Raw genomic sequence first — 57,671 nt, forward strand, 5'->3', positions numbered from 1 at the left:
TCAATTAGGAGTTTAATTCTTGTGTTCATAACATAGCTGCTACAGCAAGTATTTAAAAAAATATAAAAAAAGATAAAAAGCTGAAGAAGCCGCTATTTTAGCGGCTTCTTCAGCTTTTTAAAATAGTAAATTACTTAACCTAGAGAGCATCTCATTGGACAAATAATTAATTATGTGAAACAATAATAACAGATAAGGAGACGTTAATTTTCCTTAAGTGCTTCGAATTAATTTTATTCAATAAGAGAAGGTGTGCTTAAAGAAGTTAAATTAAATAAGGAGCTGTTTTATTATATGCAACAAAATAATGATTTAAATTTTGAACCTCAAGACGTTAATATTGTCAATCCTAAACAAGCCAGGAAAGCAGTAGTTGCTACTGGTATTGGGAATGCAATGGAGTGGTTTGACTTTGGATTATACGCGTATTTAGCGGTAATTTTAAGTCAATTATTCTTCTCAGGTGTTGATAATAGTGGATTGCAACTTGTACTTACATTCGGTACATTTGCAGCAGCCTTTCTCGTTCGACCAATCGGAGGTGTATTCTTTGGTAGAATAGGAGATAAGTACGGCCGAAAAATCGTGTTAAGTACTACTATTATTTTAATGGCACTTTCTACATTATTCATCGCATTACTACCAACCTATGAACAAATTGGTGTATGGGCACCAATACTACTTTTAGTTGCCCGGATGATTCAAGGCTTCTCTACAGGCGGCGAATATTCAGGAGCAATGGTTTATATCGCAGAATCTTCTCCAGATAAAAAGCGTGGTATACTCGGTAGTGGTCTTGAAATTGGAACACTCTCAGGTTACATTGCTGCTTCGGTAATTGTTACCATTTTGACGTTATTGTTAACAGATGAGCAAATGCTCAGCTGGGGCTGGCGTATTCCATTCTTAATAGCTGCACCAATTGGTTTGGTCGGTTTATACTTACGCCGTCATTTAGATGAATCTCCCATCTTTGAAGAGATGGAAAAAGCACAAGAGGAATCTGAAGACAATGAACAATTTTCATTTATGGATATTATTAAATATCACAAAAAAGACTTCTTATTAAGCACAGTAATTGTCGCCTTCTTTAATATTACAAATTATATGATTCTTTCGTATATTCCTTCTTATCTAACTCAAGTACTTAAAGTCAAAGAAACAACTGGCTTATTAATTATTTCGATTACGATGGCACTTATGATTCCACTAGCACTATATTTCGGTAAATTAAGTGATAAAATTGGTAATAAACGCGTCGTGCAAATTGGTTTGCTTGGTTTAACTGTATTTGCAATTCCAGCATTTTTACTAATAGGTAACGGACATATTGCCGCTATATTTGCAGGTATTTTCGTATTAGGTTTCTTCCTAAGTGTGTATGAAGGAACATTACCTTCATTATTACCATCACTCTTTTTCACCGATGTACGTTATCGAGCACTTTCGATCTCATTTAATATTTCTGTATCAATATTCGGTGGAACAACACCGCTCGTATGTTCATACTTAGTTCATGCGACTGGTAACCCGCTCGCACCGGCATTTTATTTAACAGGTGTAAGTATTATTGGATTAGTCGTATTTAGTGTACTATTCGTTACAACATCAGGGCGCGCGCTAAAAGGTTCATATCCTACAGTAGAAACGAAAAAAGAAGCACACCAAATCGCTAAAGAAGACCCCGAAGAAACACTTTGGTGGCATGAAGAGTCATTAGAGATTGAAGCAGGGAAAAACGCCTCAATTTAAAAAGTAACGTAAAAGTATAAAAAGACTCCTATAAAAATAGGAGTCTTTTTGTTGTGTTATTTCTTTCTTTTCTTTAAACTCTTCTGATATGCATAGAGTTTATGGATTTCTTCCTTAAATTCATACAAAAGTACGGTGTTTTCCTCATTTGAATAACGCACTGCATTATAAGCATTTATAATAATATGACTCTCAATATTTACATCCTCTTCACAATTTATTCTTTTTAACCAAGCTTCAACAGTTTCTCCACGTTTTCTATTTAAAGGAGTAGTTAGCTTACTTTCAAGCTTAAAAATTTCTTTTCGAATTTCGTTATGTGGTGGCTTGTTTCGTTTAAATCGGTTTTGGGTTATACCTTCTTTATCGGTAATAATAGTAGATACGAAGGCAGGCATATTTGGTAAACTTAAATGTTTTCGTTTTTTTACTATTTTCCAAACGACATAAATAGCAATGAGTGTACAAACTAATATGGTAATGCTATTTATAAGAGTTGGATCAAAATCAGGAGGTGTTTTCCCGTTTTTTTCAATTTGAGGTTTTAAAAGATGCCCTTTACTTGCCCATATCCCTTCAGTATCTTTTAATTCAGCAGCTATGAGAAATGGATTTATAACATAACCAACCCCTAATGCGACTACTTCTATGATAAAACTAAAAATAACTCGAATAAAAGGAAACACTTGAACAATTATTATACTCATTACACCAATCGAAATGATAGAAGTGAAACGTAATAACTGTTGATTCCGATTCGCCCCGGTTAACCAAAACGTAATCATAATGTGTATAACTAATAGTAATAGTTTCCACAAAGGTGGAAAAGGTGCATAAAATATGGCTGAAATACCAAACCAAACAATACCACCTAACGATTTTTGAACAGGATATCCTGGTCCAATTACATGTACGATAAAGAAGAAAAGCGGTAACATAATTGTGCCAAATAGAGAGAAAGGGAGAAGGAAAGAACAGCCGATTATTTGAGTCATTAACAGTATGACAAAACCTGTCGTTTTTTTCTTTATGAATTTATGGATTAGAAACACACCAATATAGCCTGTTGTTAAAAATATAGTAATAGCTATAAGTTCGTCCCTTTCAGTTAATAACGAAAGGAGGAGCAGCAGAATAAAGTCATTAACGTGATAAAGCCAGGTTTTCAAGCTTTTCCACCATCCCTTCGTTATTTATGAGAAACGTAGGTTGCGATAGAAGAGAGAGGTCATTCTTTTGCAAGCCAATGTAAATCATTGTAGACGATCGTTCTCCTTTTCTATTTGTATAATGGAGAAATCCTTGTTTCGGAATTAATGTGCTATCGTCTGAAATACGTGCCAACTCCTCTAAAGCTTTCGCGTAATTTGTTTGCCCTTCATTTAATGGTAAGTGCAGAGGACCACCTTCAGCTAATACACTAACAAATAATTCAAACGGTATTTGATGCTTCGTTGCGTATTGACAAATGTATGTTGAAAATGAAATAAGATCTTCTATATTATCTTTCCAACCAAACCCGCGATCAGCAGCTAATGAAAGACAAATTGTCCAACTATAATTTTTAACAGGTTCATATTGCTTTGCCTGTAATTCCTGCATTTTAGCAGATGCTTTCCAATGAATTGAGCGGAAAGATTCACGTTCGTACCGTTTAACACCGATAATAGATGTTTCATCATTGTAAAAAGAAAAGTTGGTTCGATAAGATCCATTTAAAAGTTGCTGAAGTTCTTGCAAACCTGCTACTTCTTTAGGTGATGGATACACAATAATTTCAGTTCTTAACTTATCAAATACAGGTAAATGTACAGATAATAAATGAAAAGGATCTTTCAAAACACATTCGAATTGTTCAATTTGAAATACGCCACGCTTCGTTGCGGTTAATGTTAAATCCCATTTTTGCATTGAATGAGCAGGTTGTGAAAACGGAAAAGAGAATAACGTTTTCGATATTTGATCAATTCCTTGATCATTATGCGGTAGTAGGGACGGGTCTAAATGAAAATAACAAACACCATTAACGAGTGGTATATTTGCTCCGTTTTTTAAATGAATAAAAAACTGTCCAGATTCATCAGGAAAAAGCCGAGTTGTTTGTTTCTCATTTATCACTTGAAACTTTTTCTCTATGTAAGCGACATATTTATAAATGAAAATCGCAAATAAATAGTAGAAGAAAAAGAAAAACATAATGATTCGTTGTGGCATAAAAAACGTAAATAGTATAGCGCCTGGCACAGATAGTTGAATAATATGAAGTTGAAAAAATAAAGGTACAGTTACTACGCGTTGTCCATTCATGCTTGCTCAATCTCCACAGGTACGTCAACTTTTTTTAAAATTCTTTGCATAATTTCATTTTTTGTCGTACGTAATGCGCCTTCCATTGATAAGACGATACGATGATTCCAAACAGAAGGAACTAAAAATTGTATATCTTCTGGTGTGCAATATTCTCTCCCGCGTAAAAAGGCAAAAGCTTGAACTGAACGCACTAAAGCAAGTGTGGCACGCGGACTTACACCGTTAGCGATATAATCATGATTTCTTGTAGCATGGGCAAGTTTAATGATGTAATGTTCTAACGGTTCTGATACGTAAATTTCTTTCACTCGTTTCTGTGCCTCTAAAATATCATCTAAAGTAATAACAGATGTGACACTTTCTAGAGGTGTATCCTTACGAAAACGTCGCATCATTTGTAGTTCATCTTCAGGATTCGGATAACCAATAGAAATTGTCATTAAAAAACGATCAAGCTGTGCATCTGGAAGAGGGAAAGTTCCTTGTGATTCAATTGGATTTTGCGTCGCAATAACAAAGAACGGTTTTGGAAGAGGAGTTGACTGCTTTTCAAGCGTCACTTGTCGTTCTTCCATCGCTTCTAATAAACTAGACTGTGTTCTCGGCATTGCACGGTTAATTTCATCTGCTAGTAAAATGTTTGCCACGACTGGTCCGAGTCTTAACTCGAATTCGCTTGTTTTCGGATTGAAATATTCAATACCTGTCACATCACTCGGAAGTACATCCGGTGTAAATTGGACGCGAGAAAAATTACCACCAATACTTTTTGAAAGTGTTTTCGCGAGGAGTGTTTTCCCAGTACCAGGTACATCCTCAAGAAGCACATGACCGTCAGCAAGCAAGGAAACGAGTAATAAATCTATAACATTTTCTTTACCTACAAAAACCGATGCTATGTTTTCTTTCAATTTATTTATCATATGTATCATTCCTTTCAAAATAAAAACGGATATTTCTATATTTTAACAAATTATTCAGAAAATTGATATGATTTTTCAATTCAAAGAAATAAATATTCGATTATTAAATTATACTCTTGCATATTTTGGAATGTGAATATATAATATCGTTATATGATATATCGCTAGTCGATATATCATTAAGCGATGTATCGGAGGTGGTTATAATGAATACGAAAGCGAGAAAATACATTCCGTTAACTGAGGCGACATATTACATATTGTTATCACTGGTGAAACCAATGCACGGTTATGGAATTATGCAAATGGTAGAAGAGATGACAAATGGAGAAGTAAAGCTCGGTCCTGGAACTTTATACGGGAATACGACGAAGTTATTAAAAGAGAAATTAATTGTTGAAGTTGCCTCAACAGATAGAAAGAAGTGCTATGAGTTAACGCCACTTGGTAAAGAAGTATTAGAGCTAGAGTATAACAGGTTGCAGAGATCTGTAAGGAATGGGAATAGTATATTAGGGGAGTGAATGGAAGATGGAGACAAAAAGGGTATTTAAGTTTTTTACGGCATGGAATTTAGAAAAAGAAGAAGCTTTTTTACGAAAGATGCATCAGCAAGGTTGGGCATTACAAAAATATAATTTAATGTATACGTTTCAGAAAACTGAGCCAAAAGATGTAATATACAAAGCTGATTTTCGATTGGTTTATAGAGATTCGAAAGAACAACAACAAGAGTATTTCGAAATATACGAAATGTCAGGTTGGAAACGCGTAACAAGTTTCACAAGATGGAATTATTTTTGTAAAGAAGTAGAAGAGGTAAATGAATTGCCTGATATTTACTCAGAAAAGGAGACGAGGATACAAAAACTAAATGAGTTATTAGTATTCTTTGTTATTATGCTAGCAGCTATATTACCATCAATGTATAATCTATTTATAAGCCCAATGGAATCAAGAGTGCCAATTTGGGCGAAAGTTATAACAGGTCTTTCAGGTTGTATGTGGATGTACTTCTTTATAAGACTCACTTGGAAAATTAAGAAATTAAAAGGTGAAATATTATAATAAATAGTGAAGTTAAAAAGAAGTTGATTTTGTAAAGAGGGATATTAGAATCAACTTCTTTGTTTCTATATAATCGCATTTTTGTTCGCTCTTTTTTACATAATAAAAATCTATATGAAGGAACAGAATTAACAGTTGCAAAGAAAACCCACAATACCCTGAAAATAATAAATGAAGAAAAAAGATTCATATTGAGGATCAAAAAATAAAAGATAACTAAAAAGATGTGGGGTGTAACTTATAATAAGGAAGAAACACGTTTTTTATAAACGTACAAAAAGGAAAAACCCCTTATAGAAAAATCTATTTCTACAAGGGATAGTAATGACATTGTTAGAAAGACTGATTTTGCGCAGGTTTAATAAATTGTTCAGGATTTTCAACGAGTCCACATACAGCACATTGGACTCTGTATGTAGGTCCTTGATAGGCCATATGAAAAGCATTCATCGTTTCATTTGTGTATTCTTCTTCTACTTGACCAGTTTGTGGATTTAACTTGACTGGTTTTACTTGTTGCTCAAGAATATTAAAGCGTGTACGGTTCGTTTTACAACTTGGACATAGCATTGGTTCCATATGTATACACCTCCATTTGTAGCATTTCTTAAACGCTTTAATTTTATGCAAGTAAAAAAACTTTCTCAATATAAATAGGTGTTTAATGTATTTAAAATTCAGAAAAAATAAAATATAATAAGGGTACGAACTGGTTATGTCCAAACCAAATCTCCTGTTTTATGCCAATAAGCTGGGGGGCCGAGAAATCGGCCTCATTTTTTTGTGCTCGCTACTATAGGAAACAAGGTTTTTATGAGGCTTTTGTCGAAATTTTAGGGATGGATATAAAGGGGGAAGTAAAATGAATTTAAAAATGAAGTACATCATTTTATATGTAGAAAAGTTTGAGGAATGTTTAAAATTCTATAAAGATATTTTACAGTTACCTATAAAATCAGAGCACGGTACATATATTGAATTTAATACGGGATCTACAATATTAGCAATGAATACGCGGCAAGACGTGAAAGAATTAACAGGATTACCACTTACAGAAGGCGAGTTACAATCTTCTCATTTTGAATTAGGATTCGTTGTTGAAAATGTAGAAAAAACGATTGAGCAATTTAGAGAACAAGGTATTACGATTTTAGTTGAACCAATTGTAAAGCCGTGGGGACAAACAATTGCATACATTGCTGATCCAGATGGGAATTATATCGAAATTTGCAGTTCATTAGAATAGAAGGAGAAAAAGAGATGGGCTTTCCGAAACTAGAAACAGAACGTTTACAATTAAGAGAACTAACACTGTTAGATGCAGAAACGATGTTCCGTTATTTTTCAAAAGAATCTGTTATACGTTATTTTGGAATGGATTCTTTCGAAAATATTGAGCAAGCGAAAACAACGATTCAAGCGTTTAAAAATCGTTATGAAGAGGGAAGTGTATTTCGCTGGGGAATAGAGAAAAAGGGGACGGGCCAATTAATCGGAACGTGCGGTTTTCATTTAATTAACCATCATCATAAGCGAGCTGAAATTGGTTATGAGCTAGACGATACATATTGGGGACAAGGGTATGCAACGGAAGCGTTACAGGCGATTTTAACTTACGGATTTGAAACGTTGCAACTTATAAGAATTGCTGCTGTTGTATATGTAGAAAATAAAGCTTCTCAAAAATTGTTAATAAAAGCAGGATTTCAAGAAGAAGGATTACTTCGAAAACATATGATTCAAAATGGAGTTGCTCATGATACTATTTTATATTCTTTATTAAAAGAAGAGTGGAAGAAGTAATGAGTACGAGTGAAATAATAAATGTTATGAAGAAGCATAAAGAAAACCGCTTCATTTTAGGCATAGATGGTTTAAGCCGTTCAGGAAAAACAACATTTGTAACAAACTTAAAAGAAAATATGAAACAAGAAAGTATTCCGTTTCATATTTTTCATATTGATGATCACATAGTAGAGCGTAATAAACGCTATGATACAGGATTTGAAGAATGGCATGAGTATTATTATTTGCAATGGGATATTGAGTGGCTCCGTCAGAAGTTTTTTCAAAAGTTGCAACATGAAACAAAACTGAAATTACCGTTCTATTATGATGACACAGATACATGTGAAATGAAAAAAGTACAAATTCCCATAATAGGCGTAATTGTAATTGAAGGCGTTTTTCTACAGCGAAAAGAATGGAGAGATTTCTTTCATTATATGGTGTACTTGGATTGTCCAAGAGAGACAAGATTTCTACGCGAGAGTAAGAAAACACAGAAAAACCTTTCAAAGTTTGAGAATAGGTATTGGAAAGCAGAGGATTATTACTTAGAAACGGAATTGCCGAAGGATAGGGCGGATTTAATCATCAAATGATTTGAAAATAGAAGGTGAATAGAATGAATATTTTATGGGATTTTGATGGTACGTTATTTGATACGTATCCAGTTTATACAAAGATTCTTTCTGAAATATTAGGTGATACAGTAGATAAACAAGAAATATACAAAAACTTAAAAATATCATACTCTCATGCAATTCAGTATTATAATATTTCATGCGAACAGGAAGAACAGATTAAAATTTTGAAGGGGAAAATCACTGCAAAAGATATGAAACCTTTTGCAGGTGTGGAGGGAATTCTGAAATTTGCGGATAAAAATGTGATTATGACTCATAAACATAAGGCAGGGGTTATGGACATTTTAAGATATTACGGCTGGGAAAAATACTTTGTAGATATGGTTACAATTGACGATGGCTTTCCTCGAAAGCCGAACTCTTTAGCTTACAATCATCTACATAAAAAATACAATATTGATTTAGCTATTGGAGATAGAGAATTAGATTTATTGCCTGCAAAGGAATTAGGTATTTCAACATGCATGTTTCAAGGGAATTGTGATGTAGCGGATTATTCTTTAGCGCATTACTCGGAATTTTTTAAGGTAGTGAATGATAGAAAATTCCTTTACAAGTAGTTTGAAGAAAACCTCAACTTTTTGCTTGAAAAGTTGAGGTTTTCCTATGTAATAGCAAATTAATTATTTCAATTCTTTAGAAGGAGATTAGTATAACAATTTGAATTATATAGTTATAGATAAATCTATAGATGAAAAGATTTCAATAAAGCGAGTGATAACATGAGTATTTTTATTTTAGAAGATGATGTCATACAAGCGCAGCAAATGAAGCGATTAGTTGAAGAGATTTGTGAGAAATATAGGTTGCCTTTTGATTTTATTGAGGTAACTAGTAAAAGTGAAAACATTATTACTAACATTCCTAAGGCGAAGTATGTCCCAATCTATTTTTTAGATATAGAGATTAAAAGGAAAGAACGAAAAGGTTTACAAGTGGCGCAAGAAATACGAAAGTATGATACGCAAGGAATTATTGTGTTTGTAACAACGCATTCTGAATTTGCACCTATTTCATACCAATACATGGTATCTGCTTTAACTTTCATTGATAAAGGGTTGCCACATGAGGAGAGATATAAAGTTTTTGAACAATGTTTACTTCAATATGAAGCAAGAAATAAGCATAGTATTCCGTCCGATGACTTTATCGTTGAAAATAGTAATGCGACTGTGCGGGTTCCTTTCCACGAAGTTGAATATGTTATGACCGATGAACCGCACCGGTTAGCATTAGTGACGTTAGATCGAATCGTTTATTTTTATGGAACTTTAAAGGAAATTGAAATAATAGATGAACGTTTATTTCGTTGTCATCAATCATATATCGTGAATACGAAGCAAATGTCTTCTTATGATGCGAAGCAAAAAATGATAGTTTTAAAAAGCGGGAAACGTATTCCAGTATCACGTCGTTTAGTGAGTAAAGTACGAAACATGTTAAAGGGTGAGATGTAATGTATATTTATGATTTATTTGCAATACTGCTTACTAGTATGTGTCATACGTTTTTATACATACAATTAATCCGGTACAATAGATTGTCATATAAAATGTTAATAGCTTTAAGTACGGTATTTATTATTTTACTTGCTATTGTCGTAACAGTAACGAGATATCCAGAGTTGAATAGTACGATTGTGTTATTTTTAATAAGTTTAGGATTAATGCAAAATGAATTGAAATTTAAACATAATGTATATTTTGCACTAGTGAGTATGGTTATTATAACGTTAGTGAAAATGTTGCTTTTCGATTTAGGAATGAAAATCTTTATGTTAACGCCATTCAATTTATATTTATGGACAGGTAGCATGATTCATCTTATCGTATCGACACTTACTTTTATCGGTATTCTATTAGCGCGTAAAAGAATTCAAAAAATTGCTCAATATATAGTAGGTAGTCCGTTATATTATATAACTTATATATTATTAATGATCGGGTTTATTATTGAACTAATTTTAACTCAGCCGTCAACTGAGTTTTTAGCAAAAATAAATCAACAATACAGTGAAGTAAGTTATAATTCAGCGATTATTATTTTTTTATTATTACTAATCATTGTACTAATAAGCTCACACTTATCGAAAGAAAAGTTACGAGAAGAGCACGAAAAACGTTTAGATAAAGAGTTATTAGATTATGTGGAGAAATTAGAGGATATGCATGATGAGCTTGCTAGTTTCCGTCATGATTATATGAATGTATTATTATCGTTAGAAGAGGGAATACGTACAAAAAATGTGAAAGAAATTGAGCAAGTGTATTATGATGTTATAGCTCCTACATTAAAAACAATAAATGATCATGAACTTGATATTGCAAAATTATCTCGCATTCATATTCCTGAAGTGAGAAGTGTATTAAGAGCAAAAGTCGGCACTGCCCAGCAGCAACAAATAAAAGTAATGCTTGATATACCAGAAAACATTGAAAGTGTTTCAATGACGATTATTTCATTTATTCGCATCATTTCAGTTTTAGTAGACAATGCAATTGAAGAAGCAGTACATAGTGAGGAAAAGATATTGCAAATTGCATTCTTTGAAATGGATTTACGACAATATTTTATTGTGCGTAATAGTTCAAAGGGTGAGGCGATTGATTTGCAAAAAATTTATGAGAAAAACCATTCAAGTAAAGAAGGGACTAGAGGATACGGGCTATTCTCATTAAAACATATCATGAATAAAACAAATAATGCGACGTTAGAAACAACTTATGTAAGTCCTTATTTCACGCAAACATTTATATTAAAAGAGATGAAATGACCATCTATGATGAAAATGAAACCGAATAGGAAATAACTACATACTTTCTTCACTCGTTTTTATACACTTCAAGTAAGAGGTGAAGCGAGATGAATGGTCTTATTTTTACAACAATGATTAGCTTTGGTTTACCGCTTATTGCACTTTTATATGCTTTTTGGAAGAAACGCTATATTCCATATATGTTAGGTATATTGGCTTTTGTTGTATCACAAATATTGATTCGCATACCAATACTAAATTATTTAAATGGAACTAGCACAGATTTTCAAATGTTTTCTGTTATGCAGCCTATACTATTTGCAGTTTTACTTAGTATATCAGCTGGAATTTTTGAAGAGATAGCTCGTTTTATCGCAATGCGTTATTTTATGAAGCAACGAGATTGGCAGTCTGGTTTTTTATTTGGAGCAGGGCATGGTGGTATTGAGGCGGTGTTGATAGTCGGTATCCCAGTAATATCCCTATTATTATCACAAACAGTCATTCAAAATGGCGACAGTTATTATCTCGGTGGTATTGAGCGCATCTTTGCGATGGTATTACATGTTGGGCTTTCTTTCATTGTATTGCAAGCTATCGTCCAAAAGAAATTTCGTTATGTTGTATATGCAATTCTCATCCATGGGACTGTAAATGCATTAGCTGGTATTATATCGCTATATGTACCAGGGAAAAACGGGATCATTATGTCAGAAGTTTCAATAGCAATTTGTGCTTTACTCGTTTTTAGTTATAGTTTCATTTTAAAAAGAAAGGGTGTATTAAAATGAGAAAAATGTTACTTATTATTATAAGTGCTATCGCGGCGTTTGCGCTTGCAGCGTGTACCGGTAATAAAGTAAATGAAAGTACATCAAAAAAATTTATTCCGAAGGCGGAAGAAATTGTATCATTATTAAATGAAGCAAAGTATAAAGAAGTGTATGAGAAATTTGATAGTAAAATGAAAGCTGCATTGCCAGAAGAAAAGATGAAAGATCTTACACCTATAATCGAGAAAGCTGGTACGTTCGAAATAATTGAAAAACAATCGATTGAAGAAAACGATGGTTTATATACGGTTATTCTTGTAGCGAAATATAGTAAAGAACAACGGACATTTATTATAACTTATAATGATAAAGAAGAAATAGCAGGTTTAGTTATTAAATAAAAAACAGATACAGTGGAAGTTCCCGCTGTATCTGTTTTTTTGATTTAACCAAATTATGGTTATTTGTGCTACTATGAACATATAGCAATATAGAAGGGTGGGTTAATATGAAAACTGAAATAGTTCCTAAAAAGAAGTACAGTAAAACAAGCTATATATCATTACTTATTGGAATTTTATGTTTTCTGTTCGTTTTTATTACACCGACAAGGATAGCGAATGCAGGTAATATAGTGGGAGATTATGTTACAGTTGCCCTGACAGTTGCAGGTATCATACTTTCTGTCATTACAATGGCGAAAAAAACAGAGAAGAAGGGCATTGCTATTCTTTCGTTCATACTGTCCTCATCATTTTTTATTTTTTGGATCATCGCGATTATCTTATTGTTTACTGGTCAAATTAGTTTTGCACCGTAATGTACAATAAAAAGAGTCCTTCTCGTATGAAGGACTCTTTTTATTCGGTATCTTCCGGTTGATATTCTAAAATATCCCCTGGTTGGCATTCTAACGCTTTACAAATAGCTTCTAAAGTTGAAAAACGGACTGCTTTTGCTTTTCCATTTTTCAAGATAGAAAGGTTAGCCATTGTAATTCCAACCCTCTCCGAAAGCTCTGTTACACTCATTTTTCTTTTCGCTAACATTACATCAATATTAATAATAATTGCCATATTATTCACCTCAGACCGTTAAATCATTTTCTGATTTTATATCTATCGCATCTTTTAATAGTCTTTGGAGAACGGCAGCAAAGACCGCGATTACCATTGAAGCAAAGATTAGGATCATGCCAATTATAATGATACCAGGTGCGTCATCTTTCTCAGCCACGAGATAGAAGAGTGGCATGCCTACTACATATAATATACTAATTGTAATAGCGCATTGCTTTATCTTTTTTAAACTTCTAACAGATAATTTCGAGAAGGCATTACCTTTGTCAATGTAGCTTACAAGTTTAAAGGCTTCGTATAGAGCGAAATAAAAAGGTATCACCGTTGCATATAGATTGATTAAAACAAGATATTTTATATATGCAATATCGGGATACAGTTTCGCTGCATAATTCCCGATGTTAGGAATTGAAAATATACACAAAGCGAAAACAGGAATACCGATAAGTATAATAGCTATCTTTAAAAAGAGTGTTGATCCTTGTTTCATAAAAAGCACCTCATTTTTAAATTATCCTTTTAATTTAACATAAAATTTATTGTTTAACAATAAATTTTTATTTGTTTCAGTCGGATTTTTATTGATAAATATATGTTATTGAAGAAAATGATAAGACATTTTTATAAAAGAGGTTTGGCTTCTAATTATTTGAAAATAAAAAGCTATGATATGTACGGTTGCTTTTTAAATAAAAGAAAGTGAAGGTAGCGATTGTTAGCTTCATGAAAATTGGGGACTAATAAAGCATATATAAGTTGTGGAATAGAATGTAAAAAAAATTTATATTTTTGTATATTTACGGAGGAAGAACAATGTCGAATTTAAGTTTACTCATGAAGAGGTTACTGTTAGTAGGAACAATCACACTAAGTATGTTATGTACTGAAAATATGATGAATGATCATGCGGTGGAAGCTAAAGTGAAAAAAGTAGAACGTCAACCGAAAAATGTAATCATAATGGTTATGGACGGAACGAGTTCTACAGCAACTACATTAGCTCGCTTATATAAAGGAAAACCACTTGCATTAGATGAAATTGTAACAGGAGGAGTTCGTACATATTCAGCGGAATCAGCTATAACAGACTCAGCTCCAGCAGCTACAGCTTTAGCAACGGGAAATAAATCGAATTCAGGATATGTAGGTGTATTACCTACTATTGTAAGCTCACCTGGTTTACAACCAATAAAAGAAGAGGACAAGATACGGCCAGTTGCCAATGTTTTAGAAGGTGCCAAACGTACTGGTCGCGTAACTGGAATTGTTGCTACAGCTGAAATTCAGCATGCTACTCCGGCCGGATTCTCTGCTCATCATGTCAACCGAAAGCATTTTGACGTAATTGCAGAGCAACAAGTATATCAAAATATAGATGTCGTATTAGGCGGTGGAAAAGCGGCACTGCTGCCTGTAACAAACAGTGGAATTCGAAAAGATGGTGAAGATTTAATAAAGGTGATTCAAGACAAAGGATACGAATTTGTTGAAACGAAAGATGCATTATTGAATTCAAAGTCTAATAAAATTTGGGGCTCTTTCTCACATAATGCTTTAGCTTTCGATATGGATCGTGAAGTAACAAATCCAGAGCAACCAACACTTTCTCAAATGACGGAAAAAGCAATTCAAGTGTTATCAAAAGATAAAGATGGTTTCTTTTTGTTTGTAGAGGGAAGTAAGCCAGACTGGGCAGCTCATGTGAATGATCCAATTGGGATGATTAGTGATGTTTTAGCATTTGATAATGCAGTTGCAGAAGCATTGAAATTTGCAAAAAAAGATGGTAATACGATTCTAATCGCCGTAGCTGACCATGGTAACAGCGGTATTTCTATAGGGAATATGAATACGACAAAAGGATATAATACTATGCCGGTGTCTGCATACATTGATCCATTGAAAAAAGCGAAAATGACAATTGAAGGGACTATAAAGAATTTGAAATCTGATTTATCAAATGTAGAAGATGTAGCTAAGTTATATGGATTGGACAATTTAACTTTTGATGAAAAAGAAAGGTTAAAAGCGGCTAAAAAGAAAATAGATGTAGGTCCAATTTTTACTACATTATTGGCTAACCGTGCGAACATAGGCTTCACAACAGGAGGGCATACAGGTGAGGATGTATTTTTATATTCATATGGTCCTCAAAATCCATCTGGATTAATTCAAAACACGGACGTTGCGAAGACGATGGCGAAAGCGATGGGCTTTAACTTAGAAGAAGTAACAAAAAAATTATTTGTAGAGAGTGAATCAGCCTTTAAGCAGAATGGTGCAACTGTAACAATAGATAAAACTGATGTAGCGAACCCTGTACTTGTAGTAAAACATAATAATGTAACAGCTCAATTATTTGTTAACAAAAATATAATTCGTATTAAGAATAAAGACTATGAATTAGGAAGTGTCGTTGTAGAAAGCAATGGAAAATTCTATGTACCAGAAGAAGCAATCCGTTTATTCATAAAGCATTCTCGTTAAAAAATGCCAATTCCTTAGCTACTACTTAGGAATTGGCATTTTTTGTGTAGGTAACATTTCATTCGAAAAAAAGAGGAAAGAGGATCAAAAATTTTAGAATAGATGTCCTGTAAATGTATCTATTTTATATTTTTCACCCTAAAAAATATTTCTCAACATTTTACCCCTTTAAAAAGATTGAATATTCGTATTATAACGAATATTATATTGCTATCGGCAAAAAACGATAATTTGCAGACACTGGGGAGGAAATACATTGAAAAAGAAAAAGAAATTAAAACCTTTAGCGGTATTAACAACAGCAGCCGTGCTAAGTAGTACGTTTGCTTTTGGAAGTCATGCAGCGTATGCTGATACGCCACCATCTCTACCAATTGATGAGCATTTAATACCAGAGGAGCGATTGGCAGAAGCGCTGAAACAACGGGGAGTAATTGATCAATCTGCATCACAAGCTGAGACATCAAAGGCTGTCGAAAATTATGTTGAGAAAAAGAAAGGGGAAAACCCTGGGAAAGAAATCTTGACAGGAGATAACCTTACGCAAGAAGCTTCCGATTTTATGAAAAAAGTAAAAGATGCAAAAATGAAGGAAAATGAACAGGCGCAACAGCCCGAAGTAGGACCAGTAGCTGGACAAGGTGCAGGATTGAACCCTGGAAAATTAAATGGAAAAGTACCGACTACACCAGCAAAGCAAGCTGATTACAATGGGGCTGTTCGAAAAGATAAAGTGCTTGTATTACTCGTAGAATTTAGCGATTTTAAGCATAATAATATTGATCAAGAACCAGGTTATATGTATTCTAAGGACTTTAATCGTGAACATTATCAAAAAATGTTATTTGGTGATGAACCATTTACATTATTTGATGGATCAAAGATTAATACATTTAAACAGTATTATGAAGAACAATCTGGTGGAAGCTACACAGTGGACGGTACTGTAACGGAATGGCTTACTGTTCCAGGAAAAGCGTCAGATTATGGGGCGGATGCGGGAACTGGTCATGACAACAAAGGTCCTTTAGGTCCAAAGGATTTTGTGAAAGAAGCATTGAAAGCGGCAGTAGCAAAAGGCATTAATTTAGCTGATTATGATCAATTTGATCAATACGATCAAGATGGTGATGGAAATAAAAATGAGCCAGATGGAATCATTGATCATTTAATGGTAGTACATGCAGGCGTGGGTCAAGAAGCTGGCGGTGGTAAATTGAAAGATGATGCGATTTGGTCTCATCGTTCAAAATTAGGATCGAAGCCATATGCGATTGATGGTACAAAATCTTCTGTTTCGAACTGGGGCGGAAAGATGGCTGCATACGATTATACAATCGAGCCTGAAGACGGAGCGGTTGGTGTATTTGCACATGAATATGGTCATGATTTAGGCTTGCCAGATGAATATGATACAAAGTATTCAGGACAAGGTGAACCAGTTGAATCATGGTCCTTAATGAGCGGCGGTAGCTGGGCTGGAAAAATTGCAGGAACAGAGCCAACAAGTTTCTCACCGCAAAATAAAGAGTTTTTCCAAAAGAATATGAAGGGGAACTGGGCGAATATCGTTGAGGTAGATTATGATAAACTTCGTACTGGAGTCGGTACTGCAACGTATTTAGATCAAAGTGTTACAAAATCTAAACGACCAGGAATCGTTCGTGTTAACTTGCCGGACAAAGATATAAAAAATATTGAGTCAGCATTTGGTAAGAAGTTTTATTACAGCACGAAAGGAAATGACATTCATACAACACTTGAGACACCAGTATTTGACTTAACGACTGCAACGGATGCTAAGTTTGATTATAAGGCATTTTATGAACTGGAAGCGAAGTATGACTTCCTTGACGTATATGCGATTGCAGAAGATGGAACGAAGACACGCATTGATAGAATGGGCGAAAAAGATGTAAAAGGCGGCGCGGATACAACTGATGGTAAGTGGGTTGATAAATCATACGATTTAAGCCAATTCAAAGGAAAAAAAGTAAAATTGCAATTTGAGTACTTAACAGATATTGCAGTAGCTTATAAAGGATTTGCGTTAGACAATGCAGCATTAACTGTAGATGGAAAAGTTGTTTTCTCTGATGACGCAGAAGGTCAGCCAGCAATGACACTAAAAGGATTTACTGTGTCTAACGGATTTGAACAGAAAAAACATAATTACTATGTAGAGTGGAGAAATTACGCTGGTTCTGACACTGCGTTACAATATGCGCGTGGCCCAGTATTTAATACAGGAATGGTTGTATGGTATGCGGATCAAAGCTTTACAGATAACTGGGTAGGCGTTCATCCAGGTGAAGGATTCCTTGGAGTAGTAGACTCTCACCCAGAGGCAATTGTAGGAACATTAAACGGACAACCTACTGTGAAGAGCAGTACGCGTTATCAAATTGCCGATGCGGCATTCTCATTTGATCAAACGCCAGCATGGAAAGTAAATTCACCAACTCGCGGTATCTTTGACTATAAAGGATTACCAGGAGTTGCAAAATTTGATGATTCTAAGCAATACATCAACAGCGTTATTCCAGATGCCGGACGTAAGTTGCCGAAATTAGGATTGAAGTTTGAAGTAGTAGGTCAAGCTGAAGACAAGTCTGCAGGTGCAGTTTGGATCCATCGATAGAATAGAGTGAAATGAAGAGGAGCTGCCATAAGTTGGTGAAACTGACTTATGGCAGCTCTTTTTTCTTGTGAATAAGAGGTCGCTAAATAAATAAAAAATAAATATTTATCATTTAAAGGAAGAAATAAGATATTATAGAAGTGAAAAAATTATCTGTTTTTATAAGTGTGTATTGGAAAACTAGAAGTTTCTTTGACAAATGAAATGCTCTATCTGTCTAATTATAGCGCTATTTTGAACGTAAGCAATTTGTAAGTAATGAGTAAGAAAAAAGAGATTTTCATATTATATAATATTTATTACATCTACTTTTAACACCTGATACTAATAGTATGCTATAATATGAATTAGCAACATAAAGGAAGGGAATTAGAAAAAATGACATTAGAAAAAACTAAAAATTTAAAAAAACAAGTTGCTCCTTATGAAAAATCAACAATTAAAAAAAGCGTGTGGCAACTTATTAACACAGTCGTGCCGTTTATTATTTTATGGTACCTCGCTTATAAAAGTTTGTCTGTTTCTTATCTGTTAGCATTAGTTCCATCTCTGTTAGCTGCTGGTTTTATGACACGAATTTTCATTATTTTTCATGATTGTACCCATTATTCATTCTTTAAAAGTCGACGTGCAAATAGAATAGTAGGTACATGTATGGGTGTGTTAACGTTATTCCCATTTGATCAATGGGGGCATGAGCATGCGATTCATCACGCTACAAGTGGTAATTTAGATAAGAGAGGTACAGGAGATATTTGGACGCTTACAGTGGATGAATATGTAGCTGCACCATTTAGACTTCGTTTAGCATATCGCTTATATCGCAATCCATTCGTTATGTTTGGATTAGGACCGATTTATGTTTTCTTGCTTAAAAATAGATTTAACCGAAAAGGTGCTAGACAGAAAGAACGTATGAATACGTATTTGACGAATATTATAATTGTTGCTGTAGTAGCGATACTTTGCTGGGCAATTGGGTGGCAATCGTTTCTGTTAGTACACGGTACTATATTCTTAATCGCAGGTTCAGTAGGGATTTGGCTGTTTTACGTACAGCACACATTCGAGGATTCTTATTTTGAAGAAGATAAAGATTGGGAATATGTGAAAGCGGCAGTGGAAGGAAGTTCGTTTTATAAGCTTCCAAAAATTTTGCAATTCCTAACTGGTAATATTGGATTCCATCATGTTCACCATTTAAGTCCAAGAGTACCTAACTATAAATTAGAAGAAGCACATAATAATACGCTTCCTTTAAAAAATGTACCAACGATTACTCTTGCGACTAGCTTACGTTCACTTCGTTTCCGTCTTTGGGATGAGAAAAGTAACAATTTTGTTAGCTTTAAAGAATTTAAAAATATAATTAAAAACAATGTTTCTGTTCGGGTGAAATCTGAACTATAATTTCATCGTATATAAGACTCCCCTTAATCATTTTGATTTAAGGGGAGTTTTTGTTTTAAAAATAGATGACCGATATTAAGGGTAAATTGAAATAATCATGTGTCGGTAAAAATGATAAGAGACGATAAATATGTTATGTAAACAAATTAGACCGTTATAATTTTTTATTATTGTAACGCTATAATACATATATAATGTAAAGTAACAGATGGATGATAGTAATCATAAGAACACATATAACATAATAAAATAATTCTTTCAAAGGGAAGGGGCAAATGAAAGATGTTGAATTTACAAGGGAAATACAATGAAGCGAAAGTATTTACTAATAACGTTGATGAAACTGCGACTGGGCAGATTATTGATCTTTGTAACCAAGAATTCGTAAAGGGTAGTCAAATTCGTATTATGCCAGATACACATGCTGGAGCAGGTTGTACGATTGGGACAACGATGACAATACAAGATAAAATCGTTCCTAATCTTGTAGGGGTAGACATTGGTTGTGGTATGGAAGTTGTTGTGATTGATAAGAAAAAAGAAGAAATTAATTTTGATTACTTAGACGAAACAATTCGTAAATTTGTTCCAAGCGGTTTTCGTATACGAGATAAAGAACATCGATTCTCAAAAATGATTGATTTGGATGGGGTGAGAGCTCCATTTACATTACAACGCGCTCAAAAAAGTATAGGTACTCTTGGGGGAGGCAATCATTTTATCGAACTAAATGAAGATGAAAAAGGGAATGTATATATTGTCATTCATAGTGGTTCTCGTAATTTAGGTAAGCAAATAGCAGAGTATTATCAGAACTTCGCATATGAACAACTTATTCATGTTACATCAATGAAAGATGAGATTATTAAGAGATTAATGAAAGAGGGGAGAGAAAAAGAAATACAAGAAACTTTACGTGGAATAAAGAAGCCTAATATTCGAAAAGAATTAGCTTATTTAGAAGGACAGGGATTCAAAGATTATATGAATGACATGAGTATTGCCCAAAAGTATGCTGAGTTAAATCGTAAAGCAATGATTGATGAAATTGTTACTAAAATGGAATGGAAAGTAACGGATCAATTTACTACAATACATAACTATATAGACATAGAAAATATGATTCTACGAAAAGGTGCTATTTCAGCTCAGAAAGATGAACGAGTCATTATTCCAATTAATATGAGAGATGGTTCAATTATTGCGTTTGGTAAAGGGAATCCAGATTGGAACTATTCTGGCCCGCATGGGGCAGGACGTATCATGAGTCGTAAGAAGGCTAAAGAATCATTGAGTCTAGAGGATTTTCAAAATACGATGACAGAAGTTTGGACTACATCGGTAGTAGAAAACACAATTGATGAGGCACCAATGGTATACAAGCCAATGGATGAAATTATAGCAAATACAAAAGAAACAATAGATATAAAGCACATTATTAAGCCATTATATAATTTTAAAGCGAATTAGAAGGGATAAATAAGCAGCCAGAAAAAACTATTTTTCGTATCTTTTGTTTGAAAACAATCTAATCAAGGGCAGTAGTTCCATATTATTGCGATGGGATAGAAAAAGTCGATTTCCTGTGGAGTTAAGGAATCGACTTTTTTATTTATTTTGTTGAATGAAAGCAACCGTTAGCTCAATAGCAAAGGATTATAACCGTCTATTTCTCCCAAAGCTCAATTAGACGACCTTCAGGATCTTTAATCCAAATAAACTTTCCGAACTCACTAATTTCTTCTTTCTTTTCAAGAGGTACACCAATATGTTCAAGATGCTGAATAGTCTCATTTAAATTATGTACTTCAAAATTTAACATCACTTGCTGTTCTATTGGAAAATAATTATCATTTTCGGTAAAGAAAGAAAAAATAGTCTCATTTCCTAATTGGGGTTTAATCACAGTCCCATTCCAATTTTCTATTTCAATTTTCAACACTTCACTGTACCATTTTTTTATAACATCAAGATTGTTAGTCCTCCAAAATATTCCCCCGAAACCTTTTATCATTGTAGATAACTCCTGTCTTTTTTAAAATTTTTAAGCAATATATATTCAATATATCAAAACAGTAACAGTAAGGAAAATCAATAACGTATAAAAAGTGGGAAATTTCAATTACTAGTATTGTAGTATTTACCGCATTATGGAAATCGGTATCACTTTTCAAAGAACTTGCAATCCAAGTAAAGGTATATAGTAATACTGACTCGTATGAGGTAATGAATGAAAAGGGAATAGAACAAATGACAATGATAAAAGACCGCATATGAAATGAAAGCCATGTGCGGTCTTTTATATAAGTATAGTATTACATAGTCTCGCTAATTTTAGTTTCACTACGAGTGTTAGTAGCAATTCTTTTCTTAACTTTAAAGTGATAGTAAGTGTAGCAAAAGATGATAAATGGTACAGTGCAATAGATTCCAAGTCGTTGTTCAGGGATAAAGATAAGACTAATTAATATAATGCCATACAATCCAAAACCAAGAATTGGTACAAGTGGATAAAGTGGAGTTTTAAATTTTAAGTCTTCTAATTTTCCACCGTCTGCTACATAATGTTTGCGGAAAAAGAATTGAGAAACACAAATTGACATCCAAACAATGATTGTTATAACTCCAGAAATGGAAATTAGCCATAAGTAAACCGTTTCAGCAGCTACAACGCTTGTTAAAAGAGAAAAAGCAGAAATAGCAATGGTCATAATTAAAGCATTCAAAGGTATTCCTCGTGATGATAATTTCTTTAAAAAGGCTGGAGCCATTTCATTTTTGGATAATGACCAAAGCATGCGAGTTGCCGCGTATAGTCCTGAGTTTGCGACAGAAAGAACAGCAGTAAGAATAACAAAGTTCATAATATCAGCGGCATATGGAATACCGATATTATCAAAAACGGCAACGAACGGGCTTTTTGTTAATCCTGCTTCTTCCCAAGGAATTAAAGCAACAAGAACAAAGATTGCTAAGACGAAGAAAAACATCGTACGCCATATAATATTTCTAATAGAACGAGGTAAAGTTTTTGCTGGATCTTCACTTTCACCTGCTGCGATTCCGACCAGTTCTGTACCTTGGAAGGAATAATTGACTGTAACCATTGTTAATAGAATAGCTGCAAGTCCATTTGGGAATAAACCACCATGATTCACGAAATTTGATAATAGCGGAGCTGGTTCGTCGCCTTTTAAATCAATAAAACCAAACATAGCGGCGCCGCCAAGAATAATAAAAGCGATAATGGCAGATACTTTTATACTTGAAAACCAAAATTCTGTTTCTGCATAACTACGAGCAGATAATGCGTTAATAGTGAAGATTGTAACGCCAAATATTAAACACCAAACCCAAACAGGAATATCAGGAAACCAGCGTTGCATTGTAATGCCGGCAGTTGTAAATTCAAGGCCGGTCGTATTCGCCCAGCTTAACCAATATAACCATCCGATTGTAAAGCCAGTTGCAGGATTGATAAACTTAGTGGCATATTCCTGGAAAGACCCTGAAACGGGCATGGCTACAGCGAGTTCACCAAGACATAGCATAACGAGATACATTAATAATCCACCGGCCATAAAGGCAAGTACGGATCCACCAGGCCCAGCTTTACTTATAATAAAGCCAGATCCGTTAAATAACCCCGTTCCAATCACACCACCGAGTGCAATCATGAATAAGTGTCTACTTTTCATCGTACGTTTTAATTCATTGTTTGTATTGTTTACTTGCGCCATTGTTTTCCTCACTTTCGTAGTTGATAGATTAAAGTTTGATGTTTTTCCGTATTGTGGAATGTATTCCGTGATGTGAAATCTTGTTATAATTTTCAGATAATTAAAAAGAAAAGTCAATATTTTTTTGATTACGCTTTCAAATTATTGTTCGCAGCATATTTTTATTTTTAGAAAATTGAATAAATGGATTGATTTCATTTTGAATTTTTGTTAAATTGATAGATAATTGAGCGTACTAACATATTACAAGTTAAGTTGAGGTGAGTTATGGTACAGTCCATTGATCGAGCGATAAGTATTATAAAGTTATTAAATTCTACTAATGAAAAAGAGTATTGGGCCATTTCTGATATAGCGGACAGAACACATCTCCCAGTTAGTACAGTACATAGATTACTTAACTCTCTAATCGAGCATGGGCTAGTTACGCAAATTTCAGAGACGAAACAGTACAAAATTGGACCAATGTGGATGGAAATAGGATTACGACAATTGGAGAAGGTAGACTACAGATCAGTTGCAAGAGAAGTAATGAAGCGATTGGCCTATGAAGTGGAAGAAAGTGTTTATTTGAACATTCCAAATGGAACACATTCTATTATCATTGAAAGAATGGATAGCCCCTTAAAAATTCGAGTTATTGATAACTTAGGGGAACAAATTCCTCTTTCAATTGGTGCCGCAAATAAAACGATGCTTGCCAATATGAAACAGAATGAAATGGAATATATTGTTGAGCAGCTACTTTCTGCTTTACCAGAACAAAAGCAAATTCTTCTTGATCAAATAAAGCAAATAAGAAATGAAGGATATGCTGTCAGTTATGGAGAAAAAACAGAAGGGACAGCTTCAGTAGCTGCACCTATTATCGGATTTAATCATAAAGTAGTAGGAGCATTAAGTGTTGGGTTAATTAGTCATCGCATTAATGATGATCGACTTTCTTTTCTTATTAGTAAGGTGAAACAAGCAGCTCATGAAATATCAATAAAAATCGGCAGTACATCAGAACTATAATTTTGATAACTGTCGTCATTTTTTATTCATATACTGGAATTCATTTTCATAATGCGGAAAAATAGGGGGATTTATATGTCAAAGTGGCAATCAAAAGAACAATTGATTCAATTATTAAGCGGTCTTGTTGAAATTCCTAGTATTACAGGCACAGAAGCTGAAGTACTATTGCCAGACTTCGTTGTGGAACAATTATCTGATTTACAGTACTTCAATGAAAATCCGCACCATTTGCAAAAAAATCCGACAGGGGACGGACGATATTTTGTTACAGCACTAGTAAAGAAAAGCGATAGTACAAAAAATACCGTGATTTTAGTAAGTCACTTTGATGTTGTAGATGTACAAGATTACGGAGTGTGGAAAGAAGATGCATTCAATCCTAAAAAGTTAACGTCTATGTTTTATGCTCATAAAGATGAACTTCCAGACTATGTACGTGAAGATATAGAACATGGAGAATGGTTGTTTGGTAGAGGAACAATGGATATGAAATGCGGCCTCACGTTACAAATGGCAATGATTGAGCAAGCTTGTGAAGGAAGGTTTGATGGGAATGTTCTATTATTGGCTGTACCAGATGAAGAAGTAAACTCTGTAGGGATGAGAGCTGCTGTACCAAGATTACTAGAGTTAGCAAGAGAACATGATTTAGAGTATAAAACGGTACTAAATTCAGAGCCTATGTTTTCGAGGCATCCTGGTGATCAAAAGAAATATATTTATACTGGTTCTATTGGTAAGGTGTTACCTGGCTTTCTTTGCTACGGAAAAGAGACACATGTAGGTGAACCTTTTGCAGGCTTAAATGGGAGTTATATGGCTTCATTAATAACAGCAGAATTAGAGTTAAATACAGACCTTTGTGATATTGTAGAAGGGGAAGCGAGTCCACCGCCAACTAATTTACTTCAAAGGGACTTAAAGGAGGATTATTCTGTACAAATTCCGCATCGTGCAGTCACATTATTTAATTTGTTTTTATTAGAAAAATCAATGACAGATGTCGTTTCATTGTTACGTCAAAAAGTAACGAAAGTAGCAGAGAAAATAGAAGAGTCGTATGAAAAACATGCATATCGTTTTTCTAAATATAATCCATTCATACCGCCTAACCTCAAAGTAAATGTATTAACGTATGAAGAGCTTATCGCATATGCAATTGAACAACATGGGCAAGAGAAAATAGATGAAATTCAATCTAGCATTATAAAAAATAGAGAAGATAAAGATGATCGTGCGGTAACGATTGATTTAGTCGATAAATTAGCCATCTTATGTAAAGAAAAGGCACCGATGATTGTACTTTTCTTTGCTCCGCCATATTATCCAGCTGTAAGTTCACGCAACAACCAGTTAATTAAAGAGGTAGTTGGTGAGATGGAAAAGTATGCACACTACAATCATAATATTACATTTGAAAACCAAAATTATTTTGGAGGAATTTCAGATTTAAGCTATGTAGGCTTACAAAATCCATTACATTCAATGAGTTCACTTGTAGACAATATGCCATTATGGGATAAAGGTTACTCAATTCCACTTCAGGAACTAGAAGAATTTGACGTTCCAGTTTTAAATATGGGACCAGTAGGAAAAGATGCACATCAGTGGACAGAACGTCTAGATGTAAATTACGCATTTGAAACGCTATTAGACATGTTACCGATTTGCATTGAAAAATTACTTGTTTCTAATAAAATTACACAAGTATAGTAGGGAAGGGAAAAGTAAAATTATTTTAATATAATTAACAACTAAAACGGCCAAACTCAAGTATATTCGAGTTTGGCCGTTTATCATGTAGTGCATTTCTAATTAAATTCATAACTAACGTGATCTCTTTTATAGTTTTACTTTTTCGTTTGACCAGATAATTCAACAGACTTTTGTGTACAACGTTGCATAGCTGAAATGATGGCTGTTCGTAAGCCTTTTTCCTCTAAAGTTGCTACAGCTTCTATCGTTGTTCCGCCAGGAGAACAAACCATATCTTTCAATTCACCTGGATGTATTCCTGTTTCTAGTACCATTTTTGCAGAGCCTAACACAGCTTGAGCAGCGAATTTATATGCTTGATTTCTTGGCATGCCATCTAGTACAGCAGCATCTGCCATCGCTTCTATAATCATATATACGTATGCTGGTGAAGAACCACTTACAGATGTTACAACATCCATTAACTTTTCACTTACAATCTCTGATTGACCAAAACTATTGAAAATGTTTAGCACATCTTCTAAATCTTTTTTTGTCACCATTTCATTCGGGCATAATGCAGACATTCCTTCTCCAACAAGAGCAGGGGTATTAGGCATTACTCTTACAACTTTTAATTTTTTATTAAAGGCATTTTCAGTACTTTCAATACTTTTACCAGCAGCGATTGTAACGATGATAGCATCGTTTTTTATCACTTCTTTAATTTCGTTAATTACTAATGGGTATAAGTCTGGTTTAATTGATAAAATTAAAATATCAGCATTTTTAGCGACTTCATTGTTGTCAGTAGTTGTAGTTATTCCGTACTTTTCACTAGCATTTTCTAAATTTGTCGTGTTTAAATCTGAACAAATGATATGATTTGAAGATACTATATGTTTATTTAGCATCCCGCCAATTATAGCCATCCCCATATTTCCGCATCCGATGAATCCAATTTGTTTATCCATAATAACTCAATCTTGCTCCTTTTTTAATAAATTATATCATTTCGAAATTGTTATCTTAATATAACAATAACATCTCTGTGCAATATAAAGAAACATTCTAAGAGAATATATTCCTTTTTGCAACATGAAAAGATAAAAAATAATTATATTCGACATTATGTAAATATATACACTATAATATAAGGTTTATGTTTATAAATATGAGTTGAAATTTTATCAATTTGTATTTTCATTCAGTAGGGCAATAACTTCATACAAGTAACTCGCAGCTCTATTTATTTTTAAAAATACCTCTTGACACCAAATCGAACTATATCGCATAATATAAAAAATTAAACCGAAAATCGTTGAAGGGAAATAGTACATATGTCTTCTTGCGAAAGAGAGTGGAATTCACCGGCTGAAAGATTCCTCGTATAGAATATATCGAACCTATCCCTGAGTCTTAAATGAAAGTTTAGGCGTTCGCCTGCGTTATAGGCACCAAGTGGATATCTATGTATATCAATTAAGGTGGTACCGCGGAACAATGACCGTTTCGTCCTTTTTATTTTATTAAGGGCGAAGCGGTCATTTTTATTTTGCTCTTTAATAGGCTAGGTGCAGCACTGATAGGAATAGTCATCGCTGCAAGCTGTATGAATAGAAGTGTAATGTATAAAAAACTTTAATTTTAGACTTGGGGGATAAAAAAGTGAAAAAACAGCGAATAGTTGTAAAGATTGGGAGCAGTTCTTTGGCGGATAGTCATGGAGGCATTTCTAAAGAACAACTTTCAGATCATGTTGCCGCATTAGCTCGATTGAAAGAGGAAGGGCATGAAGTTTTGTTAATTACATCTGGGGCCGTTGCTGCAGGTTTTTCTGATCTAGGATACCCTAGCAGACCTGTAACAATTAAAGGAAAACAGGCTGCTGCGGCTGTCGGACAAAGTTTGTTAATGCAGGCATACACGGAGGAATTCCGTAAATATGGCATCGTTACTGCGCAACTATTGCTGACGAGAAGTGATTTTTCTAGAAAAGAACAATATAGTAATGCTTACGCTACTTTAGGAGAGTTACTAAACCGTTCTGCTCTACCAATCATTAATGAAAATGATTCCATCTCATTAGAGGAGCTGACGTTCGGTGATAACGATATGCTGTCAGCTTTAGTAAGCGGGCTTGTTTCGGCGGATATGCTAATGATTTTTACGGATGTGAACGGTTTATATGACAAAAATCCTCAAAAAAATGAGGATGCGAAAAAATATTATTTCCTTCCGGAAGTTACAGAAGAAATCGCTTCTCTTGCTGGAGATGCTGGTTCAAAACTTGGGACTGGCGGTATGAAATCAAAAATTGATGCTGCAAAGACGGCGCTCTCTCTTGGAGTAAGTGTATTTATCGGAACCGGACGTGGACAAGAGAAATTTGTAGATGTTTTGAAGGGGAAAGGTGATGGAACGTATATCGGAAATGCCCCTCAAAAAGAAATGAAGATGAATAAGCAATGGATTGCCTTGCATTCGTTTGTAAGCGGACAAATTGAAATAGACGCCGGAGCAGCTACAGCTATCATTCAGCATGGCAAGAGTCTTCTTCCTGCTGGTGTTACAAATGTGTCAGGATTTTTCCAAGTAGGCGAAGTCGTAGAAGTAATGACGCAACAAGGGTGCGTCATTGGAAAAGGACAATGCACATATAGCGCAGAGGAACTAAGAGATGTAAAAGGTATGCAAAGTCAAGATATTCAAGCAAGAGGCGAAAGGCATAGTTATGAAGTCATCCATAGGGATTATTGGGTTTCATTTTAAGAATAGGGATCAAAAAAGGAGGAAATAAAAATGAAAGAAGTGTTGGCAAAGGGAATGAAGGCGAAAGAAGTCGCTAGAGAACTTGTGCTTAAATCTACAGAGCAAAAAAACGACGCACTTGCTGCAATTGCAAATCAATTAATAAGTGAAACAGCTTATATTTTAGAGGAAAACAAACGGGATATAGAAGAAGGTAAGGCAAAAGGATTTTCTGATTCACTCCTTGATCGTCTTATGCTAACTGAAAATCGTATTATTGATATGACAGAGGGGATTAAGCAGCTAATCGAATTACGTGATCCTGTAGGAGAATGTGTAAGTACATGGGAAAGGCCAAATGGATTATCTATTCAGGAGATGCGTGTACCACTTGGTGTTGTTGGCATGATTTATGAGGCAAGACCGAATGTAACAGTTGATGCTGCTACAATTTGTTTGAAAACAGGAAACGCAGTCATATTACGTGGTAGTTCTTCTGCTATTCATTCTAATAAAGCGATCGTTGCCGTTATTCACAGGGCGCTTAAACAAACAAACTTACCTCAAGAAAGCGTACAGCTTATAGAAGATACAACGCGCGATAGCGCAAAGCAGTTGTTTACAATGAATGATTATCTAGACGTTCTTATTCCAAGAGGTGGCAAACAATTAATCGATACTGTTGTGAGAGAAGCGTCTGTTCCAGTACTTGAAACAGGTGCGGGAAATTGTCATATTTTCATTGATGAAACAGCGAATACGCAAATGGCAATTGATATTATTATAAATGCAAAAACGCAGCGACCATCTGTATGTAATGCGATTGAAACGATTGTACTTCATGAGAAGTGGGCACAGCAATATGGTAGCGAGCTGTTTTCTTCATTGAAGGAAAGAGACGTGGAGCTACGTGGTGATCAAAAAGCATTGGCAATGGATTCTTCAATTGTACTTGCTTCAGAAGAAGACTGGGGGACAGAATTTTTATCTCTCACGCTGGCGGTTAAAGTAGTTTCTTCTATTGAAGAAGCGATTCATCATATAAATACGTATGGATCTATGCATTCTGAAGCGATTATTACAGAGAACGAGGAAAATGTCAGCAAATTTTTCACTTCTGTTGATGCGGCGGCACTTTATCATAATGCATCGACGCGTTTTACTGATGGATCTGAATTCGGATTCGGAGCAGAAATTGGCATCAGTACACAAAAGCTACACGTAAGAGGACCAATGGGGCTTCCAGCATTAACTTCTACAAAATATGTGATTCGTGGAAATGGACAAATTCGAAAATAATAATAAAAGACACTCAATTGACTTGGGTGTCTTTTATTTTAAAAAGTATTTACCATACAAATAGTCCAACAAGCATAGCGCTTAATAAAGAAACAGCCATTCCGCTCACAAGAAGCTTCCAAACATTTTTCCCGATGACTGATGATTTTTCGCCACCAAATAATGAATTGTAAGTTCCATAAATCATACCCACTGTACTAAAGTTAGCAAAAGAAGCTAGAAATGTTGTTGCAACCGCAACCGTATGCGGTTGTAAAGACTTTAAGTTTGATTTTAAATCCATCATTGCAACAAATTCATTCGTTGTTATTTTGATCCCCATTAATTCAGCTACATACATAGCTTCTTTTCCTGATAAACCGAGTAAAAAGGCAAAAGGACTAAAGATAATGGAGAAGATTTTTTGAATTGTTAAACCCGTTACAAAAAATCCTAAAATCCCATTTAAACATGCAGTTAATGCTACATATCCAATTACCATAGCTAAAATAACGATAACCATATTCATCCCGACTAACATACTGTTTGAAATAGTAGAAAAGAAATCCTTTTTTTCATGTTTGGAAGGTGAATAAACAACATCTTCTTCTGTCGGGACTTCTACAGGGTTTAAAACATTGGCTAAAATTAATGCGTTAATACAGTTTAAAGGAATAGCACTGAAAATATATGTTGCTGGAACCATTGATAAATAAGCACCAAGAATGGATCCGCTAACGCTACTCATACTCATAATACCAAAAGTTAATAATCGATTTTCTTTTAATACAGATAATTGATCACGAACAACTGCAAGTGCTTCGGTGTTCCCTAAAAACATCATTTGAATGGAAAAGAAACTTTCTAACTTTGGCAAACGAGAAATCTTTGAAATAACTGCACCTACTTTATCAATAATCCAAGTTAAGATTCCGAAATAAGATAGAATATCGAAAAAAGTAATAACAAAAATGATAGGAAGTAATGCACTAAAGAAGAAATCAATGTGTGGACTGTCCATAGCGGAAGGGAATGCAAATCGAATTCCCTCATTCGCACATGCCAGTAGCCAACTGAAAAATGACGCTATTTTATTAATGATAATACTGCCGAGCTTCGTGCCTAACATAAACCATGTAATAAAGAGCTCCAATATGATTAGAATAACGATCGGTCTCCATTTTATATGTTTTTTATTAGGCGAACATAGAAAAACGATTAATATGACAACGAAAATCCCTAACATATTTAATATGAAATGCATCTCAACAACTCCTTGAGAGTTATTATTTGTATATAAAAAAGCTCCTATTCTTCCTAATTTAGAATGAGTGTATTTCAATTTATATTTTTCGTGAATTCTAAAAATTTAGAAGGAATAATTCGATAAAAATAGAATTTAATATATAACAAACAAGGAGGGGATAAAATGGAGGTCTATCACATAACGAGTAGAAAGAGGGAAACTTATAATGTTCAAGTGAAATATTCGATCCTTTTCGAATGCGCGCTTGGCATTGCAGCGATTACTCATAAAAGGTTAATTGATACACTTGAAAAGTCTCAAAGTGAATGGGAAGAGATTAGACAATCATTAACAAAAGAGATGAGAGAGCAATTACAGTTTGTAGAAGAACATAATACGTGGAAAGCGTTGCTTCAGTTGTTGTATGAAGAGGATTTTCAGGATTTATCGCAGTTTCATGCTAAAATCGATTCACTTTCAGAAGAAGATTTGAAGTATATATGTTTACCGTTTTTAGGAGAGAAGTACCAAGAAAAAAGAACTTTAGCGGCAAGTGGAGACGTAATTGCAATACATGAACTAATGGAACTGACACATGATCATCCGTTTTTCTCCGCGTATATTCGTTTTATATGTGATGTTCATGTACAATTGCTGAAATCTCATTTAATTGCTGTTATGACAGGTTGGTATGAAAGCGTTATTCAGAAAGAGGAAGAAGAAATACTTTCTATATTCAAACGAGACTATGAAGCAAAGAATGAAATGAATAAAAAGATGAAACCAGAAGAGTTTGTTGAGTGGGCTACAGGTGGAGTTAATTATATGCCAGAACCAAGTGTTCATCACGTGCTTCTTATCCCGCAAATGACGTACAGACCGTGGAATATTGAGGCGGATATTGAAGATACGAAAGTATTTCATTATCCAGTTGCAAACGAAAGTATTCATCCTGAAGATCCATATGAACCGAATTATTTTTTAGTTCAAAAACATAAAGCTCTTGGGGATGAAGCGAGGTTACGCATTGTAAAAATGTTGTTTGAAAAAGAACGTACATTGCAGGAAATTACAGAAAGATTGCAACTTGGTAAATCGACCGTACATCATCATTTGAAACTTTTACGGGCAGCGAAGTTAGTGGATATACATGACGGGAAATATGTATTAAGAAAGAAAGCAGTACAGTCGTTAGCGAAAGAATTAGATGCGTTTTTAAATAGATAATATGCAACAAGAATGTACATAAAGGGAGGAATTTAAGAGAAAAGTTGGTGTATGAAATTGAAAAATGTATTGAAAAATCGTTCGTTCTTTTTTATGTGGATTGGTAGTGCAATCTCAGAATTAGGAGGGGGTTTCGGAACGTTATGTAATTCAATTCTAGTATATGAGTTAACAGGATCGGAAATGGCTTTAAGTAGTATGTGGCTATTATATTTCATCCCATCACTCATACTGCAATTATTAAGTGGCCCATTTATTGATAAATGGAGTCGGAAGTGGATTATGATTTTTTCACAATGGATACGAGCGTCCGTTTTCTTATTACCTTTGGTGATGCTAGTTTCAGGTAGTATAGAAGTTTGGCACATTTATGTTGTTCAAATTGTAGTGGGACTTATTACACCGCTCTATATACCTGCAAGTCAAGCAATTACACCGAGCATTGTAGGGAAAGAACAACTTCAAGATGCAAATGCGTACATTGATGGAATGACTCGCCTTATGATGTTTCTTGCGCCGATATTAGGCGGAGTAATCATTCATTTGATTGGAACAGAACTTACATTAACTTTCGTATGCATGTGTCTATTTGTTAGTGGCACTTTCTTACTTTATATAAAAGAAAATAGAACGTCGCAACCTAATCGGAAAACGTGGCTAGAACAATTTCTTCACGGTTTTACATATTTTTTCAAAAAACCAATTATTGTTTGGCTCGGTATATTTCTGACTTTCGTGCAATTTGGAGTAGGGGTAACGATGGTTACAAATCTTACTTATATAAAAGATGAGCTGTCAGTGGGATACGCGGAGTATGGTTATTTTATGGCCGGATTTCCATTTGGCTATGTAGTTGGATCTATACTAGTTGGAAAAGTAACATATAAAAGTCGGCGTATACTTATGCTTGGAGGATTGTTTATAGGGGGACTCACATACATTTCGCTAGGTTTTAACCACAGTATTGTAATAGCGGTAATAATTGAAATAATAGCAGGTATTTGCATTGCCTTTTTCAATGTTTATAACACGACAATATGCCAGCAAACAGTCCCAAACAATATGATAGGACAAGTATTTTCAGTGCGATTATTTTTCATACGATCCGCTATGCCGTTAGGTGTGTTAGTAGGGGGAGTATTGAGTGAAATGTGGGGAGTAAGAGCACTATACTTTATTATCGGTTCCATGATATGTGTCACTTCTTTAATCGGAATATTACTTCCATATTTCAAATTTTTAGATGGGGCAGTTGAAGAAAAAACAGCATAATTCGAAAAATTTAAACTTTATAATTGAAAATAATTATCATAATCAACTATAATAGAAGTATAGTAGTATTCGTATTACAATGAAGGAGTGGGATATATGTTTATCGAAACGAAAACATTTACAGTAAAAGAAGGTACATCAAATATAGTTGTAGAACGTTTTACTGGAGAAGGTATTATCGAAAAATTTGAAGGCTTTATTGATTTAAGTGTTCTTGTGAAAAAAGTAAGACGAGGCGACGAAGAAGTAGTCGTTATGATTCGCTGGGAATCTGAAGAAGCATGGAAAAACTGGGAAACAAGTGAAGAGCATTTAGCAGGTCATAGAGCAAGCCGTGGTAAACCAAAACCAGATCATATTATTAATGTGGATCATGCGGTTTATTATGTGAAATCATCAAAAGCGGCTTATCAGCAGTTGTAATATATATGTAAAGGTAGAGGGTATTTGTTTATTAATAAACAAATATCCTCTTTTTTGATTTATAGTAAAATATGGATGTGATATATGTTTATTTGTTTAATTGTAAATGGAGGTAAATGAAGTGAAAAGAATATTACTAATGACAACTTTAGCAACGACATTATTATCAGCGTGTAGTAATAATAATGTGAAAGAAGAAGTATTTAAGAATGAGGAAGAAAAACGTGAAAGCAGTGCAAAAATAGTAGAGCAGAAGGAGTATATCATTATTGATAAGAAACATAATGATATATTTCTAAAAGATGCTAGTTCAAATAAAGAAGATAGTGTGAAAGTAAGTTTAAATGATTTAAATCCAACAAAATGGGAGGCACCTGTAAGAAACGGTATCCCAGATATAGGTGATCATATCTCTTTGGAAAAAGAGGGGGGCAAATACACACCTACATTAGTAAAAGATCTTGTTGGTGAAATAAAGTATGATGGTACAATTAAATATAAAATTTTAGAAGCAACTAGTAAATCAGTTAAGTGGTTACCACTAAATAAAGAGAACGATGGAGGGGTTGTTCCACCAGAGATGGTAAAAGTAGTGAACGCTTCGAAAATAAAGGCTGGAGACATTGTAACGATTCAAGATAAAACAAAAAGCAGTGAAGATGTAATTGTATATGAACTGACAATTGTTGAATAAGTATGTAGAAGATGAAAGATATAAGAGAAGTAAAAAATATATAGGTAACGAATAACTCCTTAATAATGTGTGTGGAGGTTACAAATGTTAGAAACACAAATATTTATTAAACATGAACAACATAAAAAATTAGTGCAAACAATAGTAGCGGAAACCTTATCTATGGAAAAGGTACATGGATTCATGCTAATTGGATCTGTCGCAAGAGGCGATGCATATACTGATTCAGATTTAGATTTCTATATTCTTTTAGAAGATGGACAAAAGAAAAAATTTCATTCTGAAACGAGAGAAGATATTTTAGTTGAATATAAGAGTGCAGATTTTAATCAAATTCAAGTAAACTTTAAAAACAATCCGATGGAACTTTACTCATTTCTAGAAGGGGAAATTTTGTTTGATAAAAGCGGTGAGTTGAAAAAGTTAAAGGAAATAGCTACATATGAATTTGAAAACTATCGTGTTTCTAGCGACAAAGTGAAGGGCATTTCTCATTGGTTGCATAGTTCATTAATTAAAATTCAATCTGCTTTGAAAGCAAATGATGAGTTAAAAGCTTCATACATAGTTCAAACTTCAACTTGGACATTGTTAGATGGGATATGGGCTGTTAATAATAGGCCTACACCGCCAGCGGGATCTGTTTTGAAGTATTTTGAAACATTATCTAAAGTACCAACTCATTTTGAAGGTTTTATAAATAAACTGTTTTTAGGTGATACGACAGAACGTACCTCTGCAGCAATTTTCTTGATTGAGTGGGTTTTACACAATTTGAAAAATAAATAATGTGACTATTTTATATAGGTAAAATAATATTTCGCGTCGAACGGTTTATGGAATTGCAGTCGTAAAAAACGTTCTAGGTTATAGAGAAAAGTATTAGACTATAAAGCATAGTCTTAGATGGAACGGTTGAATATCTTACCTTACATATTTAAGTGTTATGAAAATGAGTCTACATACCCTCTGCTTAAAAGGAGATGAGTGAATGAAGTTAAATCATTTGAATCTATGTGTTGATGATTTATCAGAAGCGAGACACTTCTTTGAAACATTTTTTGATTTTCAATTTTTGGAGCAAAAGGGAAAGGCACTAGTAGTGATGAGTGATGAGAGTGGATTTATACTTGTGCTGAGCGATCCAAAAGCATTTAAGGGGAATAAGGAAGTTACGTATCCAGAAGCTTTTCATATTGGTTTTTTAGTGGATACTTCAAAGGAAGTTGATCAAGCATATAATCGTTTAGTAGATGGCGGCATTGAAATAGAAAAGGCACCGTATGCGATGAGAGGTAGTAGTTACGGTTTTTATTTTTCAATGTTTAATGGGTTATTAATTGAAGTGTCTTGTCTTGACTATAAAGACGGTAAGAAAGTTCGATAGTAATTAACAAGAGTAATTGTTTGAAGATGTAAATATAGCCCCTTATCCAGTTGGGAAAGGGGCTTGATTATTTTGTTTGTTTTTTAAGGCGTATAAAAGGTAAAAAAACAAGCGGATTTTAGTCAGGAATATGACTTGTGAGAAAGCGTCTTTATTAATCTATCTGAATTTCAAATTCAAGCACAGCTTGATCTTTCCTAAACGGCATATTGTGTTCTTTAAATCGTAAGCTTATTCCAGACAAATTATCAGGAAGCGCAGGAGATATAACGAAATGATGACTCAAATGTCCATCAGTGCCGCCGCCACCTTCTGGCCAGCAGTCATATGTATCGTCTATTGATAATTGGAAGAAACTATGAGGCTTAACTTCATTAAAAGCTTCATTTGTGGAATCCCAATCACTATATAAATAAACTACACTAGCATTTGCATATTGCCGAATAAAAGTTAAAGTATACATGATACCTTTATATTCATACGTTTTAAAAACAGGTATATGTTTTTTGAATGTAGTTGGTTCGACGCGAGGTTTAAATTCACCTTCGTCCATCATGGAAGAGAATAATGAATTTAGATAGTCTGGATAAAATCCGTATTGCTTTGCCCATTTATAAATCGCTTCATCATGTGGAAAACCTGGATCACCACCTGAAAGTTCTTTCCGTTCTTTTAATAGTTCACAAATTTTTTCATCGATAGTATATAATCTATCATCGTAATAATCAGTAGGGCGTTCAAAAGTCATTCGTTGCATAATAATTCCGCCTTTTCTTTATTTTAACAAAAAAGAAAGGGCGATACATTTTTTAAAATAAATATTAAGTGTAAATCATTTATAAATCAAATATTGTAGACTTAAAATGAAGTTTGATAACAAGGTCTATTTTGCAGAGGAATTAGTTATGCATAAAATAACAATAATGTATCTTGATGCAAGAAAATCTAGAGAATCTAGCAGGTTTCCCATATGGTACAGTACGAAACTATTATCAGCAGTACAGTGATATAAATAGGAGGTTACCGCTATGACATCTGTATTTAAAGATATGGCGTTCCAGCTGAGAACGGAACGACTCGACCTGAATATGTGGGAGGAATCCGATGCAGTTTGGCTTAGAAAACTAATTGGTGAACGTGGAGTGGAAATGCCAACCGTTGAATCTGTTCGTAACGATCTTATTGAGAAGCGCAAGAAAGCAGCTGAAAATGGTATTTCTCTTCTCACTATTCGTAGACGAGACGAAGGCGATTTCATCGGATACTGTGGCTTAATTATCGGTCGTACTACTCTTGAAGAGCCGGAGATTGCATACGAGTTGTTCCGCAGTGCTCATCGCATGGGTTATGCGACAGAGGCAGCATCAGCAGTACTAGAGGCAGCGATTGCTACGGGTCGCCATAGACTTTGGTCTACTGTAGGGGCTTGGAATACTGCGTCTTTCCGGGTATTAGAAAAGATAGGATTTAAGCGGCATCACAGTACGTTTGGTGAACGCGGTGAGATTGTTTGGAATGTGCGCGATCTGTAGAAATTTAATTAGATTCGGAACAATTAAAAATGTAAAAGAAAGCCCATATGTTACATATGGGCTTTTCCTTATTATAGTAAATATTGATTTTGTATTTAAGTGTAATAGTCTATCTATTACCTTAGTTCTTTACATCATCATATAATTCCAGCGCCTCTTTCACATTCAATCTATTCTTCACAATACCATGTATTGCTTGAATCATCGCAGCTGGATGCTCCGATTGCCATATGTTTCGGCCCATGTCTACGCCGATTGCACCTTCTTGCAGTGCATTGTACGTAATGTTTAACGCGTCTTCAATTGAATCTAGTTTTGGTCCACCCGCGATTACGACTGGGGCAGGGCATGTGCTTGTGATTTTTTCGAATCCTTCGCAGTAGTACGTTTTAATAATGTCAGCGCCCATTTCAACGCATACACGGGAAGCGAGTGCAAGGAAGCGCGCCTCACGTTTTTGTAGTTCTTTTGCAACTGCGGTAATGCCGAGTACTGGCAGGCCATAATCGTGAGCTTCTGAAACTACATTTGCGAGATTCGTAACTGTTTGTGTTTCATAGTCTGATCCGACGAAAACAGACACACCTACGCCAATCGCGTTTTGTTTTACTGCTTCTTTTACAGGTGTAACAATTGTCTCATTCGCTAAGTCTTTACCGACGACAGTAGCCCCGCCAGATACACGCATAACCATCGGTGTGCTGCAGTTTTCAGGAATGCAGGAGCTAAGTACACCACGCGTTAAAAAGAGGGAATCCGTATAAGGAAGTAAGTTTTTAACTGTTTCAAGTGGCTGTTCAAGCCCATGAATTGGTCCTAAAAAGTAGCCGTGATCTATCGCTAACATAACCGCTCTGCCATCAGGTAAAATTGTATTTAATCGATTTTTAAATCCCCAAGTCATTTGAAATCACTCCTTCGTTAATGTTGGATTTTCCGTTTGTACCGTATCTTTACTTGGTAAATGTGGTGACTTAATAAAAACTGCTTTAAAAGGTTTGTCAGAATGGTTAATAAGATAGTGAGATTCATGAGGACGAACTTGCAGGACATCACCTTGTTTAATTGGAACTCTTTCGTTATTCACATAGAAATCTATTTCACCTTCTAATGCATAAAAGACCTCTTCGCACGTAGTATGATAATGGTTTTGAAACTCCTGCCCAGGCTGAATGACAACAAGGCCAAGATCAATATTCGGACCTTGTATTAAATATTTCGGCCCGTTATCACCGAAGCGATAGGAGAAGTCATTTTCATTCGCTTTTAACATACAGTTCACTCCTTTATGTAATGTGTTACACTGCACCAGGCGCAATCCACATATGTGAGGTGAGCCCTTTATCAGCTAAAGCGAGCTGACTGTCATATACAGTTTTCCATGTTTCATAGAACTCTTTATATAGTTCGTGATTTTCAGTAACTGGTTCGAATGTTTGCTCCCACTGTACAAACTCTTCGGCAGTTTCTTCCATAGATGAATATATGCCAGCACCAACTCCAGCAGCAATCGCAGTTCCTAAAGCAGCTGCTTCTTTCACAACAGGTACTTTTACAGGAATACCAAGGACATCTGATAGAATTTGTGGCCATAGTTTTCCTTTAGCGGCACCGCCAGCAAAAATAACTTCAGAAGGGAATGTACCAGTTAGATTTTCTATTAATTTTAAGTTTCCAAGTGTAACGAAGGCGGCATTTTCTTCAATAGCACGGAACAGTTCTTTTTTTCCGCATTTGTCAGCGTCTAAACTTAAATTTAAAAAAGAAGGTGCGGCATGACGCCAAGAAATGTAGTTCATTACGTTTGAAAAAGTAGGCATAATGCCATGTGAGCCGACAGGTACGTCTTTCGCTTGTTCTTCTAATAATGCATAAGCATCTACACCGAGCTTGTCAGCAAGTTTCTTTTCCTCTTGGCAAAAAGCGTCTCGAAACCAGCGCATAACAAGCCCTGGAAAAAAGGCAATCGTTTCATATTGCCACAGGTTAGGTATGACGTGACAATTTACGCGAATTGCAGCATATGGATCCGTAATTGGCTCAGTAACATTCACTTCTTGTTGCCAAAAACTACCTCCGCATATTAATGTTTGATTAGGCTTCACCACTCCCGTTCCGAGTGATGCCATTTGAGCATCTCCGCCCCCGGCGACGACAGGAATTCCTTCACTTAATCCAGTGAATGCTGCAAACTCTTTTGTAACGTTGCCAATTACTGTACCAGCTTCATTTACTGTTGGTGAAAATGGTAAAGTTAGACCGCACTCCTTGGCGACATCGTTATCCCACACTCTATTTTTTAAGTCGAAAATACCGGACGTACATCCATTTGAGGGGTCGATTTGCAGTACACCGCTTAGTTTATATAAAATCCAATCGTTTAACATCGTAAAAGAATGAATATTGCTATAGATTTCGGGTTCATGTTTTTTAATCCAAAGTAGGCGGGGTAAAGCACCTAGTGAAAAAGTTTGACCTGATCTTGTATATAAATCTTCTTCAAGATGCGACCGTATTTCTTTTAGCTCACTAACTTCAGCGGATGCACGCCCATCAACATTTGCACAAGCCCAAATTTCTTGCCCATTTTTATCATATAAAACAAAACCTTCTCGCATACTAGTAGCGCTAATAGCTTTAATAGAAGAGGGTGAGACATTACTTCTTTGTAAAACTTCTTTCGTGCATTTTTGTACTAGCTTCCAGTTTTCTATTACATCAAAATTCATAGAACCTGGGTAACGAGGATCCGTGTTATGAACCCATTCTTTTTGACTGACCGCAATTTGATTACCTAGTAAATCAAAAAGAACAGCTCGAATGCTTCCTGTACCAGCGTCAAAAGCTAATAAATGAGACATTAACAATCACCATCCTTTCGTAATAAGGAGAGGGCAGTTTCCTCATCGGTAATTAATGTATGAATAAACTTTCCTTTTAAGGCACCATAAATTGCGTCTATCTTTTCTGTACCTCCAGCAACACCGACGACATGATTCATATTGCGTAGAATAGAGAGAGGCGTGCCAATTAGACGATTGTGATGCGAGAGCTCTAATAAATCGCCATTTGTATTATAAAACTGTCCTAAAATATCGCCAGCACCGTTTTGACTACGAATATACGTCAGCTCACGTAGTGTTAATTTTTCTTCTTTTACAATCGTAGCGTTTTGTGATAATCCTCCAATACCAACAACAGCCGTATGAGCAAGTGAAGCGACATGAAGCATATCTTTTACACTCGGTTCTGATAGAATACTTTGTGCCATTTCGGTTGTAGACGCTAGAAACGGCGTAGGGATAATATGAAGATCGCCTTGCATGTAGTGTAAATAGTTTTGTTTTCTCGGGAGATAGTGATTTACTCCGCCTGTTAACGTTACGATTGAAAGATTAATAGAACTTTCGAAATGAATGTTTTCTAGCATTTTGCTAATTGTTTCTCCCCAGCCAATACCGAGTAAATCACCTTGCTGGAGCTGAGTTTCTAAATATTGTGCAGCAGCTTTTCCGAGAGAAGCGTGATAATTGTTTACTGGGGTAGGGATAATAAAAGCATCTTTTAAGTGAAATTTTTTCATTAGGTCACGCTCAATACTTAAACAGTGCAAACCAGTACCTTTTACGTGAAATGTAACGATACCTTCACTCCGCGCCTTATCTAATAACCGGACGACTTTATTTCTTGAAATATGAAGAAGTGAAGCAATCTCCTGTTGTGTTAATTGGTCTTTATAATAGTACCAAGCTACTTTAGTTAATAAATTCTCTTCAAAGTTAAGCTGAGTCATACTCTTCATCCCTTTCAACAATTGACCACTGCTTAAACATATGTGCCATATATTTTGTTTATTCCAGTTGAAACGATTAATAGTACGTAGAAAAAAGTGTTCTAGATATAAAAAAAGGAATATACAATGCTACAAAACAAGTAGAACAAATAATCATTTTCTCAAAAAATGTTCTGCATAAAGGCAGGTGATATCAAGTGGAGAACGTACCTTTATTACAAGTAAAGAAAATGAGTAAGGCGTTTTTAAATCAACTTGTATTAAAAGAAGTGAACTTACAAGTAGAGCGTGGAGATATATACGCTTTAGTTGGGGGAAATGGTGCCGGGAAATCAACATTAATGAAAATATTAACGGGGTTATATTCGTATGATGATGGAGTAATGTATGTAAAAGGAACGAAGCAACAGTTTTCAAATCCGTCAGAAGCGCACCGAAAAGGTATTTATTTAATACCGCAAGAACCGCTCATTTTTCCGCATATGACTATTGAAGAAAATATATGCATTGGGATAAAAGGGAAGAGAAGGGAACTGAAAGTAAAAGTTCAGCAATTGATTAACAGCTTAGGGTGGGATATTGACCTTTATAAGCTAGGAGCATCATTATCCATTGCGCAGCAACAGTTAGTAGAAATTGTTAGAGGATTAATACGAGAAGCCGAGATTCTTATTTTAGATGAGCCAACATCGACATTAACAACTCACGAAATTAAGAGTCTTTTTGTGTTGATGAAAAGTTTACAAGAAAAAGGAATTGGGATGATTTATATTACACATCGCTTTCCAGAAATCTTTGAAATTGCCAACAAAGTAGCAATATTACGAGATGGAATGATTGTAAGTCAAGGAGATGTATGTGACTATACATATGACATGCTAATGGAGGGATTATTACCCAAAGGGTATAAACAAGAAGAGAAAAGAGATATTGTGCAAGTGACAAAAGGAACGAAGAAAATATTAGAAGTAGTTGATGTAACGAGCCACGCATTCGAAAACATATCATTCACTGTACATGCGGGTGAGATTGTAGGTATTGCTGGCATTATAGGATCTGGCAGAACTGAATTAGCAGAAGCAATATTTGGATTGAAAACTATAAAATCAGGGTCTATTTTATTAGAAGGAAAATCAATTGATACGTGTTCTTTGCATAAAAGGCTAGACGAAGGGCTAGTTTATGTGCCAGAGGATAGAGCGAGGAATGGAATTTTCTCAATTGCTTCTGTTAAAGAAAATATTGCAGCAGCAAGTTTACAGCAAAATAATCGCTTTTTTATAAATCAAGAAAAAGAAAGCGCTTTAGTTAATTCGTTTATAGAACAGTTCCAAATTGTTGTACAGAATATGAATGAAGAACTGACATCTTTATCAGGAGGTAATCAGCAAAAAGTCGTGCTAGCAAAATATCTTGCGTGTAATCCGAAAATTATTATTCTTGATGAACCGACTCGTGGAATTGATGCGAAGGCAAGGCTTGAAGTGTATGAGACGATAGAAAAAATGAAAAGGGAAGGAATCGCAATTTTATTAATTTCTTCAGATGTTGAAGAAATTGTTCAATTAGTAAACCGTGTATATGTAATGAGGAATGGACGATTTGTTTCTCATATGGAAAAAGAACAACTGAGTGTGAATGAAGTTACACGCCTTGCATACGGAGGTGTAGCGGAATGAAACGCATGTTAAAAATGCACGAAACGTCTATTATAACGTTACTACTAATTTATATAGCTATTGTCGGAATGATAAACCCTAGTTTTATTCAATTTGACTCGTTATCTTTAATGGTGAAATCAAGCGTTATTTTAGTCGTGCTAGCAATCGGCCAATCGTTCGTCTTATTTACGAAAAACATAGATGTATCAGTTGGCTCGATTATGGGGTTAAGTGCAGCAGTTTGCGGGATGATGTTAACGAATGAGTATAGTGCATCCATGTCAATATTTGCTGCTATTATACTTGGGGCCATTATCGGTTTCTTAAATGGTATTGGAGTTGCGAAGTTTCGGGTACCAGCCATTATTATGACATTAGGCATGTTAGGAATTATTAGAGGAGCAATGCTGATTTTCACAGGCGGGAAGTGGATTGAAGATATTCCAAACGATTTTAAGCAGATGTCATCTATTGTCATTCTTGGCTTGCCCATAACTGTATGGTTCGTTCTTATTATTTTGCTACTACTACACTTCTTTTTAATGAAAGTACCATACGGAAGGTATTTCTATGCGGTTGGTGATAATGAAGAGGGCGCGAGACTCATTGGTATACCTGTTAATAAAGTGAAGATATATGCGTTTATTATATCAGGCATAAGCGCTGCACTCGCTGGTTGCATATTTGTTATGAATATCGGGTTCGTCCCTAATCAAACGGGTACAGGATTAGAATTACAAGTAATTGCAGCAGCTGTGCTTGGAGGAATTCATTTAAAAGGGGGAACAGGTTCTATTTTTGGAGCCGCATTAGGAGCATTGTTTTTAGAGGCGATAAGCAGTTCACTCGTCTTTTTAAAAATACCAGCATTTTGGAATAATGCTATTTCAGGTTTTTTATTATTACTAATCGTCATATTAGATAGTGTTATGAAAAAGTGGAAGGTAGAAAGGAGGATGAATCTATGAAGTATTTATACAGATGGGAAGGTGTTCTAATTGTATTCCTTCTTATAGAATTCATCTTCTTTAGTTTTATAAATAGTGATTTCTTAAACGTTAGTAATCTCCTTTTTAGTACAAATGATTTCTTATTTATAGCAATAGCGGCGATACCAATGACTTTCGTTATTGTAACAGGAGGAATTGATGTATCGGTCGGCTCAATAATGGGGCTCACTTCAATCTTGATCGGTGTACTTTGGATGAACGGAATACCTATTTTGCTAGCCTTCATAATAGCTCTTATAATTAGTTGTTTAGCAGGAGCTTTAAACGGATTCATTATAAAAATGACAAATGTAGAGCCACTTGTCGTTACACTTGGAACGATGTTTTTATACGGCGGAATTGCACTCGTCATTTCAGGAGGGGCAGGTGCTTCTGGGTATGAAGGAATAAGCGGATTACCTGACGCATTTGTACAACTGGCAAACGGTAGTTTTATAGGGATACCGAATTTATTATGGATTCTAATCGTATTAACAGTTTTATGTACTGTATTATTTCACCGAACTATATATGGGCGCCACGTAAAATTAACAGGTGCGAACGAAAATGCAGCAAAATACACCGGGATTAAAACGAAAAAAGTAGTCATCATCGCTTACATACTCTCCGGGTTAGGAGGTGGATTAGGGGGCACTTTCTTAACTGCATATTTCAGTTCGGCACGTGCTGATATGGGAAGTGAAACAATTTTACCAATTATTACGGCAGTCGTATTAGGTGGGACACTTATTACAGGGGGGAAAGGAAGCGTTATCGGTACTGTACTGGCGAGTATTTTTATTGGGCTCATGCAGTATGGCTTGCAAATGACGGGTTTAACAAATGAACAATCCAACGTAGTGATTGGTATTATCCTTATTCTTTCAGTTATAATGAGACATTTCAAATTACATCAATTCACACTGGGGAAAAGAAAGAACTTGCATAAGGGGGAAATGTCATGAAGAGAAAACTAGGGATTGTATTCATTGTATGCATTTGTTTAATCGGTTTAATTGCTTGTTCTAGTCAAACGGCAGATAAGAAAAAAGCGGATGATGTGAAATTTGCATTCATTCCGAAACTAACTGGAGTTGGCTTCTTTACATCAGGTGGTGAAGGGGCGAAAGAGATGGGAGATAAACTAGGCGTACAAGTGAAATATGATGGACCGTCTGAAGCAAGCGTATCAGGGCAAGTGAAATATATAAACAATTTTATTAACCAAAACTATGATGCAATTATGGTCTCTTCTACGTCAGTAGATGGTTTATCACAATCACTGCAACGTGCTAAGAAAAAAGGAATGACAGTGTTAACATGGGATTCTGATGTGAATCCGAAAGATCGTTCCTTTTATATAAGCCAAGGAACACCAGACCAACTTGCTAATTTATTAATTGAAATGACTTCCAAACAAATTGGAGATAAAGGAAAGGTAGCCTTCTTTTATTCTAGTCCAACTGTAACGGATCAAAACCAATGGGTAACGAAAGCGAAAGAAATTATTAAAAAGAAATATCCGAACTGGGAAATTGTAACGACACAGTACGGTGAAAATAATGCACAAAAGTCTTTGTCTGTAGGGGAGAACATTTTAAAAACGTATCCAGATATTAATGCAGTCATTTGTCCAGATGCAACAGCACTTCCGGCAATGGCACAAGCAGCCGAAAACTTGAAAATGGATAAAAAAGTCGTTGTAACTGGATTTTCCACACCGAATGTTATGCGTGATTATGTAAAACGAGGTACAGTAGCGCAATTTGGTTTATGGGATGTAAAACAGCAAGGCGCACTCGCTACGTATGTTGCGAATGAAATTGTTGTAAAAGGGAAGAAGTTAAAAGTAGGGGATAGCTTTGAAGTAAAAGGAATCGGAAAAGTGAAAGTAGAGCCAAATTCCATTCAAGGTTATGATTATGAGGCAGAAGGAAACGGAATTATCGTATTACCAGAGCGGGTTGTATTTACGAAGGAGAATATCGATAAATATAATTTCTAGTAACAAAAAAACGTCCGAATATATCGGGCGTTTTTTAATTTCTTCATTAATTATGAACCGTTTCTTTTTCATTTAATCCAAGCGTACGACCTGTAGAAGTGTGAAGGTCTTGGAACAATCTTGGATTTTCAGTTAGTGAAATGCCATAAGAAGGAATCATTTCTTTTATTTTTTCTTCCCATTCTATCATGCGGCTTGGGAAACATTTTTCTAATACTTCAAGCATGACGTGAACGGCAGTAGAGGCACCTGGTGAAGCACCTAGTAATGCAGCGATTGAGCCGTCAGCTGCACTGACAACTTCTGTACCGAATTGAAGTGTACCTTTACCGCCAGCATCAGTATCTTTAATTACTTGCACACGTTGCCCAGCAACTACAATATCCCAATCTTCACTTTTCGCGTTCGGAATGAATTCGCGTAATTCTTCCATACGTTTTTCGTGTGATAACATAACTTGTTGAATTAAGTATTTTGTTAATCCCATTTCTTTTACACCAGCTGCTAACATCGTTAAGACGTTATTCGGTTTTACAGAACCAATTAAGTCAAGGTTTGAGCCAGTTTTTAAGAATTTAGGTGAGAACCCTGCGAACGGTCCAAATAGTAAAGCTTTTTTATTGTCTATATATCTCGTATCAAGGTGAGGTACAGACATTGGCGGAGCGCCAACTTTAGCTTTACCGTATACTTTCGCATGATGTTGCTCTACAACTTTTTGATTTTTACATACCATAAATAGTCCACTTACAGGGAATCCACCGATATGTTTTGATTCAGGAATGCCAGTCTTTTGTAGTAGAGGTAGACTACCACCACCGCCGCCAATAAAGACGAATTTTGCTGTATGATGTTCAATTTTACCACTATTCATATCGTGTACTTTTACTTCCCACAAACCATTCTTCGTGCGTTTAATATTTTCGACACTATGTTTGTAGTTTAGCTCGACATTTTTCGCTTTTAAGTAATCAAACAACATTCGTGTTAATGCACCGAAGTTAACATCTGTTCCAGAGTCAATTTTTGTTGCAGCCATCGGTTCATTAGATGTACGTCCTTCCATAATGAGTGGAAGCCATTTTTTTAATGTTTCAGGAGCATCGGAAAATTCCATTCCTTGAAACAGTGGATTTTTTGAAAGCGCTTCAAAACGTTTTTTTAGAAACTCAACATTTTTGTCACCTTGTACTAAACTCATATGAGGTAGAGGCATAATGAAATCTTGTGGATTACGAATTAGTTTGCTTTTTACAAGATATGCCCAAAATTGTCTTGAAAGCTGGAATTGCTCATTCACTTTTACAGCCTTACTAATATCTATAGATCCGTCAGATTTTTCGGAAGTATAGTTCAGTTCGCAAAGCGCAGAATGCCCTGTACCTGCATTATTCCATTCGTTAGAGCTTTCTTCCCCGGCACTTGCGAGTTTTTCAAAAACTTTAATTTCCCATTCAGGTGCTAATTCTTTTAGTAATGAGCCTAACGTTGCACTCATAATTCCTGCACCAATTAAGATAACGTCTGTTTTTTGCTGCATGTTGCTCATGATAATCTCTCCATCCCCTATATTGGCAAAAAAGAGTAGGTGTTTTCTATGTCTAAGCCGTAAAAGAGAAACACCGCCTAGGCCCCACCTAGGTGTATACCTTTTTTGTCTCAATTATATAACCATCTCATACTCTATTATAATAATTAATAGACTAAAATATCTAGTGTTATCTGATAATTTTAAAATATTTAACGCTTTATTTGCCAAAATTCTTATTTAACAAGCACTTTTCAGTTAATGAATAGAAAAAAATTACAGTTTGAAATTATCTCGAAAAAGCTTACGTATCCAAAAGTGGGTAGAAAGGATACCTTTTTATGGGACTTTTTGCTCCGCTTATTGTATGATTATTCTGAAATTTAAAAGGAGGGATGCACATGCGTACACAAGAACAAATCGCAAACTTATTTCGAAATTTTTCAATAAAAGAATGTAAAGGGTCAAGTGACTTATATGAATACGTAGCAATAAAAATAGCTGAAGATGAGGAAGTACTTACACTATCTTCCTACGCTCAAGCAGGTCAACCAGTCCCAAACTTATTATTAGGTGCAGTACATTATTTATTGCTAGCAGGGAAAGAACATCATCTAAAAACGTATTATAGTAGCTTAGTTGAACATGCCAATACGAATTTAGATCAAGCTTTTGATCATTTTAAAGATTTCTGTAAAATGTACAGAGAAGAAATTATTAATTTATTACAAACGAAACTCGTTCAAACGAACGAAGTAAGACGATGTGCGTACTTATATCCAAGTTTCAGTTACATATTTAATAAAGTGAATAAACCGTTAGCGTTAATAGAAATTGGTACAAGTTCTGGATTACAACTATTTTGGGACCAATATAGCTATTCGTACGGTACAGGTGAAACATACGGAAATATAAATTCGAATGTACATTTAACTTCTGAAATAAGAGGGGAGAATGTGCCTCATTTATTAAAAGAAAGTCCACCTGTCGTAGAAAGAATCGGACTAGATTTACATGTGAATGATTTACATAGTGACGAAGATTATTTATGGCTACGTGCACTCATTTGGCCAGAACATAAAGAAAGACTAGAAACGTTTGACCAAGCAGCAACTTTAGTAAAAAATGAGTCTGTCAAATTAATAGAAGGAAATGGTGTAGAACTATTACCATCTATTATTGAACAAATAAATGATGATGCGGTTATCTGTATTTTCCATACACACGTCGCAAATCAAATACCTGAACAAGTAAAACGTAAGCTAGAAAAACAAATCCAAGAAATCGGTGCAAAGCGTGATGTATTCCATCTTTATAACAACATGTGGGACCGGGACTTTCATATTGATTATTATATTAACGGCAACGAATATCGTGAAACGGTTGGAGAAACGGAAGGGCATGGAAGATGGTTTAGTTGGAAGCTTGGAGATAGGACTTTATGCTAAAGTAAACCTGATAATTATGGTTATTATCACCAATATTCGTAATGAAAACAGTTGATGGAAGGCAATCCACCAACTGTTTCTTCATTTTATTAAAAACTTCCTAGTATCAAAAAAGAACTCACCGGTGAATTAGCTATTGAACTAATTCAAGAAATTATAACTTCAAACGGAAAAACCAAAGGAAAGTAAATATTTAAAATGAATATATAATACATGCGAAAAAGAGCGCAATTGGATGGGGGGCTTTCAAATGCATATGGACGAACGAATGAATTTGCAGGTAACTAGTCAGGCTCTTCAAGTAATGAATAACGGAATTGCTGTTATAAGTCATGATGGAATCATCACATATAGCAACAAACTATTCTGTATCATGTTACATAAAAAAGACAATGAAATAGTAGGTGAGCATATATCAACGATTATTCCTGATCGTAAAAAGCTACTCGTGAATCAAAATGATAGTTTGTATAGGTATGAATATAGGAGTGGCAACCAAGTTTTAACTGTGAATGAGTCCCGTGTATATCAGAATGAGACAGAATACGGATCAATTATCATTCTGGAAAGCAAAGGTAAAAGTATACAGTCTTTAGAAAGTGCCATAAGTCGATATGAAAGTGCCTTAAATTTACTGTCTGAGTGCATTCTAGGGGTAAATGAACAAGGAATTGTCAATTTTTTAAGTGGCTCGTATGCTCAATTTTTAGGAATTAATGATCCGAAGGAAGCGATTGGAAAGCATTGTACGGAGGTTGTTGAGAATACGAGGATGCATATTATTGTAAAGACGGGGCGGATGGAAATTGGGCATATCCAGCGTATAAGTAATCGGAATATAATCGCAACGCGCATACCTATTATTAAAGAAGGAAAGATTATTGGAGCAATTGGTAAAATTATGTTTCATGATATACAGCAATTTAAAGCTTTAGGAGATCAAATTAGTGAAATGGAATCAAAGTTATCATACTATCAAACTGAATTACAGCGGCTGCAAGAAGGGCGGCTTTCCTTTCAAAGCATTATAGGTGAGAGTGCAAAAATGAAAGAAGTCAAAATGATGGCTTTGAAGGTTTCTAAAAGTCGGTCTACTGTTTTGATAAGAGGAGAAAGTGGTACAGGAAAGGAACTCTTTGCTCATGCGGTACACCGTGCAAGTCCGCGTGCTAGTGATACATTCATTCGATTAAATTGTGCTGCGATTCCGATGAATCTTTTGGAGGCTGAATTGTTTGGATACGAAGAAGGGGCTTTTACAGGAGCGAAAAAAGGCGGTAAGCCTGGGAAGATTGAGTTAGCCGATAAGGGAACGTTGTTTTTAGATGAAATCGGTGATATGTCTTTGGACATGCAGGTGAAGTTGCTTCGTGTATTGCAAGAGAAAGAGATTGAACGAATTGGAGGTACCAAAATTCAAAAGATTGATGTTCGTTTCATTGCGGCGACACATCGAAATCTCCGTGAAATGGTGCAAAGAGGGGAGTTCAGGGAGGATTTATATTATAGGCTGAATGTGTTTGAGATTGGTATTCCACCGTTACGAGAGAGAAAAGAAGATATGATGCATATAACGGAATTTTTAATTAAGAAATTGAATGGTGAGTTAGGTAGTAACGTTATTTCATTAGATGAGAGAGTGAGAGATATATTCATGGAGCATGATTGGCCAGGGAATATTAGGGAGCTAGAGAATGTGTTAGAACGAGCGATGAATGTTATAGAAGGGATGATTATTCAAGTGCATCATCTTCCTGCCTATTTAAGGAAAAAAGATTTGGAAGAAACGTTATACCATGAAATATTTACTTTGGACCAGGAGAAGCATGAGATGAGTTATTTACTGCAGGCAGAAGTAGAGTCTGCTGAAAAACGTGCGATTACGAGAGCTTTGGAAAAAACAGTTGGAAATGTAAAAGAGGCAGCCGAACTTTTAGGAATTCATCGGGCCAGCTTATATCGAAAAATAGAAAAATACGAAATGTCATAAAGGAATGTAAAGGGCAAACAGGCCCTTTTTTTGTTTGTGGCAATAAACACTGTCTATTTTTTGCGACATTTTCTTATAGATGCGACATGGTTGCTAATGTTTGTAGCGCAAATGCGACATGTGAGGTTAGAAAAGTAAGGGAGATTACGAAGGAATAAGGAAATAGGGAATGAGTAGCTTTTGGCATGTTTCTTGCTATGTAAATAAAAAGGACTTTAGCAGGAAGGGGATGGAATGCAATGCTGGAAAATCATAGCTTACCGCATATTATTATGCAAAGTATCGAAAAAACACCAAATAAAGTGTATTTACAATTTGAAGAACAAAGGGTTACGTATGAGGAGCTATATCATCGAATTACAAGAGCCATAGCGGGATTTTGTGAACTCGGTATTCAAAAAGGAGACAAAGTTTGTATTATGCTTCATAACACTCCTGAATATCTGGATGTATGGTTTGCTTTATCTTTTATGGAAGCAATTGCGGTGCCTCTGAATGTGCATTTAAAAGGAGAAGGTTTGCAGTATATTGTATCTCACTCTGATTGTAAGTTAATTATCGTTGATAAGGAATTTATTCCTCAAATTGTCTCTTGTTTGTCATTTATACATATGGACATTCAAATTGTTACTTACGGAAAGAATGAAAGCGCAGTCATTGCGGGTGATGGTAAAGAGCGGTTAGTAATCGAATTAAAAGATGTACTAAATACAAATAATCATCACCTTCCAACTGTATTTGTTTCCTCTACTTCTATTAACAGTATCCTTTATACTTCTGGAACGACTGGATTACCTAAAGGAGTCATGTTAAGTCATGCTGCCTATGTAAATTCTGCGCAGTCATTTGCCAACTATATGGTTGGCGCAAGGTCAACAGATGTCTTATTTACAGCGCTTCCGTTATTTCATATAAATGCCCAGGCCCATACAGTACTCGGATCCATTTCTTCCAATGCGACGATTGCTCTAGGTAAGCGGTTTAGTGCTTCTAAATTTTGGGATGAAATTCGCAGTCATGGCGCAACCATTTTTAATTCTTTAGGATCTATAATTCCTATTCTCTGCAAGCAGCCAGAAAAAGAAGACGATAATGACAATTTAGTAAGGATAACGGCTTGTGCTGCTACTCCTAAGGAATTTTGGAAGCCTTTTGAGGAGAGATTTGGTGTACGGATTGTGGAAGGCTACGGATTAACGGAAACAACGGGTTTTTGTGTAACGAATCCATTGCATGCCAATAAGCCGCCTTCTATAGGAAAACCATATTCTTACGTAGAGACGAAGATTGTCAATGAGGATGGAAATGAAGCACCGACCGGTGAAATTGGAGAGATTTTCATTCGCTCATTACAGGGACAAGCATTCATGGAAGGTTATTATAAAATGCTTGATAAAACAGAGGAGGCGATGAGGGAGGGATGGTTCCATACAGGAGATCGCGGTTATCTAGATGAGGAAGGTTACTTATATTTTAGTGATCGAATCAAACAGTGTATCCGGAGGCGCGGGGAAAATATCTCCTCTTGGGAAATCGAAAAAGTTGTGAATAATCATCCGAAAGTACTTGAATCCGCGGCCATCGGTGTCCCTTCAGAAGTGGGAGAAGAGGATGTCAAATTATATGTGATAGTAAAGAAAGATGAAACGATGTCCCACGAAGAGGTTATAGATTGGTGTCAAGAACGTATGGCTTACTTTATGGTACCTCGATATGTTCAGTTCAGTGAAACTTTCCCAAAAACTGCGACGGAACGGATTCAAAAGTTCAAGCTGCAGGAGGAAGGAATCGGCAGTGCTTGGGATCGCGAACAGGTCGGTTATGTAATTAAAAGAACGAGTTGATGTGATGACTTTACTTTATTACATTTTGGAAAGAGGGGATTGGATTGGAAAATAAACGGGTTGTTACATGGTCCAAAGAAAATGGAATCGCAAGGATTATCATTGATAATCCTCCAGTGAATGTACTAAGTGGTGCTGTGATAGGACAACTGACGGTAGTGGTCGATGAAATTGAAAGGGATGATGAAGTAATTGTTGTACTTCTAACTGGCGCTGGAGAAAAGGCCTTCGTTGCAGGAGGGGACATTAAGTCGTTTCCGGAATGGATTGGGAAAGGGATTGAATATGCGGAGGGAAAATCATTGTGGCTTCAGAATCCGTTAAATAAAATAGAAAGATTGCCGAAGCCTGTAATTGCTGCTATTAACGGATTAGCCCTTGGGGGCGGGTGTGAATTAGCTTTATCGTGTGATTTACGGATTATTGAAGAACACGCCCAAATCGGGCTTCCAGAAGTGAAATTAGGTTTGTTTCCAGGTGCGGGAGGAACACAACGTTTGCCTCGATTAATAGGAACTGCAAGTGCGAAGGAAATGATGTTTACTGGTGAACCACTCACTGCTGAAGTAGCATGGCGAGTTGGTTTGGTAAATCATGTTGTTCCGCGTGGCAAATCGCTGAATAAGGCGAAGGAATTAGCTGTGAAGATGGCTCGATTCTCTCTTCCTGCATTATCTTTGATGAAGCAATCTATCGATAAGGGGCTATCTTCTTCTCTTGAGGAAGGACTAAAAATAGAAGCTGAAAATTTCGGACATGTGTTTCAAACGAGTGATGTAAGAGAGGGAGTGGAGGCCTTTATAGAAAAGAGGGCACCAATCTTTCATCATAAATAAAAAGCTATAACTATAATATGCCAAAAAGTAATGCCTGCCTCTGGCAGGCATTACCACAATATATACAAACAGAAAAGGATACAAAGTTAAAAAATCCATATTATTGAGGGGGATGGGGGTTATGGATTTATTGATTGTATTGTTATCGCTTGGCTTGCTTATTTTTGTGGCTTACCGAGGATTCTCAGTCATTTTATTCGCTCCGTTATGTGCGTTGCTCGCTGTGTTTTTAACAGAACCGGCGAATGTTTTACCATTCTTTTCTAATGTTTTTATGGCGAAGATGGTCGGATTCATAAAATTATATTTTCCTGTATTTTTGCTTGGAGCGATATTTGGTAAAGTGGTAGAAATCACTGGAATAGCAGAAAAAATCGCGAAAATTATTATCCGTTTTATAGGCGTGAAAAGAGCAATTCTTTCCATCGTATTAATGGGAGCGATTCTTACATACAGTGGTGTCAGTTTATTTGTCGCAGTATTTGCTATTTATCCATTTGCGGCGCAATTATTTCGCGAGGCGGATATTCCGAAACGTCTCATTCCAGCAACAATCGCATTCAGTGCATTTACGTTTTCGATGGATTCACTTCCTGGATCGCCTCAAATCCAAAATGTTATTCCAACTACGTTCTTTAAAACAGATATTTATGCCGCTCCTACATTAGGAATTATAGGAGCACTGTTTATCTTTATATGTGGCATGTTGTATTTGGAAAGATGTAGGAAGAAGGCTGCTGCAAAGGGAGAGGGGTACTTCGGAAAAGGTGGTGCTACTTCTGAGATGGCTGCTACAACTAGCACGCAATTGGTGCAAAATCCGATTGCTTCCAGCGATGTAATTCCAGCTAGTTACTGGATAGCATTTCTCCCGCTTGTACTGGTTGGAGTGATGAATAAAGTCTTTACAGAATTCATTCCGGTTTGGTATACAAAGGGATTTGATTTTGCATCCATAGGTTTGAAGGAGTACGGAACAATTGATATGGGACAAGTCGTGGGGATTTGGTCAGTGGAAATGGCACTTCTTATCGGAATATTATCTGCTATATTATTAAACTTCCAAGCGGTAAAAGAACATTTTCAATCAATTACAAGCGTTGGTGTGAGTGGTTCAATCTTAGCAGCTATGAACACTGCAGCCGAGTATGGATTTGGTGCCGTTATAGCAGCTTTACCTGGATTTATCATGATTCAAAACTATTTAACGGGGACTTTCTCAAATCCTTTAATTAGTGGAGCAGTCATGACGAATATATTGTGCGGGCTGACGGGATCAGGCTCGGGTGGAATGAGTATTACATTAGGTTTAATGGCAGAAAAATATATTGAAGCGGCAGCGAACTTTGATATTCCGTTAGATGTGCTGCATCGTGTAATTGCTATGGCGGCAGGAGGTATGGATACTTTACCTCATAACGGAGCAGTAATAACTTTACTTGCAGTTACAGGATTAACGCACCGGGAAGCTTATAAAGAGATTTTTGGTATTACAATAATTAAGACACTTGCCGTATTTTTCATTGTTGGAGTGTATATGACGTTTTCTATTGTATAGTAGGAAGATTGATTGTCTGCAATAAATAACGCAGCCATCAATTTAAAATTATGAATAATGGTAAATAGAAAAAGCCATAATTCCGTGAAATGATGGCTAAGAGACAAAGGCAATACTACTAGTAGTATTGCCTTTTATTTAGTTAAATATATGTACGTAATATCTCTCCAGACAATCCATCAATCTCACAAACTTTCTCAGATGTAAAACCGACATTTAGTAAAATTTTGCGCGAAGGGATGTTGTTTGGATCAATAATTGCTTTTAGTACGTTTACATCTGTCTGTTTTACTAAATTCATTAACTCTTGTGCAACCATACTACCATATGTTTTTCCCCAATGTTCGGGTAAAAACATATATCCAATTTCAGCTTCTTTTTCATTCTCCTCACTCAACGTAATGTGGCCAAGTCCAATATATTCATTTGTAATAAAGTCAAATACTTTATAAGAACCGAATAGTTGATGTTTTTCATTACGATTTATCAACTTTTTAAAGTCAGTTTGTGCTTCTTCTAACGGAATGGCACGTTCAGTAATTTGTGCCATCACTTTTTCATTGAAACGAGTTGAAAATATACATCGAAATTTGTTGCTTCAAATTTATTAAAATATAGTTTTTGCATAGTATTCCTCCAAACTAAAATTTTAATTGTTTTTCAGAAAAGATTGTCTTTAACATTATTACTTACACTATCATAACCGTTGTTTTCAGTAAAACACGCTCCATCTAATGTAAGATTACCTGAATCTTGTAATGTTTTAAAAGTTCATTTGTACGATCTTTACTAAAGTCGTAACATGTCATATGTGTATTTCTGGTTATATTGAGGATAGATTCGTTTTCTATATTTTTTATTAATTGTAAGAAAACTATTAAGTTTGAAGAGGGGGATTGAACGTTTATAGGAGATATGGAAAGTTATAATATATAGAATTAGAAATGAGAATTTGATAGTATTAGAATAAAGAGTTTTAATAGCAGTATATTAAATGGTATAAATATACTGCTGCGAATTCTTCCATAAAATCCTTTGATTTGATGGGAGAATTCGATAGAATTCAAAAAAATATAACGGAGGTTAATATGAAAAAAGTAATTGGTGCAGCAACAGCAACTGTTTTTGGATTGGGTGCATTTACTACAACTGCTACCGCAGAAACGATCGTAACAGCAGATGTACTCAACGTACGTGAAAAACCGACTACGGAATCAAAAGTCGTCGAAAAGGTAAAAAATGGGCAAGAGTTAAAAGTCATCAATACCGAAGAGGGTTGGTCAAAAATTGAGTTGAATGGTAAAGAAGTATTTGTAAGCTCGGAGTTTACAAAAGATATTTACCATGTAACAGCAGACTTGTTAAATGTACGTTCTGAATCAAACACAGAATCAAAAATTCTTGGCAGACTAAAAAAAGATGATGTAATTGAATCAACGCATCAAGTAAAAGATGGATGGCTGCAATTTGAGTATAAAGGAAAAACAGCTTATGCAAATGTTTCTTTCTTATCAAGTACAGCACCAATTGAAAAAAAGGCCGATGAGAAATCGAAGCAAGTAGCGAAAGTACAAAAAGCGGTTAAAGCTAAGGAAGAAGCTACAACACAGAAGATAACAAAGGCAAAAGAAACAATTAAACCTAAGGAAGAAGTGAAGAAGTAGTAAAACCTAAGGAAGAAGTAAAAGTCCAAGAAGAAGCAAAGCCTAAGGAAGAAGTAAAAGTCCAAGAACAAGAAGTAGTAAAACCTAAGGAAGAAGTGAAAGTCCAAGAAGTAGTAAAACCTAAGGAAGAAGTAAAAGTCCAAGAAGTAGTAAAACCTAAGGAAGAAGTGAAAGTCCAAGAAGAAGCAAAAGCACGAGAAATAGCAAAAGCTAAGGAAGAGGCAAAAGCCCAAGAAATAGCGAAAGCTAAGGAAGAGGCAAAAGCCCAAGAAATAGCGGAAGCTAAGGAAGAAGCAAAAGCCCAAGAAATAGCGAAAGCTAAAGAAGAAGCAAAAGCCCAAGAAATAGCGAAAGCTAAGGAAGAAGCAAAAGCACGAGAAATAGCCAAGGCTAAGGAAGAAGCGAAAGCACGAGAAATAGCCAAGGCCAAGGAAGAAGCAAAAGCACAAGAGATAGCCAAAGC

Annotated in this window: 52 protein-coding genes, 2 pseudogenes and 1 other annotated feature (1 of these 55 running past the window's edge); of the genes and pseudogenes, 37 read left to right on the forward strand and 17 right to left on the reverse strand. The window is 35.3% G+C overall.

Annotation, left to right across the window (positions count from 1 at the left end):
• The first annotated feature begins 294 nt into the window (after positions 1 to 294).
• Positions 295 to 1,752 carry an MFS transporter gene (locus DN390_RS26760; protein ID WP_001186941.1) on the forward strand — a complete coding sequence of 486 codons (1,458 nt, stop codon included), beginning with the start codon at positions 295 to 297 and terminating at the stop codon, positions 1,750 to 1,752.
• A gap of 56 nt (positions 1,753 to 1,808) precedes the next feature.
• Here DN390_RS26760 and DN390_RS26765 read toward each other — a convergent pair whose 3' ends face one another.
• Genes DN390_RS26765 through DN390_RS26775 form a run of 3 tightly spaced genes read right to left on the reverse strand, consistent with a single transcriptional unit; the run spans position 1,809 to position 4,985 of the window.
• Positions 1,809 to 2,921 (reverse strand): DUF4018 domain-containing protein, encoded by a 1,113-nt coding sequence (locus DN390_RS26765; protein WP_147808941.1) that lies wholly within the window; start codon positions 2,919 to 2,921, stop codon positions 1,809 to 1,811.
• A complete protein-coding gene (locus tag DN390_RS26770; protein WP_147808942.1) occupies positions 2,896 to 4,059 on the reverse strand; it encodes a DUF58 domain-containing protein in 1,164 nt (387 codons plus the stop codon). The genes DN390_RS26765 and DN390_RS26770 overlap by 26 nt, the downstream gene beginning before the upstream one ends.
• Positions 4,056 to 4,985 (reverse strand): AAA family ATPase, encoded by a 930-nt coding sequence (locus DN390_RS26775; RefSeq protein WP_147808943.1) that lies wholly within the window; start codon positions 4,983 to 4,985, stop codon positions 4,056 to 4,058. The genes DN390_RS26770 and DN390_RS26775 overlap by 4 nt, the downstream gene beginning before the upstream one ends.
• Positions 4,986 to 5,191: 206 nt before the next feature.
• Here DN390_RS26775 and DN390_RS26780 point away from each other — a divergent pair, with 206 nt between their 5' ends.
• Positions 5,192 to 5,509, forward strand: coding sequence for a PadR family transcriptional regulator (locus tag DN390_RS26780; protein WP_001092642.1), 318 nt, complete (start codon positions 5,192 to 5,194; stop codon positions 5,507 to 5,509).
• A gap of 7 nt (positions 5,510 to 5,516) precedes the next feature.
• Positions 5,517 to 6,053, forward strand: coding sequence for a DUF2812 domain-containing protein (locus tag DN390_RS26785; RefSeq protein WP_098296809.1), 537 nt, complete (start codon positions 5,517 to 5,519; stop codon positions 6,051 to 6,053).
• 333 nt (positions 6,054 to 6,386) lie between these two features.
• Here the strand turns inward: DN390_RS26785 and DN390_RS26790 are convergent, their stop codons facing one another.
• The gene (locus tag DN390_RS26790) at positions 6,387 to 6,632 is read right to left on the reverse strand and encodes a hypothetical protein (RefSeq protein WP_000433609.1); all 246 of its coding nucleotides are present in this window, start codon (positions 6,630 to 6,632) and stop codon (positions 6,387 to 6,389) included.
• 283 nt (positions 6,633 to 6,915) lie between these two features.
• Between DN390_RS26790 and DN390_RS26795 the strand changes: the two genes are divergently transcribed.
• From DN390_RS26795 to DN390_RS26835, 9 genes are all read left to right on the forward strand, one after another.
• Positions 6,916 to 7,299, forward strand: coding sequence for a VOC family protein (locus DN390_RS26795; RefSeq protein ID WP_147808944.1), 384 nt, complete (start codon positions 6,916 to 6,918; stop codon positions 7,297 to 7,299).
• Between the two features lie 14 nt (positions 7,300 to 7,313).
• Positions 7,314 to 7,856, forward strand: a complete 543-nt coding sequence (locus DN390_RS26800; RefSeq protein ID WP_147808945.1) for a GNAT family N-acetyltransferase — start codon at positions 7,314 to 7,316, stop codon at positions 7,854 to 7,856.
• Positions 7,856 to 8,437 carry a kinase gene (locus DN390_RS26805; protein WP_147808946.1) on the forward strand — a complete coding sequence of 194 codons (582 nt, stop codon included), beginning with the start codon at positions 7,856 to 7,858 and terminating at the stop codon, positions 8,435 to 8,437. Before DN390_RS26800 ends, DN390_RS26805 begins: the two co-directional genes overlap by 1 nt.
• Positions 8,438 to 8,460: 23 nt before the next feature.
• The gene (locus tag DN390_RS26810; protein ID WP_147808947.1) at positions 8,461 to 9,042 is read left to right on the forward strand and encodes an HAD-IA family hydrolase; all 582 of its coding nucleotides are present in this window, start codon (positions 8,461 to 8,463) and stop codon (positions 9,040 to 9,042) included.
• A 162-nt stretch (positions 9,043 to 9,204) separates the two neighbouring features.
• Positions 9,205 to 9,939, forward strand: a complete 735-nt coding sequence (locus DN390_RS26815; RefSeq protein ID WP_147808948.1) for a LytR/AlgR family response regulator transcription factor — start codon at positions 9,205 to 9,207, stop codon at positions 9,937 to 9,939.
• Entirely contained in the window at positions 9,939 to 11,255 is a 1,317-nt protein-coding gene (locus DN390_RS26820) for a GHKL domain-containing protein (RefSeq protein ID WP_147808949.1), read from the forward strand. Before DN390_RS26815 ends, DN390_RS26820 begins: the two co-directional genes overlap by 1 nt.
• Positions 11,256 to 11,344: 89 nt before the next feature.
• Positions 11,345 to 12,028 (forward strand): YhfC family intramembrane metalloprotease, encoded by a 684-nt coding sequence (locus DN390_RS26825; RefSeq protein WP_147808950.1) that lies wholly within the window; start codon positions 11,345 to 11,347, stop codon positions 12,026 to 12,028.
• The gene (locus DN390_RS26830) at positions 12,025 to 12,411 is read left to right on the forward strand and encodes a DUF3887 domain-containing protein (protein ID WP_147808951.1); all 387 of its coding nucleotides are present in this window, start codon (positions 12,025 to 12,027) and stop codon (positions 12,409 to 12,411) included. Before DN390_RS26825 ends, DN390_RS26830 begins: the two co-directional genes overlap by 4 nt.
• A 107-nt stretch (positions 12,412 to 12,518) precedes the next feature.
• Positions 12,519 to 12,830: a hypothetical protein gene (locus DN390_RS26835; RefSeq protein ID WP_147808952.1), complete on the forward strand. Its 312-nt coding sequence runs from the start codon at positions 12,519 to 12,521 to the stop codon at positions 12,828 to 12,830.
• A gap of 40 nt (positions 12,831 to 12,870) precedes the next feature.
• On the opposite strand, the gene DN390_RS26840 is transcribed toward DN390_RS26835, so the two are convergent.
• Positions 12,871 to 13,086, reverse strand: coding sequence for a helix-turn-helix domain-containing protein (locus DN390_RS26840; protein ID WP_087953298.1), 216 nt, complete (start codon positions 13,084 to 13,086; stop codon positions 12,871 to 12,873).
• 10 nt (positions 13,087 to 13,096) lie between these two features.
• Entirely contained in the window at positions 13,097 to 13,579 is a 483-nt protein-coding gene (locus tag DN390_RS26845) for a DUF2975 domain-containing protein (RefSeq protein ID WP_060631313.1), read from the reverse strand.
• Between the two features lie 323 nt (positions 13,580 to 13,902).
• Here DN390_RS26845 and DN390_RS26850 point away from each other — a divergent pair, with 323 nt between their 5' ends.
• The 4 genes from DN390_RS26850 to DN390_RS26865 all read left to right on the forward strand — a co-directional run bounded on the left by DN390_RS26850 (position 13,903) and on the right by DN390_RS26865 (position 21,097).
• The gene (locus tag DN390_RS26850; protein WP_147808953.1) at positions 13,903 to 15,576 is read left to right on the forward strand and encodes an alkaline phosphatase; all 1,674 of its coding nucleotides are present in this window, start codon (positions 13,903 to 13,905) and stop codon (positions 15,574 to 15,576) included.
• A gap of 256 nt (positions 15,577 to 15,832) precedes the next feature.
• Positions 15,833 to 18,217, forward strand: coding sequence for an immune inhibitor A domain-containing protein (locus tag DN390_RS26855; RefSeq protein ID WP_147808954.1), 2,385 nt, complete (start codon positions 15,833 to 15,835; stop codon positions 18,215 to 18,217).
• 378 nt (positions 18,218 to 18,595) lie between these two features.
• Complete coding sequence (gene desA, locus DN390_RS26860; protein WP_147808955.1) at positions 18,596 to 19,627, forward strand: Delta(5) desaturase DesA; 1,032 nt, start codon at positions 18,596 to 18,598, stop codon at positions 19,625 to 19,627.
• A gap of 282 nt (positions 19,628 to 19,909) precedes the next feature.
• Positions 19,910 to 21,097 carry an RtcB family protein gene (locus DN390_RS26865; RefSeq protein WP_147808956.1) on the forward strand — a complete coding sequence of 396 codons (1,188 nt, stop codon included), beginning with the start codon at positions 19,910 to 19,912 and terminating at the stop codon, positions 21,095 to 21,097.
• A gap of 196 nt (positions 21,098 to 21,293) precedes the next feature.
• Here DN390_RS26865 and DN390_RS26870 read toward each other — a convergent pair whose 3' ends face one another.
• Positions 21,294 to 21,641 carry a VOC family protein gene (locus DN390_RS26870; RefSeq protein ID WP_087981015.1) on the reverse strand — a complete coding sequence of 116 codons (348 nt, stop codon included), beginning with the start codon at positions 21,639 to 21,641 and terminating at the stop codon, positions 21,294 to 21,296.
• Positions 21,642 to 21,942: 301 nt separating this feature from the next.
• Entirely contained in the window at positions 21,943 to 23,367 is a 1,425-nt protein-coding gene (locus DN390_RS26875) for an amino acid permease (protein WP_147808957.1), read from the reverse strand.
• Between the two features lie 267 nt (positions 23,368 to 23,634).
• Between DN390_RS26875 and DN390_RS26885 the strand changes: the two genes are divergently transcribed.
• The gene (locus DN390_RS26885) at positions 23,635 to 24,384 is read left to right on the forward strand and encodes an IclR family transcriptional regulator (RefSeq protein ID WP_000250772.1); all 750 of its coding nucleotides are present in this window, start codon (positions 23,635 to 23,637) and stop codon (positions 24,382 to 24,384) included.
• A 75-nt stretch (positions 24,385 to 24,459) separates the two neighbouring features.
• Positions 24,460 to 26,100 carry a M20/M25/M40 family metallo-hydrolase gene (locus DN390_RS26890; RefSeq protein WP_147808959.1) on the forward strand — a complete coding sequence of 547 codons (1,641 nt, stop codon included), beginning with the start codon at positions 24,460 to 24,462 and terminating at the stop codon, positions 26,098 to 26,100.
• A gap of 137 nt (positions 26,101 to 26,237) precedes the next feature.
• Here the strand turns inward: DN390_RS26890 and proC are convergent, their stop codons facing one another.
• Positions 26,238 to 27,056: a pyrroline-5-carboxylate reductase gene (proC, locus tag DN390_RS26895; protein WP_147808960.1), complete on the reverse strand. Its 819-nt coding sequence runs from the start codon at positions 27,054 to 27,056 to the stop codon at positions 26,238 to 26,240.
• A 338-nt stretch (positions 27,057 to 27,394) separates the two neighbouring features.
• Positions 27,395 to 27,605: a binding site (T-box leader), on the forward strand.
• 145 nt (positions 27,606 to 27,750) lie between these two features.
• On the opposite strand from proC, the gene proB reads away from it, so the two are divergent.
• Both proB and DN390_RS26905 read left to right on the forward strand, forming a co-directional pair.
• Positions 27,751 to 28,854 (forward strand): glutamate 5-kinase, encoded by a 1,104-nt coding sequence (proB, locus tag DN390_RS26900; RefSeq protein ID WP_147808961.1) that lies wholly within the window; start codon positions 27,751 to 27,753, stop codon positions 28,852 to 28,854.
• Between the two features lie 30 nt (positions 28,855 to 28,884).
• Entirely contained in the window at positions 28,885 to 30,132 is a 1,248-nt protein-coding gene (locus DN390_RS26905; RefSeq protein ID WP_147808962.1) for a glutamate-5-semialdehyde dehydrogenase, read from the forward strand.
• Positions 30,133 to 30,181: 49 nt separating this feature from the next.
• On the opposite strand, the gene DN390_RS26910 is transcribed toward DN390_RS26905, so the two are convergent.
• Positions 30,182 to 31,375 carry a NupC/NupG family nucleoside CNT transporter gene (locus DN390_RS26910; RefSeq protein WP_147808963.1) on the reverse strand — a complete coding sequence of 398 codons (1,194 nt, stop codon included), beginning with the start codon at positions 31,373 to 31,375 and terminating at the stop codon, positions 30,182 to 30,184.
• A gap of 165 nt (positions 31,376 to 31,540) precedes the next feature.
• Between DN390_RS26910 and DN390_RS26915 the strand changes: the two genes are divergently transcribed.
• The 6 genes from DN390_RS26915 (at position 31,541) to DN390_RS26940 (ending at position 36,360) form a co-directional block, all read left to right on the forward strand.
• Complete coding sequence (locus tag DN390_RS26915) at positions 31,541 to 32,584, forward strand: ArsR/SmtB family transcription factor (protein ID WP_147808964.1); 1,044 nt, start codon at positions 31,541 to 31,543, stop codon at positions 32,582 to 32,584.
• Between the two features lie 51 nt (positions 32,585 to 32,635).
• The gene (locus DN390_RS26920) at positions 32,636 to 33,856 is read left to right on the forward strand and encodes an MFS transporter (protein WP_147808965.1); all 1,221 of its coding nucleotides are present in this window, start codon (positions 32,636 to 32,638) and stop codon (positions 33,854 to 33,856) included.
• A 96-nt stretch (positions 33,857 to 33,952) separates the two neighbouring features.
• The gene (gene hmoA / locus DN390_RS26925) at positions 33,953 to 34,279 is read left to right on the forward strand and encodes a heme-degrading monooxygenase HmoA (protein WP_061673316.1); all 327 of its coding nucleotides are present in this window, start codon (positions 33,953 to 33,955) and stop codon (positions 34,277 to 34,279) included.
• Positions 34,280 to 34,385: 106 nt separating this feature from the next.
• Positions 34,386 to 34,973, forward strand: coding sequence for a hypothetical protein (locus DN390_RS26930; protein WP_147808966.1), 588 nt, complete (start codon positions 34,386 to 34,388; stop codon positions 34,971 to 34,973).
• A gap of 84 nt (positions 34,974 to 35,057) precedes the next feature.
• Positions 35,058 to 35,762 carry a nucleotidyltransferase domain-containing protein gene (locus DN390_RS26935; protein WP_147808967.1) on the forward strand — a complete coding sequence of 235 codons (705 nt, stop codon included), beginning with the start codon at positions 35,058 to 35,060 and terminating at the stop codon, positions 35,760 to 35,762.
• 202 nt (positions 35,763 to 35,964) lie between these two features.
• Positions 35,965 to 36,360, forward strand: coding sequence for a VOC family protein (locus DN390_RS26940; protein ID WP_097950192.1), 396 nt, complete (start codon positions 35,965 to 35,967; stop codon positions 36,358 to 36,360).
• A 154-nt stretch (positions 36,361 to 36,514) separates the two neighbouring features.
• Here DN390_RS26940 and DN390_RS26945 read toward each other — a convergent pair whose 3' ends face one another.
• Positions 36,515 to 37,117 carry a hypothetical protein gene (locus DN390_RS26945; protein WP_147808968.1) on the reverse strand — a complete coding sequence of 201 codons (603 nt, stop codon included), beginning with the start codon at positions 37,115 to 37,117 and terminating at the stop codon, positions 36,515 to 36,517.
• A 271-nt stretch (positions 37,118 to 37,388) separates the two neighbouring features.
• On the opposite strand from DN390_RS26945, the gene DN390_RS26950 reads away from it, so the two are divergent.
• Positions 37,389 to 37,892: a GNAT family N-acetyltransferase gene (locus DN390_RS26950; RefSeq protein ID WP_147808969.1), complete on the forward strand. Its 504-nt coding sequence runs from the start codon at positions 37,389 to 37,391 to the stop codon at positions 37,890 to 37,892.
• Between the two features lie 121 nt (positions 37,893 to 38,013).
• Here the strand turns inward: DN390_RS26950 and lsrF are convergent, their stop codons facing one another.
• From lsrF to DN390_RS26970, 4 genes are read right to left on the reverse strand one after another with little or no spacing between them, the layout of a single operon-like run.
• Positions 38,014 to 38,796 carry a 3-hydroxy-5-phosphonooxypentane-2,4-dione thiolase gene (gene lsrF / locus DN390_RS26955; protein WP_000219785.1) on the reverse strand — a complete coding sequence of 261 codons (783 nt, stop codon included), beginning with the start codon at positions 38,794 to 38,796 and terminating at the stop codon, positions 38,014 to 38,016.
• A 6-nt stretch (positions 38,797 to 38,802) separates the two neighbouring features.
• A complete protein-coding gene (locus DN390_RS26960; protein ID WP_000909987.1) occupies positions 38,803 to 39,165 on the reverse strand; it encodes a cupin domain-containing protein in 363 nt (120 codons plus the stop codon).
• A gap of 25 nt (positions 39,166 to 39,190) precedes the next feature.
• Complete coding sequence (lsrK, locus tag DN390_RS26965; protein WP_147808970.1) at positions 39,191 to 40,753, reverse strand: autoinducer-2 kinase; 1,563 nt, start codon at positions 40,751 to 40,753, stop codon at positions 39,191 to 39,193.
• Complete coding sequence (locus DN390_RS26970) at positions 40,753 to 41,685, reverse strand: sugar-binding transcriptional regulator (protein ID WP_147808971.1); 933 nt, start codon at positions 41,683 to 41,685, stop codon at positions 40,753 to 40,755. Before DN390_RS26970 ends, lsrK begins: the two co-directional genes overlap by 1 nt.
• Before the next feature lie 197 nt (positions 41,686 to 41,882).
• On the opposite strand from DN390_RS26970, the gene DN390_RS26975 reads away from it, so the two are divergent.
• From DN390_RS26975 to lsrB, 4 genes are read left to right on the forward strand one after another with little or no spacing between them, the layout of a single operon-like run.
• The gene (locus DN390_RS26975) at positions 41,883 to 43,364 is read left to right on the forward strand and encodes a sugar ABC transporter ATP-binding protein (RefSeq protein ID WP_147808972.1); all 1,482 of its coding nucleotides are present in this window, start codon (positions 41,883 to 41,885) and stop codon (positions 43,362 to 43,364) included.
• Complete coding sequence (locus DN390_RS26980) at positions 43,361 to 44,314, forward strand: ABC transporter permease subunit (RefSeq protein WP_147808973.1); 954 nt, start codon at positions 43,361 to 43,363, stop codon at positions 44,312 to 44,314. The genes DN390_RS26975 and DN390_RS26980 overlap by 4 nt, the downstream gene beginning before the upstream one ends.
• Complete coding sequence (locus DN390_RS26985) at positions 44,311 to 45,300, forward strand: ABC transporter permease (RefSeq protein WP_147808974.1); 990 nt, start codon at positions 44,311 to 44,313, stop codon at positions 45,298 to 45,300. Before DN390_RS26980 ends, DN390_RS26985 begins: the two co-directional genes overlap by 4 nt.
• Entirely contained in the window at positions 45,297 to 46,340 is a 1,044-nt protein-coding gene (gene lsrB / locus DN390_RS26990) for an autoinducer 2 ABC transporter substrate-binding protein LsrB (RefSeq protein WP_147808975.1), read from the forward strand. The genes DN390_RS26985 and lsrB overlap by 4 nt, the downstream gene beginning before the upstream one ends.
• Positions 46,341 to 46,386: 46 nt before the next feature.
• On the opposite strand, the gene DN390_RS26995 is transcribed toward lsrB, so the two are convergent.
• On the reverse strand, positions 46,387 to 47,889 hold the full coding sequence (locus tag DN390_RS26995) for a malate:quinone oxidoreductase (RefSeq protein ID WP_147808976.1): 1,503 nt from the start codon (positions 47,887 to 47,889) through the stop codon (positions 46,387 to 46,389).
• Positions 47,890 to 48,269: 380 nt separating this feature from the next.
• Here DN390_RS26995 and DN390_RS27000 point away from each other — a divergent pair, with 380 nt between their 5' ends.
• The 5 genes from DN390_RS27000 (at position 48,270) to DN390_RS27020 (ending at position 55,544) form a co-directional block, all read left to right on the forward strand.
• On the forward strand, positions 48,270 to 49,316 hold the full coding sequence (locus DN390_RS27000; RefSeq protein WP_147808977.1) for a DUF2332 domain-containing protein: 1,047 nt from the start codon (positions 48,270 to 48,272) through the stop codon (positions 49,314 to 49,316).
• Positions 49,317 to 49,566: 250 nt separating this feature from the next.
• Entirely contained in the window at positions 49,567 to 51,306 is a 1,740-nt protein-coding gene (locus DN390_RS27005; protein ID WP_147808978.1) for a sigma 54-interacting transcriptional regulator, read from the forward strand.
• A gap of 239 nt (positions 51,307 to 51,545) precedes the next feature.
• Positions 51,546 to 53,150, forward strand: coding sequence for an ATP-dependent acyl-CoA ligase (locus DN390_RS27010; protein ID WP_147808979.1), 1,605 nt, complete (start codon positions 51,546 to 51,548; stop codon positions 53,148 to 53,150).
• A gap of 44 nt (positions 53,151 to 53,194) precedes the next feature.
• Positions 53,195 to 53,986 carry an enoyl-CoA hydratase gene (locus tag DN390_RS27015; protein WP_147808980.1) on the forward strand — a complete coding sequence of 264 codons (792 nt, stop codon included), beginning with the start codon at positions 53,195 to 53,197 and terminating at the stop codon, positions 53,984 to 53,986.
• A 121-nt stretch (positions 53,987 to 54,107) separates the two neighbouring features.
• Complete coding sequence (locus DN390_RS27020) at positions 54,108 to 55,544, forward strand: GntP family permease (protein ID WP_147808981.1); 1,437 nt, start codon at positions 54,108 to 54,110, stop codon at positions 55,542 to 55,544.
• Between the two features lie 142 nt (positions 55,545 to 55,686).
• Here DN390_RS27020 and DN390_RS27025 read toward each other — a convergent pair.
• Positions 55,687 to 56,171, reverse strand: a pseudogene (locus DN390_RS27025) (GNAT family N-acetyltransferase).
• A gap of 461 nt (positions 56,172 to 56,632) precedes the next feature.
• Here DN390_RS27025 and entB point away from each other — a divergent pair.
• Positions 56,633 to 57,671 (forward strand): annotated as a pseudogene (gene entB / locus DN390_RS27030) (cell wall-binding protein EntB); it runs 373 nt beyond the window's last position.

Source organism: Bacillus sp. SH7-1 (genome assembly GCF_008042405.1).
Taxonomy (GTDB): domain Bacteria; phylum Bacillota; class Bacilli; order Bacillales; family Bacillaceae_G; genus Bacillus_A; species Bacillus_A thuringiensis_N.

Excerpts from the sequence above, each read along its gene's own strand:
- DN390_RS26760 (WP_001186941.1), top strand. The coding sequence starts at position 295 with ATGCAACAAAATAATGATTTAAATTTTGAACCTCAAGACGTTAATATT.
- DN390_RS26770 (WP_147808942.1), bottom strand. The coding sequence starts at position 4,059 with ATGAATGGACAACGCGTAGTAACTGTACCTTTATTTTTTCAACTTCAT.
- DN390_RS26775 (WP_147808943.1), bottom strand. The coding sequence starts at position 4,985 with ATGATAAATAAATTGAAAGAAAACATAGCATCGGTTTTTGTAGGTAAA.
- DN390_RS26780 (WP_001092642.1), top strand. The coding sequence starts at position 5,192 with ATGAATACGAAAGCGAGAAAATACATTCCGTTAACTGAGGCGACATAT.
- DN390_RS26785 (WP_098296809.1), top strand. The coding sequence starts at position 5,517 with ATGGAGACAAAAAGGGTATTTAAGTTTTTTACGGCATGGAATTTAGAA.
- DN390_RS26790 (WP_000433609.1), bottom strand. The coding sequence starts at position 6,632 with ATGGAACCAATGCTATGTCCAAGTTGTAAAACGAACCGTACACGCTTT.
- DN390_RS26795 (WP_147808944.1), top strand. The coding sequence starts at position 6,916 with ATGAATTTAAAAATGAAGTACATCATTTTATATGTAGAAAAGTTTGAG.
- DN390_RS26800 (WP_147808945.1), top strand. The coding sequence starts at position 7,314 with ATGGGCTTTCCGAAACTAGAAACAGAACGTTTACAATTAAGAGAACTA.
- DN390_RS26805 (WP_147808946.1), top strand. The coding sequence starts at position 7,856 with ATGAGTACGAGTGAAATAATAAATGTTATGAAGAAGCATAAAGAAAAC.
- DN390_RS26810 (WP_147808947.1), top strand. The coding sequence starts at position 8,461 with ATGAATATTTTATGGGATTTTGATGGTACGTTATTTGATACGTATCCA.
- DN390_RS26815 (WP_147808948.1), top strand. The coding sequence starts at position 9,205 with ATGAGTATTTTTATTTTAGAAGATGATGTCATACAAGCGCAGCAAATG.
- DN390_RS26820 (WP_147808949.1), top strand. The coding sequence starts at position 9,939 with ATGTATATTTATGATTTATTTGCAATACTGCTTACTAGTATGTGTCAT.
- DN390_RS26825 (WP_147808950.1), top strand. The coding sequence starts at position 11,345 with ATGAATGGTCTTATTTTTACAACAATGATTAGCTTTGGTTTACCGCTT.
- DN390_RS26830 (WP_147808951.1), top strand. The coding sequence starts at position 12,025 with ATGAGAAAAATGTTACTTATTATTATAAGTGCTATCGCGGCGTTTGCG.
- DN390_RS26835 (WP_147808952.1), top strand. The coding sequence starts at position 12,519 with ATGAAAACTGAAATAGTTCCTAAAAAGAAGTACAGTAAAACAAGCTAT.
- DN390_RS26840 (WP_087953298.1), bottom strand. The coding sequence starts at position 13,086 with ATGGCAATTATTATTAATATTGATGTAATGTTAGCGAAAAGAAAAATG.
- DN390_RS26845 (WP_060631313.1), bottom strand. The coding sequence starts at position 13,579 with ATGAAACAAGGATCAACACTCTTTTTAAAGATAGCTATTATACTTATC.
- DN390_RS26850 (WP_147808953.1), top strand. The coding sequence starts at position 13,903 with ATGTCGAATTTAAGTTTACTCATGAAGAGGTTACTGTTAGTAGGAACA.
- desA (WP_147808955.1), top strand. The coding sequence starts at position 18,596 with ATGACATTAGAAAAAACTAAAAATTTAAAAAAACAAGTTGCTCCTTAT.
- DN390_RS26865 (WP_147808956.1), top strand. The coding sequence starts at position 19,910 with ATGTTGAATTTACAAGGGAAATACAATGAAGCGAAAGTATTTACTAAT.
- DN390_RS26870 (WP_087981015.1), bottom strand. The coding sequence starts at position 21,641 with ATGATAAAAGGTTTCGGGGGAATATTTTGGAGGACTAACAATCTTGAT.
- DN390_RS26875 (WP_147808957.1), bottom strand. The coding sequence starts at position 23,367 with ATGGCGCAAGTAAACAATACAAACAATGAATTAAAACGTACGATGAAA.
- DN390_RS26885 (WP_000250772.1), top strand. The coding sequence starts at position 23,635 with ATGGTACAGTCCATTGATCGAGCGATAAGTATTATAAAGTTATTAAAT.
- DN390_RS26890 (WP_147808959.1), top strand. The coding sequence starts at position 24,460 with ATGTCAAAGTGGCAATCAAAAGAACAATTGATTCAATTATTAAGCGGT.
- proC (WP_147808960.1), bottom strand. The coding sequence starts at position 27,056 with ATGGATAAACAAATTGGATTCATCGGATGCGGAAATATGGGGATGGCT.
- DN390_RS26905 (WP_147808962.1), top strand. The coding sequence starts at position 28,885 with ATGAAAGAAGTGTTGGCAAAGGGAATGAAGGCGAAAGAAGTCGCTAGA.
- DN390_RS26910 (WP_147808963.1), bottom strand. The coding sequence starts at position 31,375 with ATGCATTTCATATTAAATATGTTAGGGATTTTCGTTGTCATATTAATC.
- DN390_RS26915 (WP_147808964.1), top strand. The coding sequence starts at position 31,541 with ATGGAGGTCTATCACATAACGAGTAGAAAGAGGGAAACTTATAATGTT.
- DN390_RS26920 (WP_147808965.1), top strand. The coding sequence starts at position 32,636 with ATGAAATTGAAAAATGTATTGAAAAATCGTTCGTTCTTTTTTATGTGG.
- hmoA (WP_061673316.1), top strand. The coding sequence starts at position 33,953 with ATGTTTATCGAAACGAAAACATTTACAGTAAAAGAAGGTACATCAAAT.
- DN390_RS26930 (WP_147808966.1), top strand. The coding sequence starts at position 34,386 with ATGGAGGTAAATGAAGTGAAAAGAATATTACTAATGACAACTTTAGCA.
- DN390_RS26935 (WP_147808967.1), top strand. The coding sequence starts at position 35,058 with ATGTTAGAAACACAAATATTTATTAAACATGAACAACATAAAAAATTA.
- DN390_RS26940 (WP_097950192.1), top strand. The coding sequence starts at position 35,965 with ATGAAGTTAAATCATTTGAATCTATGTGTTGATGATTTATCAGAAGCG.
- DN390_RS26945 (WP_147808968.1), bottom strand. The coding sequence starts at position 37,117 with ATGCAACGAATGACTTTTGAACGCCCTACTGATTATTACGATGATAGA.
- DN390_RS26950 (WP_147808969.1), top strand. The coding sequence starts at position 37,389 with ATGACATCTGTATTTAAAGATATGGCGTTCCAGCTGAGAACGGAACGA.
- lsrF (WP_000219785.1), bottom strand. The coding sequence starts at position 38,796 with ATGACTTGGGGATTTAAAAATCGATTAAATACAATTTTACCTGATGGC.
- DN390_RS26960 (WP_000909987.1), bottom strand. The coding sequence starts at position 39,165 with ATGTTAAAAGCGAATGAAAATGACTTCTCCTATCGCTTCGGTGATAAC.
- lsrK (WP_147808970.1), bottom strand. The coding sequence starts at position 40,753 with ATGTCTCATTTATTAGCTTTTGACGCTGGTACAGGAAGCATTCGAGCT.
- DN390_RS26970 (WP_147808971.1), bottom strand. The coding sequence starts at position 41,685 with ATGACTCAGCTTAACTTTGAAGAGAATTTATTAACTAAAGTAGCTTGG.
- DN390_RS26980 (WP_147808973.1), top strand. The coding sequence starts at position 43,361 with ATGAAACGCATGTTAAAAATGCACGAAACGTCTATTATAACGTTACTA.
- DN390_RS26985 (WP_147808974.1), top strand. The coding sequence starts at position 44,311 with ATGAAGTATTTATACAGATGGGAAGGTGTTCTAATTGTATTCCTTCTT.
- lsrB (WP_147808975.1), top strand. The coding sequence starts at position 45,297 with ATGAAGAGAAAACTAGGGATTGTATTCATTGTATGCATTTGTTTAATC.
- DN390_RS26995 (WP_147808976.1), bottom strand. The coding sequence starts at position 47,889 with ATGAGCAACATGCAGCAAAAAACAGACGTTATCTTAATTGGTGCAGGA.
- DN390_RS27000 (WP_147808977.1), top strand. The coding sequence starts at position 48,270 with ATGCGTACACAAGAACAAATCGCAAACTTATTTCGAAATTTTTCAATA.
- DN390_RS27005 (WP_147808978.1), top strand. The coding sequence starts at position 49,567 with ATGCATATGGACGAACGAATGAATTTGCAGGTAACTAGTCAGGCTCTT.
- DN390_RS27010 (WP_147808979.1), top strand. The coding sequence starts at position 51,546 with ATGCTGGAAAATCATAGCTTACCGCATATTATTATGCAAAGTATCGAA.
- DN390_RS27020 (WP_147808981.1), top strand. The coding sequence starts at position 54,108 with ATGGATTTATTGATTGTATTGTTATCGCTTGGCTTGCTTATTTTTGTG.